The organism is Thalassotalea euphylliae (genome assembly GCF_003390375.1).
In the GTDB taxonomy this organism is placed as follows: Bacteria; Pseudomonadota; Gammaproteobacteria; order Enterobacterales; family Alteromonadaceae; genus Thalassotalea_F; species Thalassotalea_F euphylliae_A.
Window position 1 is genome coordinate 288,358 of sequence record NZ_QUOT01000001.1, and the last position, 57,671, is coordinate 346,028.

At 41.8% G+C, this 57,671-nt stretch carries 44 protein-coding genes (1 of these 44 running past the window's edge); 21 read left to right on the forward strand and 23 right to left on the reverse strand.

Annotated features, from left to right (window positions below; all coding sequences use genetic code 11):
• Window positions 1-1,992, forward strand: the 3' portion of a protein-coding gene (gene clpA, locus DXX94_RS01340; protein ID WP_116013375.1) for an ATP-dependent Clp protease ATP-binding subunit ClpA. 270 nt of this gene lie to the left of the window's left edge; 1,992 of the gene's 2,262 nt are visible here — the last part of the coding sequence; its start codon lies beyond the left edge, outside the window; its stop codon occupies window positions 1,990-1,992.
• Between the two features lie 116 nt (window positions 1,993-2,108).
• Here the strand turns inward: clpA and infA are convergent, their stop codons facing one another.
• From infA to ald, 5 genes are all read right to left on the reverse strand, one after another.
• On the reverse strand, window positions 2,109-2,327 hold the full coding sequence (gene infA, locus DXX94_RS01345; RefSeq protein ID WP_093328826.1) for a translation initiation factor IF-1: 219 nt from the start codon (window positions 2,325-2,327) through the stop codon (window positions 2,109-2,111).
• Window positions 2,328-2,436: 109 nt separating this feature from the next.
• Window positions 2,437-3,153 carry an arginyltransferase gene (locus tag DXX94_RS01350; protein WP_116013377.1) on the reverse strand — a complete coding sequence of 239 codons (717 nt, stop codon included), beginning with the start codon at window positions 3,151-3,153 and terminating at the stop codon, window positions 2,437-2,439.
• Window positions 3,154-3,192: 39 nt separating this feature from the next.
• The gene (gene aat, locus DXX94_RS01355; RefSeq protein ID WP_116013378.1) at window positions 3,193-3,900 is read right to left on the reverse strand and encodes a leucyl/phenylalanyl-tRNA--protein transferase; all 708 of its coding nucleotides are present in this window, start codon (window positions 3,898-3,900) and stop codon (window positions 3,193-3,195) included.
• Between the two features lie 60 nt (window positions 3,901-3,960).
• Entirely contained in the window at window positions 3,961-4,911 is a 951-nt protein-coding gene (gene trxB / locus DXX94_RS01360) for a thioredoxin-disulfide reductase (RefSeq protein ID WP_116013380.1), read from the reverse strand.
• A 173-nt stretch (window positions 4,912-5,084) separates the two neighbouring features.
• On the reverse strand, window positions 5,085-6,206 hold the full coding sequence (ald, locus tag DXX94_RS01365) for an alanine dehydrogenase (RefSeq protein WP_116013381.1): 1,122 nt from the start codon (window positions 6,204-6,206) through the stop codon (window positions 5,085-5,087).
• Between the two features lie 127 nt (window positions 6,207-6,333).
• On the opposite strand from ald, the gene lrp reads away from it, so the two are divergent.
• The 7 genes from lrp to DXX94_RS01400 all read left to right on the forward strand — a co-directional run bounded on the left by lrp (window position 6,334) and on the right by DXX94_RS01400 (window position 14,075).
• Window positions 6,334-6,837, forward strand: a complete 504-nt coding sequence (gene lrp / locus DXX94_RS01370) for a leucine-responsive transcriptional regulator Lrp (protein WP_116013383.1) — start codon at window positions 6,334-6,336, stop codon at window positions 6,835-6,837.
• 159 nt (window positions 6,838-6,996) lie between these two features.
• A complete protein-coding gene (locus DXX94_RS01375; protein WP_116018217.1) occupies window positions 6,997-9,582 on the forward strand; it encodes a DNA translocase FtsK in 2,586 nt (861 codons plus the stop codon).
• A 29-nt stretch (window positions 9,583-9,611) separates the two neighbouring features.
• Window positions 9,612-10,343, forward strand: a complete 732-nt coding sequence (gene lolA, locus DXX94_RS01380; RefSeq protein ID WP_116013384.1) for an outer membrane lipoprotein chaperone LolA — start codon at window positions 9,612-9,614, stop codon at window positions 10,341-10,343.
• Between the two features lie 88 nt (window positions 10,344-10,431).
• Window positions 10,432-11,736 (forward strand): replication-associated recombination protein A, encoded by a 1,305-nt coding sequence (locus DXX94_RS01385; RefSeq protein WP_258872222.1) that lies wholly within the window; start codon window positions 10,432-10,434, stop codon window positions 11,734-11,736.
• A complete protein-coding gene (gene crcB, locus DXX94_RS01390; RefSeq protein WP_116000183.1) occupies window positions 11,717-12,112 on the forward strand; it encodes a fluoride efflux transporter CrcB in 396 nt (131 codons plus the stop codon). The genes DXX94_RS01385 and crcB overlap by 20 nt, the downstream gene beginning before the upstream one ends.
• Window positions 12,113-12,123: 11 nt before the next feature.
• Window positions 12,124-13,407 (forward strand): serine--tRNA ligase, encoded by a 1,284-nt coding sequence (gene serS / locus DXX94_RS01395; RefSeq protein ID WP_116013387.1) that lies wholly within the window; start codon window positions 12,124-12,126, stop codon window positions 13,405-13,407.
• 185 nt (window positions 13,408-13,592) lie between these two features.
• Window positions 13,593-14,075, forward strand: coding sequence for a TlpA family protein disulfide reductase (locus DXX94_RS01400; RefSeq protein WP_258872065.1), 483 nt, complete (start codon window positions 13,593-13,595; stop codon window positions 14,073-14,075).
• 242 nt (window positions 14,076-14,317) lie between these two features.
• Here DXX94_RS01400 and DXX94_RS01405 read toward each other — a convergent pair whose 3' ends face one another.
• Window positions 14,318-16,186, reverse strand: coding sequence for a hypothetical protein (locus DXX94_RS01405; RefSeq protein WP_116013389.1), 1,869 nt, complete (start codon window positions 16,184-16,186; stop codon window positions 14,318-14,320).
• A 248-nt stretch (window positions 16,187-16,434) separates the two neighbouring features.
• Here DXX94_RS01405 and DXX94_RS01410 point away from each other — a divergent pair, with 248 nt between their 5' ends.
• Window positions 16,435-16,914 carry a low molecular weight protein-tyrosine-phosphatase gene (locus DXX94_RS01410; RefSeq protein ID WP_258872066.1) on the forward strand — a complete coding sequence of 160 codons (480 nt, stop codon included), beginning with the start codon at window positions 16,435-16,437 and terminating at the stop codon, window positions 16,912-16,914.
• An 86-nt stretch (window positions 16,915-17,000) separates the two neighbouring features.
• Here the strand turns inward: DXX94_RS01410 and DXX94_RS01415 are convergent, their stop codons facing one another.
• The gene (locus DXX94_RS01415; protein ID WP_116013390.1) at window positions 17,001-18,053 is read right to left on the reverse strand and encodes a 3-deoxy-7-phosphoheptulonate synthase; all 1,053 of its coding nucleotides are present in this window, start codon (window positions 18,051-18,053) and stop codon (window positions 17,001-17,003) included.
• 134 nt (window positions 18,054-18,187) lie between these two features.
• Complete coding sequence (ppsR, locus tag DXX94_RS01420; RefSeq protein WP_116000187.1) at window positions 18,188-18,997, reverse strand: posphoenolpyruvate synthetase regulatory kinase/phosphorylase PpsR; 810 nt, start codon at window positions 18,995-18,997, stop codon at window positions 18,188-18,190.
• A 218-nt stretch (window positions 18,998-19,215) separates the two neighbouring features.
• On the opposite strand from ppsR, the gene ppsA reads away from it, so the two are divergent.
• Together ppsA and ydiJ are read left to right on the forward strand one after the other, a co-directional pair.
• Complete coding sequence (gene ppsA / locus DXX94_RS01425) at window positions 19,216-21,591, forward strand: phosphoenolpyruvate synthase (protein ID WP_116013392.1); 2,376 nt, start codon at window positions 19,216-19,218, stop codon at window positions 21,589-21,591.
• Window positions 21,592-21,789: 198 nt separating this feature from the next.
• Entirely contained in the window at window positions 21,790-24,858 is a 3,069-nt protein-coding gene (gene ydiJ / locus DXX94_RS01430) for a D-2-hydroxyglutarate dehydrogenase YdiJ (protein ID WP_116013393.1), read from the forward strand.
• Between the two features lie 105 nt (window positions 24,859-24,963).
• Here the strand turns inward: ydiJ and DXX94_RS01435 are convergent, their stop codons facing one another.
• The 8 genes from DXX94_RS01435 to DXX94_RS01470 all read right to left on the reverse strand — a co-directional run bounded on the left by DXX94_RS01435 (window position 24,964) and on the right by DXX94_RS01470 (window position 33,134).
• Window positions 24,964-25,947 (reverse strand): LLM class flavin-dependent oxidoreductase, encoded by a 984-nt coding sequence (locus tag DXX94_RS01435; protein ID WP_116013395.1) that lies wholly within the window; start codon window positions 25,945-25,947, stop codon window positions 24,964-24,966.
• A gap of 134 nt (window positions 25,948-26,081) precedes the next feature.
• On the reverse strand, window positions 26,082-26,633 hold the full coding sequence (gene yjjX, locus DXX94_RS01440) for an inosine/xanthosine triphosphatase (RefSeq protein WP_116013396.1): 552 nt from the start codon (window positions 26,631-26,633) through the stop codon (window positions 26,082-26,084).
• A gap of 102 nt (window positions 26,634-26,735) precedes the next feature.
• Window positions 26,736-27,053, reverse strand: a complete 318-nt coding sequence (locus DXX94_RS01445; RefSeq protein WP_116013398.1) for an antibiotic biosynthesis monooxygenase family protein — start codon at window positions 27,051-27,053, stop codon at window positions 26,736-26,738.
• 2 nt (window positions 27,054-27,055) lie between these two features.
• Window positions 27,056-28,018 (reverse strand): sensor domain-containing diguanylate cyclase, encoded by a 963-nt coding sequence (locus DXX94_RS01450; protein ID WP_116013399.1) that lies wholly within the window; start codon window positions 28,016-28,018, stop codon window positions 27,056-27,058.
• 513 nt (window positions 28,019-28,531) lie between these two features.
• Window positions 28,532-29,284: a CsgG/HfaB family protein gene (locus DXX94_RS01455; protein WP_220348013.1), complete on the reverse strand. Its 753-nt coding sequence runs from the start codon at window positions 29,282-29,284 to the stop codon at window positions 28,532-28,534.
• A gap of 639 nt (window positions 29,285-29,923) precedes the next feature.
• Window positions 29,924-31,303, reverse strand: a complete 1,380-nt coding sequence (locus DXX94_RS01460) for an alkaline phosphatase (protein ID WP_116013403.1) — start codon at window positions 31,301-31,303, stop codon at window positions 29,924-29,926.
• Between the two features lie 12 nt (window positions 31,304-31,315).
• Entirely contained in the window at window positions 31,316-32,491 is a 1,176-nt protein-coding gene (locus DXX94_RS01465) for an endonuclease/exonuclease/phosphatase family protein (RefSeq protein ID WP_116013404.1), read from the reverse strand.
• Window positions 32,492-32,501: 10 nt separating this feature from the next.
• Entirely contained in the window at window positions 32,502-33,134 is a 633-nt protein-coding gene (locus tag DXX94_RS01470; protein WP_116013406.1) for a TetR family transcriptional regulator C-terminal domain-containing protein, read from the reverse strand.
• A gap of 510 nt (window positions 33,135-33,644) precedes the next feature.
• On the opposite strand from DXX94_RS01470, the gene DXX94_RS01475 reads away from it, so the two are divergent.
• From DXX94_RS01475 to deoA, 4 genes are all read left to right on the forward strand, one after another.
• Entirely contained in the window at window positions 33,645-36,776 is a 3,132-nt protein-coding gene (locus DXX94_RS01475) for a TonB-dependent receptor (RefSeq protein WP_116013408.1), read from the forward strand.
• 398 nt (window positions 36,777-37,174) lie between these two features.
• On the forward strand, window positions 37,175-40,333 hold the full coding sequence (locus DXX94_RS01480; RefSeq protein ID WP_116013409.1) for a TonB-dependent receptor: 3,159 nt from the start codon (window positions 37,175-37,177) through the stop codon (window positions 40,331-40,333).
• Window positions 40,334-40,546: 213 nt separating this feature from the next.
• The gene (locus DXX94_RS01485; protein WP_116013411.1) at window positions 40,547-40,951 is read left to right on the forward strand and encodes a cytidine deaminase; all 405 of its coding nucleotides are present in this window, start codon (window positions 40,547-40,549) and stop codon (window positions 40,949-40,951) included.
• A 61-nt stretch (window positions 40,952-41,012) separates the two neighbouring features.
• Window positions 41,013-42,326, forward strand: coding sequence for a thymidine phosphorylase (gene deoA / locus DXX94_RS01490; protein WP_116013412.1), 1,314 nt, complete (start codon window positions 41,013-41,015; stop codon window positions 42,324-42,326).
• A 134-nt stretch (window positions 42,327-42,460) separates the two neighbouring features.
• On the opposite strand, the gene DXX94_RS01495 is transcribed toward deoA, so the two are convergent.
• The 4 genes from DXX94_RS01495 to udk all read right to left on the reverse strand — a co-directional run bounded on the left by DXX94_RS01495 (window position 42,461) and on the right by udk (window position 45,777).
• Entirely contained in the window at window positions 42,461-43,036 is a 576-nt protein-coding gene (locus DXX94_RS01495) for a thymidine kinase (RefSeq protein ID WP_116013414.1), read from the reverse strand.
• A gap of 33 nt (window positions 43,037-43,069) precedes the next feature.
• The gene (deoC, locus tag DXX94_RS01500) at window positions 43,070-43,807 is read right to left on the reverse strand and encodes a deoxyribose-phosphate aldolase (RefSeq protein ID WP_116018221.1); all 738 of its coding nucleotides are present in this window, start codon (window positions 43,805-43,807) and stop codon (window positions 43,070-43,072) included.
• Between the two features lie 63 nt (window positions 43,808-43,870).
• Window positions 43,871-45,115: a NupC/NupG family nucleoside CNT transporter gene (locus tag DXX94_RS01505; protein WP_116013415.1), complete on the reverse strand. Its 1,245-nt coding sequence runs from the start codon at window positions 45,113-45,115 to the stop codon at window positions 43,871-43,873.
• 8 nt (window positions 45,116-45,123) lie between these two features.
• Entirely contained in the window at window positions 45,124-45,777 is a 654-nt protein-coding gene (udk, locus tag DXX94_RS01510) for a uridine kinase (protein WP_116013417.1), read from the reverse strand.
• 384 nt (window positions 45,778-46,161) lie between these two features.
• Here udk and DXX94_RS01515 point away from each other — a divergent pair, with 384 nt between their 5' ends.
• Window positions 46,162-47,376 (forward strand): phosphopentomutase, encoded by a 1,215-nt coding sequence (locus DXX94_RS01515; RefSeq protein ID WP_116013419.1) that lies wholly within the window; start codon window positions 46,162-46,164, stop codon window positions 47,374-47,376.
• Window positions 47,377-47,469: 93 nt separating this feature from the next.
• Window positions 47,470-49,731 (forward strand): TonB-dependent receptor, encoded by a 2,262-nt coding sequence (locus DXX94_RS01520; RefSeq protein ID WP_116000204.1) that lies wholly within the window; start codon window positions 47,470-47,472, stop codon window positions 49,729-49,731.
• 222 nt (window positions 49,732-49,953) lie between these two features.
• On the opposite strand, the gene deoD is transcribed toward DXX94_RS01520, so the two are convergent.
• From deoD to add, 3 genes are all read right to left on the reverse strand, one after another.
• Window positions 49,954-50,658 carry a purine-nucleoside phosphorylase gene (gene deoD, locus DXX94_RS01525; protein ID WP_116002368.1) on the reverse strand — a complete coding sequence of 235 codons (705 nt, stop codon included), beginning with the start codon at window positions 50,656-50,658 and terminating at the stop codon, window positions 49,954-49,956.
• Between the two features lie 111 nt (window positions 50,659-50,769).
• A complete protein-coding gene (locus tag DXX94_RS01530; RefSeq protein ID WP_116000205.1) occupies window positions 50,770-50,940 on the reverse strand; it encodes a XapX domain-containing protein in 171 nt (56 codons plus the stop codon).
• Window positions 50,941-50,961: 21 nt separating this feature from the next.
• Window positions 50,962-51,957 carry an adenosine deaminase gene (add, locus tag DXX94_RS01535; RefSeq protein ID WP_116013420.1) on the reverse strand — a complete coding sequence of 332 codons (996 nt, stop codon included), beginning with the start codon at window positions 51,955-51,957 and terminating at the stop codon, window positions 50,962-50,964.
• A 304-nt stretch (window positions 51,958-52,261) separates the two neighbouring features.
• Here add and aroG point away from each other — a divergent pair, with 304 nt between their 5' ends.
• The 4 genes from aroG (at window position 52,262) to DXX94_RS01555 (ending at window position 57,668) form a co-directional block, all read left to right on the forward strand.
• Window positions 52,262-53,311: a 3-deoxy-7-phosphoheptulonate synthase AroG gene (gene aroG / locus DXX94_RS01540; RefSeq protein ID WP_116000207.1), complete on the forward strand. Its 1,050-nt coding sequence runs from the start codon at window positions 52,262-52,264 to the stop codon at window positions 53,309-53,311.
• Between the two features lie 140 nt (window positions 53,312-53,451).
• Window positions 53,452-54,378, forward strand: a complete 927-nt coding sequence (locus DXX94_RS01545; protein WP_116013422.1) for an AAA family ATPase — start codon at window positions 53,452-53,454, stop codon at window positions 54,376-54,378.
• Between the two features lie 137 nt (window positions 54,379-54,515).
• The gene (locus tag DXX94_RS01550; protein WP_116013424.1) at window positions 54,516-55,502 is read left to right on the forward strand and encodes a DUF58 domain-containing protein; all 987 of its coding nucleotides are present in this window, start codon (window positions 54,516-54,518) and stop codon (window positions 55,500-55,502) included.
• Between the two features lie 6 nt (window positions 55,503-55,508).
• Entirely contained in the window at window positions 55,509-57,668 is a 2,160-nt protein-coding gene (locus DXX94_RS01555) for a transglutaminase family protein (protein WP_116013425.1), read from the forward strand.
• The last annotated feature ends 3 nt before the right edge of the window (window positions 57,669-57,671 follow it).

Here is a 57,671-nt window from a genome sequence, read left to right on the forward strand (position 1 = left end):
GCAGTTTTTCATGTGCAGTCTTCGGGTAAGAATGAAGTTAATGGTTCAAACGTGCTTGTTGCAATATTTAGTGAGCAAGAATCACAAGCCGCCTATATTTTGAAAAAATCAGATATTACGCGTTTAGATATTGTTAATTTTATCTCTCACGGCATTTCAAAAATCGAAAATGGCGACAGTGCTAGCCACGAAGAAGTTGAGCAGCAGCAAGATGAAGAACCAAGAGTAGTAGAAAGTTTTGCGGTAAACCTCAATGAAGAGGCGAAAAAGGGCAATATAGACCCGCTGATTGGCCGTGACGATGAATTAGAACGAACACTTCAGGTATTGAGCCGTCGCCGTAAAAACAACCCGCTATTTGTTGGTGAAGCTGGGGTTGGTAAAACTGCTATTGCAGAAGGTTTAGCGGCAATGATTGTCAGTGAAAAAGTACCAGACTTTTTAGTAGATGGCACAATTTACTCACTTGACATGGGCGCCTTACTCGCCGGTACTAAATATCGAGGTGATTTTGAAAAACGCTTTAAATCACTGCTTAAAGAGCTAGAAAAAGAAGCGAATGCGATTCTGTTTATCGATGAAATTCACACGATTATCGGTGCAGGTGCAGCTTCTGGTGGTATGATGGACGCTTCCAACCTTATTAAGCCTTTGCTTTCATCAGGTAAGCTTCGTTGCCTAGGTTCTACGACTTATCAAGAGTATCAAAGTATCTTTGAGAAAGATCGCGCATTAGCTCGTCGTTTCCAAAAAATAGACATAGCCGAGCCTAGTGTTGATGATACGACGAAAATACTGCAAGGATTGAAAGAAAAATACGAAAGTCATCACGGTATTCGTTATACCCATAAAGCATTGAAAGCGGCTGCTCAGTTGGCTGACAAATACATTAACGAACGTTTTTTACCTGATAAAGCGATTGATATCATCGATGAAGCTGGTGCTAAGCAACAACTAGTTGCACCGTCTAAGCGTAAGAAAGTGATTAATAACAATGATATTGAGTCAATTGTCGCGAAGATGGCACGTATTCCTGAAAAATCGGTATCTAGCTCAGAAAAAGATAACCTGCAAAATTTAGATCGTAACTTGAAGTTGGTTGTTTTTGGCCAAGATAAAGCCATTGATGAGTTAACGTCTGTTATTCGCTTATCACGAGCTGGTTTAAGTAATGAAAGTAAACCGATTGGCTCTTTCATGTTTGCAGGGCCAACCGGTGTTGGTAAAACGGAAGTTACGCAGCAGCTTGCTAAAATCTTAGGCGTTGAGCTTTTGCGTTACGATATGTCTGAGTACATGGAAAAACATGCGGTTAGCCGTTTAATTGGTGCGCCTCCTGGCTATGTTGGCTACGAACAAGGCGGTCTGTTAACAGATGCTGTGATTAAACATCCACATGCCGTTGTGCTGTTAGATGAAATTGAAAAAGCACATCAAGATGTATACAACATTTTGCTACAAGTAATGGATCACGGCACCTTAACCGATAACAATGGCCGAAAAGCTGATTTTAGAAATGTTATTTTAGTGTTGACCACTAACGCAGGTGTTACTGAAACAACTCGTAAATCAATTGGCTTTAAGCAGCAAGATCATAGCCTTGATGCGATGGATGAAATTAATCGCGTATTCACACCAGAATTTAGAAACCGCCTAGATAATATCGTTTGGTTTAACCACCTAGACACTGACATTATATATCAAGTCATTGATAAGTTTATTGTTGAGCTTCAAGCCTTATTGGATGAAAAGGGTGTGTCGCTAGAACTTAGTGCTGATGCAAAATCTTGGCTTGCTGAGCGCGGCTACGATAAAAACATGGGCGCACGACCTATGGCTCGGTTAATTCAAGAGCAACTCAAGAAACCATTGGCGAATGAACTGTTATTTGGTGAATTAGTTGGTGGTGGTGTTGTTAAAGTGACCGTTAACAAGAAAGATGAACTTGTGATCAAAGCTGAAAGCAACAAAAAAGAGCTAGTGGAACATTAATCCGCTAATTGTCTATTGGCTAGTAAACAAAGTCGTATAAACCAAAAAAGCCCTGAAATTCAGGGCTTTTTTGTAGATAAATCTTTTTAACTCTTTCTAAAAGAAAGGTTTAAACGTTATCTGGCACGGAAAATAATGCGACCTTTCGATAAGTCGTACGGCGTTAATTCAACCGTTACTTTGTCACCAGTTAAAATACGGATGTAGTTCTTGCGCATTTTACCTGAGATGTGAGCTGTAACAACGTGACCGTTTTCTAACTCAACGCGGAACATGGTGTTAGGTAATGTTTCTAACACAGTACCTTGCATTTCAATATTTTCTTCTTTCGCCATTGGGCGTTTAACCTCTAAAAGTTCATGGATATAAAGCTGCGCAGATCATGCCCAATTGTGATGACAAAGTAAAGCATCAAGGCTATTTATTTGTTGCTAACCCGCTTATTTAGCGAGAATAGCTTGGCCTAGGAACGATATGCCACTGGTTGTTATACAGCCTTTGGTGTGGGTAAAACTTAGTTTTATAGTTCATTTTTTGGCAATCATCGATTTGATAGCCTAAATAGAGAAACTCTTTACCCAGTGTTTGTGCGACATGGATTTGCTGCAATATAGAATATATACCTAAGCCGTTTTTGCGATAATCAGGATTGTAGAAGGTATAAACGGCAGACAGTGCACTTGGTAATTCATCTGTTACTGCGACACTCACTAACTTGTCACCATCATAGAGCTCAACAAAGTACTGCTTGCAAATATGAGTGAATAAGAAACTTTGATATTGCTCTGCGCTAGCAGGGTACATAGCACCATCAGCATGAAGTTCATTGATATAGCGTTCGAACAATGGGTAGTATTCTTCACTTGGCGTGCGACTTTTCACGAGTCTTAGGTGTTGATTCTTTTTGAGTGAACGCTTTTGGCTTTTGCTAGGTGTAAATTCTTGTACCATGACTTTTACCGATTGGCAGGCATGGCAAGCTTTGCAATGCGGGCGGTAGACTTGTTCACCACTGCGACGAAAGCCTTGGTGCATTAAATAATCATATTGATTCGCTTGCTCATGTAACTCATCAACAACAATCAATAGTCGCTCTTGGTTGCCAGGTAGGTAGTTACAGGAAAATTCTTTGCTGATACCCAAGCGAAAATCATAAATCATTAGCAAAACCTCAGCTAAATTACGGCCAATAATAAAATATTAGCTGCTAATAATACGCGGTGTCCAAAATTCGCTTGGAAGTGATAACTGAAGCATGGCTTGTTGCTGTTGTATAAAGTCGTCACGAGAAACTTCAATGCAGCCCATATCTTCAAGAAATGGATTTGTGATCTGACAGTCAATGAACTTTACGCTGCATACTTCTAGCGCTTTAGCGAGAGCAACTAGTGCAACTTTAGAAGCGTTTGGTGCTTTATAAAACATCGACTCACCGCTAAAAAAACCATTGATAGCAACACCATATAAACCACCTACTAATTTTTCTTGCTCCCATACTTCAACAGAATGGGCATGACCTAGCAGGTGTAACTGACGATAACCAGAAATCATCTCAGGTAGAATCCAAGTTTCGTCTTGGCGAAATGGTGCACCTGCACAAAGTTCTATCACTTGATCAAATGCTCGATTAAATGATACCTGATAGGGGGTTTTATTAAGGAATTTACGCAGTGTGCGATTAATACGAATGTCGCGAGTTGGAATAATAGCTCGTGGGTTAGGAGACCACCACATAATGGGCTCGCCGTCACTAAACCATGGAAATATGCCTTCGCTATACGCTTGAACCAAACGTTGCGGGGTGAGGTCGCCACCCACAGCGAGTAAGCCGTTAGGCTCGGTAAGCGCAGTATCTAAAGGCGGAAAAACCAAACTATTTGGGTGAATAAACGAAATAGTTTGGCTCATCTTATTCCTGCTAAATACTGCTTGTTATTTAACAATTACTTGCTAGTGCTTGGGCATTTTTTAGCCTTTTGCATCCAAGTAACGCTCTGCATCTAATGCAGCCATACAGCCAGCACCCGCAGACGTGATTGCTTGGCGATAGATATGATCTGCGACATCACCTGCAGCAAATACACCTTCAACGCTAGTTTGTGTTGCATTGCCGTTAGTACCACTATTAATGGTTAGGTAGCCATCTTTCATATCCAGCTGACCTTTGAAGATATCAGTATTTGGCTTGTGACCAATGGCGATAAACGCACCTTGCACTTCTAACTCTTCAGTAGCATCTGAATTTGTGTCTTTAATACGAACGCCGGTAACGCCCATATCATCGCCTAGTACTTCATCTAATGTACGGTCTAAGTGTAAAACAATATTGCCGTTTTCAACTTTGTCCATTAAACGTTGCGTTAAGATTTTCTCTGAGCGGAAAGTGTCACGACGGTGAATTAAGTGAACTTCAGAAGCAATATTTGATAAGTACAATGCTTCTTCAACGGCTGTGTTACCACCACCAACAACACATACTTTTTGGTTGCGGTAGAAGAAGCCGTCACAGGTTGCACAAGCAGAAACACCTCTCCCCATGAAAGCTTCTTCTGAAGGTAAACCTAGGTATTGTGCTGATGCGCCCGTGCAGATAATTAATGCATCACAAGTGTACTCGCTGCTGCCTTTTAAACGGAATGGGCGAGTTTCAAGGTCAACTTCTTCGATGTGATCAAAAATGATTTCGGTATCAAACTTTTCTGCATGCTTTTGCATACGTACCATTAAGTCTGGACCTGTTAAATCATCTGCATCACCTGGCCAGTTTTCAACTTCAGTCGTCGTGGTTAACTGACCACCTTGCTGCATACCGGTGATCATTACTGGGTTTAAGTTAGCGCGCGCTGCATATACTGCTGCTGTGTAACCTGCTGGGCCAGAGCCTAAAATAAGAAGAGGAACGTGTCTTGCTTCGCTCATGGGTTCTCCAAAAAATTCGTTTCGACAATATGATTTCTATTGATTGGGATTTTAATAAAGTTATTCAAGAGTGGGAAATAACTTTTCGTAAATAAAAAAAAGCGCCTCTTATATCAAGGGCGCTTTTTTAAACACTGACTAATTTAAGAATTGCAGGCTATTAAGTGCAACGATTAAGCGTTAGCTAAAGCGGTTGCTGGCTCAATAAAGTCAAAACCAAGGTTGTCTGCTACTTCTTTAACGGTTACTTGGCCATTAATGACATTCAAACCATTTAATAAGTGCTGGTTGTCATTAAGTGCTTGTTTGTAACCTTTGTTTGCTAACTGGATAATGTAAGGCAAAGTTGCATTGTTCAGTGCAAACGTTGATGTGCGTGGCACAGCACCTGGCATGTTGGCTACACAGTAGTGAACAACATCGTCAACAATATAAGTAGGCTCAGCGTGTGTGGTAGGTGTTGATGTTTCAATACAACCACCTTGGTCGATAGCAACATCAACAATAGCAGCACCAGGCTTCATGTTTTTGATGTGCTCTTTAGTGACTAGTTTTGGCGCTGCAGCACCCGGAATAAGTACACCACCAATCACAAGGTCTGCGTCTAATACGTGTTTTTCTAACGCATCGGCAGTTGAGTAAATCGCTTTCACTTGGTTACCGAATAGATCGTCAAGCTTGCGTAAAACGTTAACATTGCGGTCTAAAATGACCACGTCAGCCCCCATGCCAACTGCCATTTTTGCAGCGTTAGCACCAACCATACCACCACCAATAATCACAACTTTTGCTGGCTCAACGCCCGGTACACCACCTAATAACATGCCGCGACCAGCGTTAGATTTTTCTAACGCTTGTGCACCTGCTTGAATTGACATGCGACCAGCTACTTCTGACATAGGCGCAAGTAGTGGTAAGCCACCGTGATTATCTGTCACCGTTTCATAGGCGATACAAACGGCTTTGCTTTTAACTAAGTCTTGAGTTTGCGGTAAATCTGGTGCTAAGTGAAGGTAAGTGAAAAGAATTTGGCCTTCACGCAACATTGCACGCTCAACGGCTTGTGGCTCTTTTACTTTAACGATCATTTCTGCTTGCGCAAAAACTTCTTCTGCTGTCGCTAAAATGCCAGCACCAGCTTCAATATAATCTTGATCGGTAAAACCGATGCCAATACCGGCATTTGTTTCAACAAAAACGCTGTGGCCATGGTTAATTAGTTCACGTACGCTCGCTGGCACCATGCCAACACGGTATTCGTGATTTTTTATTTCCTTTGGTACACCGATGATCATAATTATTTCTCTATGGATTGAAATTGGTGACTAGTATAGTCGTAAATATGTAGAGCATCCTGTTGTAATTTGCTATTTTGTAGAGAATAAAACTACAAAAATAGCTAAAACTAGAGAAATATAAACCATGCCGTTAAGTCGCTCGAATAATCGTCACACTAGCAATAAGAAAATTGATCGTATCGACCGAAATATCTTAGAAGAACTTCAAAAAAATGGCCGTTTATCTAATGTCGAATTGTCTAAACGAGTAGGATTAAGCCCAACGCCATGTCTAGAGCGGGTTAAACGTTTAGAAAATGATGGCTATATCGTTGGCTATCGGGCAATACTAGACCCAACGCTGCTAGACGCTGCATTACTGGTAATTGTTGAAATAACCCTTGAGAAAACAAGCCCAGACGTATTTGATGACTTTTCTAAGGCGGTGCAAGACTTAGACGTGATTCAAGAATGTCACCTAGTTTCAGGCGATTTTGATTTCCTACTAAAAACTCGGGTAAAAGATATGGCAGCTTATCGTGAACTTTTGGGCGATACCTTGTTGCGCTTACCGGCGGTAAGTGAAAGCCGCACTTATGTGGTGATGGAAGAAGTAAAATCCGCCAATGTAATCCCTGTCGTGCGTTAAACGGCGATTTGTCGTTTTCTCTTGTCTTAATTTTTGTTATTTTACAAAAACTAAAACAATAATTTTCCAAGTGGTAATTCTTTGTCTTCTTCTCGAGAAAAATTAACCGGTGCGCAACGTTTACTTGAAGCAGGTCTACTGATCTGCTCAGTACTCGCTATGTATTTAATGTTGGCACTATTTACCTTTGACCCGGCAGATCCTGGCTGGTCGCAAACTGGCTATCAAACACCAGTGCGAAATTTAGGTGGCTCGGTAGGTGCGTATTTATCTGATCTATTACTGAACCTCTTTGGCGTGATTGCCTACACCTTGCCCTTCGTGATTGCCGTTGTTGGTTGGTTATTGTTCCAACGCTTTTATCGTCTTATGCAACTTGATTACCTGACTTTAGGGTTAAAACTGGTTGGCTTTTTCATGTTTTATATTGGCGTAACCTCGCTTGCCAGCATGAATTTTGATGACATTTTCTACTTCTCTGCGGGCGGTATATTAGGCGATGTACTTAGCGGTGCATTTCTACCATACTTTTCGTTTGTTGGCTCAACGCTACTGTTTTTACTACTAACTTGCACAGGTTTTGTCTTTTTGACAGGTATCTCGTGGTTAGAGGTGATTGATAACATAGGTCGTTATGCAATTGCCGTTGCTTTGTATATCGCAGGGCTACCGAAATTAATTGCTGAGAAATTTAATAGTGAGCCAAAAGAAAAACCGCTAGAAAACGAAAGGGCAATAAAAGAAGCGAAAGCGGATGTCGATGAAAATGATCCGCTGTTTAATGAGTCACACTTAGAAGACAAAACATTTGAAGAAACACCTGAGCCTGTTAAGCAAGCATTTGAACAATCAAGGTTTGATGGTGCCGAAGACGACTTGGCAATAGCTGAACAAACTAATCAAAACAATGATGATTACGACGAGCCGCCATTTGCTATCAGTGATGATTTAGATGATAACTTAGGCAATAACTTCAGCGATAAGTTAATAGAAAACACAGGTGAAAACATAGAGCCAAGTCTTGGCGATATGGGCAAGGAGCGTGTTGAACCATTTATTGAGATAGATGAACTGATGACTGGCCCGCTAACGGTTAACGTGCAAGAAAATGTTAGTGAGTCTGAAATTACTGCCGCGTTTGAGCCAGTAGAGAAAATTCAGGTAGAAGAAACGCCAACGTTGCATGATAAAATTAATCAGCAGTTGGATGAGCAGGCGAGGGCAGAAGCGGATGCCGCACCTGATTTTGCATCATTACCATCGTTGGATTTACTCGATCGCTCCGATAAACAAAAGCATCCAATTGATCAAGCCCAGCTTGAACAAGTATCACGTTTAGTTGAAGCCAAACTTAGTGAATTTGGCATCAAGGCAGATGTGGTGGATGTATTCCCTGGCCCAGTAATCACCCGTTTTGAATTGGATCTAGCTCCAGGCGTAAAAGTGAGCAAAATCACTAACCTATCGAAAGATATTGCCCGTTCGCTATCAGCGAAAAGTGTTCGCGTGGTCGAAGTGATTGAAGGCAAGTCAGTGATCGGTATCGAATTGCCAAATAAACATCGCGAAACTGTGTACTTCTCTGATGTACTCTCTTGTGACACTTTTGAGCAATCAAGTTCAAATTTGGCAATGGCCATTGGAAGTGATATATCCGGTAAACCTGTCGTGGCTGATCTTGCCAAAATGCCACACTTACTGGTTGCTGGTACCACAGGCTCTGGTAAGTCAGTTGCGGTAAATACCATGATTGTCAGTATCTTGTATAAGTCGTCGCCTGAAGACGTTCGCATGATCATGATTGACCCGAAACAAGTTGAATTATCAGTTTATGACGGTATTCCACATCTACTATCAGAAGTTGTGACCGACATGAAAGAAGCGGCCAATGCGCTACGCTGGTGTGTGGGTGAAATGGAGCGTCGCTATCAGTTAATGTCTAAGCTTGGTGTTCGTAACCTAAAAGGTTATAACGATAAAGTGGCTAAGGGTATCGCTGAAGGTGAGCCATTAATTGATCCTTTATGGCAACCAACAGACGCTTTTAGCAATACACCACCTACGCTAGAAAAACTGCCATCAATCGTAATTGTCGTGGATGAATTTGCCGACATGATGATGATAGTTGGTAAAAAAGTGGAAGAGCTTATTGCCCGTATTGCGCAAAAAGCACGTGCCGCGGGAATCCACTTAATTCTGGCCACGCAACGCCCATCTGCGGATGTTATTACCGGTTTAATTAAAGCAAATATCCCAACCCGTATGGCATTACGTGTTCAGTCGCGTATTGAATCACGCATTATTCTTGATCAGCAAGGCGCAGAGCAGTTATTGGGTATGGGTGATATGTTCTATTTACCGCCAGGTGAAGCAGTGCCTGTGCGTGTGCATGGTGCCTTTGTCAACGACGATGAAGTACATGCTGTGGTCAGCGACTGGAAATCTCGTGGTGAACCAAATTACCTAGATGAAATCAAATCTGGGGATACTGAGCAAGAAATTTTGCTGCCGGGTGAGCAAGCGGAAGCGATGGAAGGAGCAGAGCTTGACCCACTTTATGATGAAGCGCTTGCGTTTGTTAGTGAAACGCGACGTGTTTCAATTTCTAGCGTACAGCGTAAGTTCCGAATTGGCTATAACCGTGCGGCTCGTATCGTTGAAGATATGGAAATGCAAGGCGCGGTTTCTCCACCGGGTCATAATGGCGCACGTGAAGTATTAGCACCGCCACCGGTCAAAGACTAGTTAAAGACTCGAGAGAATGTAATTTGAAAATGAAAAAAAATTTTGTTGGTATGGCATTGTTTACTAGCATGGCCAATACCGTGCTCACTGCCATGTTTACAGCCACTTTGAGTGTTAACTCCTTCGCTGTCGAAGTTAATGAGCAAGTATTAAATAGCGCAAGTGCTAATGAATTAGCTACGCCTGCAACAAATAACCTGTTGGTAAACAATGAGGCTAAAACAGAGCTGCTGGCAAAACTAGCGCAGCTTGAAAACTTAGCAGCGAGCTTTACGCAAAATATTTATGATGTAGACAATAATCTGCTACAAACTGGGCAAGGGCAGTTCACCTTAGCAGCTCCCAACTATTTAAACTGGCAAACGACATCACCAGAAGAATCGACCTTAGTTTCTGATGGTGAAACCTTGTGGTTATTCGACCCATTTATCGAACAAGTGACCGCTTATTCCCTAGCGAACAGTATTAGCAATACGCCTATTTTATTGCTAACCAGCACAGATGAGTCACTTTGGCAGCAATACGACATTAGCCAAATGGCCAATGAAGCATTTAAAGTGGTTGCTAAAAGTGAAGATGCACAGGTTAAGGAGTTATTACTAGCCTTTAGCGGCGATGTACTTTCAGGCTTTACCATTGTAGATGCAACGGGTCAGCACAGTGAGTTTCTTTTGGAAAATATCGCGGCAAATCAAACATTAGCCAGCGAAGTATTTTCTTTTCAAGTCCCAGAGGGCATGCTGTTAGATGACCAGCGCTAAAAGTTCTTCTAGAGCCAACCAGGGCTTAAATTTAGGCTTAAACACAGGCTTGGAGCTTGATTTAGGCTTTGAGCAGCCAACTGAGTTTATGCCGCTTGCCGCTCGGCTTCGCCCAAAAACACTAGATGATTATGTTGGGCAGCAACATATTTTGGGGCAAGGTATGCCTCTGCGCCAAGCGATTGAACAGCAGCAAAGTCATTCCGTTATTTTCTGGGGGCCACCGGGTACTGGAAAAACCACATTAGCTGAGATCATGGCCAATCACGCCAATGCGGAAATTGAACGCATTTCAGCGGTCACTGACGGCATAAAAGAAATTCGTAAGGCAATTGAAGCGGCAAAAGACCGTTTGATCCATCGCCAGCAGCGCACGGTCTTGTTTGTTGATGAAGTGCATCGTTTCAACAAAAGTCAGCAAGACGCTTTTTTACCTCACATCGAAGATGGCACCATAGTATTTATCGGTGCGACGACAGAAAACCCAGCATTTGAACTAAATAGAGCTTTGTTATCTCGTGCTCGGGTATATGTACTGAATAAACTCACGGCTGAGGATTTAAGTCAGGTTTATCATAATGCGCTGACTCACCTTAACCAAGAGCGCGCACAAAGTAATTTACCAGCCATTGTATTTGAGCCTGAGGCCATTAATAGCTTGTTGTCTGTCGCTAGTGGTGATGCTCGTCGGTTGCTGAATTTAATTGAGAATTCTCTGACTCATGCCGTTGATGGCTCAGCCATTACTGAGCAGCAAGTGTTGGAAGTGGCGGGTAGTAAAATTGCGCTATACGATAAAGGCGGTGATGCCTTTTATGATTTAATCAGCGCTTTTCACAAATCAGTGCGTGGCTCAGATCCTGATGCGGCGTTGTATTGGTTTGCCAGAATACTTACGGCAGGTGGCGACCCGCTATACGTTGCCCGTCGCCTGTTAGCCATTGCCAGCGAAGATGTGGGCAATGCTGATCCAAGAGCACTCACCATTGCCATAAATGCATGGGATACCTTCCAGCGTGTTGGCCCGGCAGAAGGTGAGCGAGCAATTGCCCAAGCGGCGGTCTATCTTGCACTTGCGCCAAAGAGCAATGCTGTTTACACGGCATTTAAACAAGCAATGGCGATGGCTGCACAAACCAGCGAGCTAGATGTGCCTATTCATCTAAAGAACGCCACGAGCAATATCACCAAGGGGTTAGGGCATGGTCAGGAATATCGTTATGCACATGACGAACCTAATGCTTTTGCCGCTGGTGAATGTTATTTTCCGCCTGAGATTGGCCAAACGCGATTTTATCAGCCAACTGAGCGTGGCTTAGAAAAACAACTAAAGGCAAAACGAGAGTACTTAGACCAACTTAACAGGGATAGTGATGAGCAACGCTTTAAATAGTGTCAGTATGTATTTGCTAGTGGCACTTGGTGGTGCCTGTGGTGCCAGTTTACGGTTTTTTATTTCGCAATTAGTCCTAAATTGGCTAGGAAAGGGATTCCCTTTTGCGACATTGATCGTTAATATTTCGGGCTCATTTATAATGGGTCTGTTATACGGGCTTATAGAGCAGGGCGTTATAGAAGTCGCCATTACCCGAACACTGATTGGGATAGGCTTTCTAGGTGCATTAACGACCTTTTCAACGTTTTCATTAGATACTGTGCTGCTTATTCAGCATGGTGAGTATTTTAAAGCGGTTACCAATATACTGCTCAATGTTGTACTTTGTGTGGGTGCAGCAGCACTCGGTATATTTCTAGTAACCCATCGGTAAAGTGACTAACAATGCTTGACGCAAAACTTTTAAGAACTGATTTAGAACAAACAGCAGCAGCGCTCGCGAAACGCGGTTTTACACTTGATGTAGAAAAATTCACAGCGCTTGAAGAACAACGTAAAGCCATTCAGGTAAAGACCCAAGAATTACAAAGTGAACGTAACACACGGTCAAAATCAATTGGTCAAGCCAAAGCTCGTGGTGAAGATATTCAACCATTGCTTGCACAAGTAAGCCAGTTAGGTGATGACCTAGAAGCTGCGAAAAACGAAGAAAAAGAAGTGTTAAAAGCAATTAATGATATTGCTGCAGCTGTACCAAATATCACTCATGAGTCTGTGCCTGCAGGCGATAGGGAAGACGATAACGTTGAAGTTCGCAAATGGGGCGAACCAAAAGCTTACGATTTTGAAGTTAAAGATCATGTAGACATCGCGACCGCGTTAGACAAAGGACTGGACTTTGAAAGTGGTGCCAAGCTTGCGGGAACGCGTTTCGTGGTAATGCGTGGTCAAATTGCCAAGCTGCACCGTGCACTTGCTCAGTTTATGCTTGATGTGCATAGCGAAGAGCACGGCTACGAAGAAATGTATGTGCCTTATTTAGTTAACCACGATTCACTATACGGTACTGGTCAATTACCAAAGTTTGGTGAAGATTTATTCCACACTGACTTATCTTCAAAGACTTTCTCACTTATTCCTACCGCGGAAGTGCCACTAACAAACTTAGTGCGTGATGAAATTGTTGATGAGAAAGAATTACCAATTAAGATGACTGCGCATACGCCATGTTTTCGCAGTGAAGCCGGTTCATCGGGACGTGATATCCGTGGTCTAATTCGTCAGCATCAATTCGATAAAGTCGAAATGGTGCAACTTGTTAAACCAGAGACTTCATTTGATGCGTTAGAAGAATTAACAGCTCATGCAGAAAATATTCTGAAAAAGTTAGAACTTCCGTTTAGAACGGTTGTGCTTTGTACTGGCGATATCGGGTTTAGCGCGACTAAGACTTACGATATTGAAGTCTGGTTACCAGCGCAAAACACTTATCGAGAGATCTCGTCTTGTTCGAATATGGGTGATTTCCAAGCGCGTCGCATGCAAGCACGTTTCCGCAATAGTGAAACTAATAAGCCAGAATTGCTACATACCCTTAATGGTTCTGGTTTGGCGGTTGGTCGCACGTTAGTCGCGATTTTGGAAAACTACCAGCAAGCTGATGGCTCAATTGAAATTCCAAAAGTATTGCAGCCATACATGAAAGGCTTAACTCACATCGGTAAATAGCTTTTGTTGCTATAAATAGAGTTCTGCTAGCATCGTTAACTTAAGTTAATGATAAAGTTAGCAATATGTAAAAAGTCCGGCTTATGCCGGATTTTTTGTTTCTAACAAATATTAATTACATTTTTAATGCAATGGTTTTAATTAATCTCGGGTCTTGATGACAAAGTTATTCAGGATTTTGTATTTTGCTTAAAAACCTTTTCGTTCAAGCCATCGTTTTCGTATTAATTTTTCAGTTTGTCTCATGGGTTCGTGAAACGAATATGCTGTCTAGTGACACCCAAGTTTCACAAGATATCGTACTTACTTCGTTAGATGGTGACGAAGTGTCAATTAAAGCAGATAGTAAACCGCTGGTTCTTTATTTCTTTGCGCCTTGGTGTCAGATCTGCCACATGAGTATTGGTAACCTACAATCAATTTATGAGAAAAATGGTGATATTGATGTTATTGCCGTAGCGCTCGACTATACAGAGCAAGACGAAGTAGTAAGATTTACTCAGCAGCACCAACTCACATTCCCAGTGGTTTATGGTAATGAACGCCTTAAACAAGAACTGATGGTGAGTGGTTATCCTAGCTATTATGTACTTAATGAAGATAACACGGTGGAAAGTAAATCTATGGGTTACTCAACGGAATTAGGTATTTATTTACGCGCATTGTAATTTGCGTTTTGTGACTTGCGCTTTCTAACCGATATTATTGTAAATCGTATTTCCAATATGAGTTGGGCTAACTAGTGTTACTTTTCGCTAGTTTGCTTGACGTCTTTTGAGGGTGTGGTCTATCACAGTGAGCGACTGGATTACCTACACATAGCTTTTACGGCTGTTATCGCTTTATCAATCGACTAATTTGATAAATGCATAGAAGCACCGTGACACAGCTACAAGGCTAACTAGGCGAATTAGCTTTTCAAGCCCGCAAGCTCTGCCTCAAGTTCTTTAACACGATTATTGGCTTTGGTTGCGCTATTGGTAAGTCGCTCAAAGGTATTAGTTTGGTTGTACTTCATAAACTCGATTTGCTCTTTAAGCTTAACGCGCTCTTCCTTCGCTTCCTTGCCATTCATTTGTTCTTGATGAAGCAGGTTCTCTAGTTCTCTAACTTTTAACAAGGCTTGCTCTGATTTGGTGGTTAGTCTTTCAACCGTGGCAATATTATTGCTTTTTACGAACTCTACTTGGCTTGCAAGCTTGGCGTTTTCTTGACGCAGTTCATTGGCTTGGAGCTCAGCGTTACTAATTTTTGCTTCTGCTTGTGAGTATGTTTGTTGTTGCTTGGTGAAGTTTTCTTTATCTACTTGGTGTGCTTGCGTCGATTCTTCCAATTTCTGTGTTAGTTGGTTAATTTTCGTCGCGGCATCAGACACTGATGCCTTCAGTTGGTCAATGATTTCATCTTTATTTAGTGACGCTTCGTTTAGCGCTTGTGTTTTCGATTCTCGCTGCGCTATTTCACTAGATAGCAAGTCATTTTGTTGTTGCGCCTTTTTAAGCTTGTCCTCGCTATCAGTTGCCTGTTGTTTATATTGATTAAGTTCACTGGTTAATGACTGAATCACATCATCGGAACCTTTAGTCGCTTCAGACAATAAATCAGTTTGGCGGTTGTTCAACTCTGTCACTGTTTGATGATGAGCTGCTTTTATCGCAGCAATGTCACTGGCATGCTGCTGATTGATATCATCAATCACTGTTTGATGATCGCTCGTCAGCGCTTCTAATTCAGTGAGCCGTGACTGGAACTGCTTTGTCACTGCTTCTCGCTCGTAGGATAATGCTTGTTCGTGGGCAAGGTTAAGGGATTCTATCGCACTAGAATGCTCATTTTTTGCGGTTTGTATGTGGTGCTCTAAATTTGAAATTTGCAGGTTGCTTGCTTCTGAGGCTTGAGTTATTGATTCCTGGTGGTTTTGCTCCAGTTCAGCTAATTTCTGAGCGGATAATCCCCTGAACTCAGTAAATGCAGTCGTTGTTTCAGAGAGTTTATCTCTTAATTGCTGTGCTTCACTACTGTGCTGTTTAACGAGTTGCTCTTCTAGCTTATTTAGTGCGTTTTGCTTATCGTCTTGTGCTTGCAACTTATATGAGGAAAATTCTTTAGTAACATTATCTAATGACTCGTTAAGGTGTTGCTCAATTTCTTGATGTTTTGCTATTAACCTCTGCTCAAGTGCAGTTAAAGCCTCCTCTTGGGCGTGCTTTGCGTGCTCTTTATTTTCTCGTAATTCATTCTTCAGGTGGGCTATCGAGTCATCGCGATCTTTGGTAAAGCTCGCCATGCTTTGCTTATGGCGCTGTGTTATTTCTTCAATTTCATTTGTGTGCTCTGATATGCGAGCAGTCATACTTTGCTGATGTTCTTCTTTAATCTGCTGAATGCGTTCAGTTTGTTCTGTTTTTAAAGAAGCAATAATTTCAGTGAGTGACGCATTTTCGCTTTGTACATCAGTTAGCAGGTTCTCTACCTTGCTAAGCTTATTGGTTAGGTAGCTTTCGAGCTGACTCGCATGATTGATTCTTTGTTGATATTCACCAACCGCATTAGCTACTGATTTTTCAATATCAGCATTAATTTGCTTTAAAATATTATCGCTTAAAGATGGCAGTTCAGATTGTAGATAGCTAATTTCGGCTCGCCACTGATTGAAAAATTTAACGAGTAGTTGTTGAGGGGCGTCAAAGTGATCAAACAAGGCTTCAATAACATTCCCTTGCTCGGTTTTCGATATTTCATCACAAAAGCGCTTGATGTCTTCGTATGCTACAGACACTCTTATATTCCTTTATTGCGTTTTATTTAGCCACAGTAATTTTTAACATATTATTTACTAAGGTTAAATGTATAGAGTTGAATAATATGACAATTAAACGAAGGGCAATTGGCATATGATCACCAATGTTTATTTTCACGTAGACGAATAAATAGTGTTTAGTTAATCTATTAACATCTAATAATAATGGGTAGCTAGGGGCTCGGCGCTAGTTAGCCAGTAACATACTAACTATTCGGGCATTAAACATGACTTCTTCTTTGTCTTCAGTAAATTCAATTATTTTTGTCTGCATGGGAAATATCTGCCGTTCGCCAACTGCCGAAGCTGTGTTTAGAGCTAAGGCGAATCAGGCTGGGTTGGATATAACAATTGATTCCGCAGGAACAATCGGCGCTCATGTTCGTGAAAAACCTGACCACAGATCACAAAAAGCAGGAATGGAGCGCGGCTATTCGTTTGAAGGCATTCGCTCGCGAAAAGTTGCTAGTTCAGATTTTGAAAAGTTTGATTTAGTGTTAGCAATGGATAACCAAAATTTACAAGATTTGCTGACTAATTCACCGACCGAACACCATCATAAAATAAAACTTTTCTTGGAGTTTGCTGATAACTTTGAAGAAACGGAAGTGCCAGATCCATACTATGGCGGTGCAGGCGGGTTTAAATACGTGGTAGATTTAATTGAAGATGCGAGCGATGGACTGATTAATCGCATTCGTGAGTAGTTAATTATTAAAAGTAAGTAATGCAATAAAAAACGAGGCATAAGCCTCGTTTTTTATCAGTAAATTACGTAGTTACAACACCAGATTTAACCTCTACGTTTTTTCACTGCGTCGGCTAGTACCGCTAACACGTCTTCACTCGTACTAAAGTTGATACAAGCATCTGTGATACTTTGACCATAAGTTTTCGCTTTGCCATCAATAACTTCTTGGCGACCTTCAACAATAAAGCTTTCAACCATCACACCAAAAATAGCCGTAGATCCGCCAGCAATTTGCGCTGCAATGTCTTGCGCTACCATAGGTTGTTTGCTGTGGTCTTTACTGCTGTTGCCATGGCTGCAATCAACCATTAATGGCTTATTAATGCCTGAATCAAACAAAGCTTCTTGCGCCGCTTCGACATGGTTTGCTTGATAGTTTGGTTCCTTGCCACCGCGTAAAATCACATGCGCGTGAGGATTGCCATGTGTTTGGTAAATACACATTTGGCCTTTTTTATCCGGTGAGTAGAGTACGTGGGGAACGCTAGATGCCTTAATGGCATCAACGGCAATTTTAACATTACCATCAGTACCATTTTTAAAACCAACAGGGCAGGATAGTGCTGAGGCAAGCTCTCTGTGTACTTGGCTTTCTGTAGTACGGGCGCCAATTGCGCCCCATGTAATCAAGTCAGAAATATATTGGCCCGTGACCATATCTAAGAACTCAGTGCCTGCTGGTAAACCTAACTCGTTAATATCGACTAATAGATTACGAGCTAAATTTAGCCCTTTTGCTACATGAAAAGATTTATCTAGATCAGGGTCACTAATTAGCCCCTTCCAGCCAACGGTTGTGCGCGGCTTTTCAAAATAAACACGCATAACAATCATTAACTCGTCTTGATATTTGTCATGCAATACTTTGAGCTGCTTGGCGTAGTCTAGCGCTGCTTCAGGATCGTGTATTGAACAAGGACCAATAACAACCACTAGGCGGTCATCTTCTTTGTTAATGATGCGTTCTACTTGCGCTCTACTTTCAATAATAAATTCAGCGGTTTGCTCAGAAAGTGGTATTTGCTCAGCTAATTCTGCAGGTGAGGCGAGATGCTCAATTAGCGTGGTTCTAATTTCGTCGGTTTTGATAGTCATTTAACTTAGCTTTAATGTGCTGCCGACAAGTAGGCTTTTAGGCTTAAGCGGCAGCATGAATAATTGCGGTTAACATAGCGAAAAAGCAAACTAAAGTGAATTAGTTTTATCGCTAGTTACCGCAATTTATCGCATTAGTACTTATGACGACGCAGGCCCGTTTCTGCCAGAATTTTTGCAGTGATTTCTTCTACTGAAAACTTTGTTGAATTAATGAACGGAATTTTCTCTTTTTTATAGAGTTTCTCCACTTCTCTAAGCTCCATTCGACACTGTCTGGCCGAGGAGTATTTACTGTTTGCTCTGCGGTTATCACGGATGTCCATCAATCGCTCTGGATCTATCGTTAAACCAAAGATTTTTTTCTTATGCTGCTTAAGGAAGTTAGGCAGCTTAAGCTCGTCCATATCGTCATCAGTGAATGGATAATTCGCCGCTTTGATACCGTATTGTAGTGCTAAATAAAGAGAAGTTGGCGTTTTACCTGAGCGCGAAACGCCCACTAAAATAATGTCGGCATCGGCGTAGTTGGTAACATTTGAACCATCATCGTTCGCTAGCGCATAGTTAACCGCATCAATACGATAGTCATAGCTATTTTCGTGAATACTATGGGTGCGATGCGCTTTGGGTTTAGCTTGTACGTTTAATTCTTTTTCCAGTGGCGAAACGAAATGCTCTAAGAAGTTATAAATAATAGCATCACAGCTGTCGATAATTGCTCGTATCTCAGGGTTAACAAAGGTATGAAAAACCAGCGGTTTTTCACCCGAGCGTTTAGAAATAGCATTAATTTTAGCTTTTGCTTCTTCGGCTTTTGCCACAGTTTCGACAAAAGATATCGTATGGTGTTCAAACTCCATGGGGAATAGGGAAAGTAAGGCATGGCCAAAAACTTCAGAAGTAATCGCGGTTCCGTCTGAAATATAGAAAGCTGGGCGCATTTTGATCTCTCTTTTGAAAACTTACAAATTTTGTTTTGGTATTCGTGGGCTCCAGTGTAGAATGGCCGCGCTTTAAATATCAAACATATTTCCAGCAAGTGGTATTGTTTTTGATCGAAGTCTATATTCAAGTGGCTTTTGCTCGTTAGCATTAATAACGTGACTAGAGTTACTTGACTATATACTTTACAAAAATGACTAATCTTGGAGATATTGTCGTGCAAGAAAACGTACTTTGGTATGAACAGCTGGGAATGAATGATGTCGACCGTGTTGGCGGTAAAAATGCATCATTAGGCGAAATGATTTCAAACCTGGCTAATGTTGGGGTGCAAGTCCCTGGCGGTTTTGCCACTACAGCCTTCGCATTTAATGAATTTCTTGAACAAAGTGGCCTAAACGACAAAATTTATCAATTACTAGACAGCCTAGATGTTAGCGATGTTAACGCGTTAGCTGAGTGCGGCGCTACTATTCGTCAATGGATTATTGACACTCCTTTCCTTCCTCAAATGCAACAAGATATTGAGCAAGCTTACGCTAAGCTCGCTGGCGAATTTACTGAAGACGCTTCATTTGCCGTACGTTCATCGGCAACTGCTGAAGATATGCCTGACGCGTCATTTGCTGGCCAACAGGAAACTTTCCTAAACGTTAAAGGCCTAGATGCTGTAATGGTAGCGATTAAGCACGTATTTGCTTCGCTATTTAATGACCGTGCTATCTCATACCGTGTTCACCAAGGTTATGACCATCGTGGTGTTGCGCTATCAGCCGGTATTCAGCGTATGGTGCGCAGTGACATCGCAGCAAGTGGTGTAATGTTCTCAATTGACACGGAATCTGGCTTTGAAGATGTCGTCTTTATCACTTCAAGCTACGGCTTAGGTGAAATGGTGGTGCAAGGGGCGGTAAACCCTGATGAGTTTTATGTACATAAGCCAACGCTAGCCAATGGCAAACCAGCAGTAGTGCGCCGCACTATTGGTAGTAAAGCTATTAAGATGGTTTACGCCCAAAGCCAAGAGCACGGTAAGCAAGTAGAAATTGTTGACATGGAAGAGTCACTTTCGAATCAGTTCTCTATTACTGATGAAGAAGTGATGGAGCTTGCTAAGCAAGCTGTGATTATTGAAAAGCATTACGGTCGTCCAATGGATATTGAGTGGGCGAAAGACGGCTTAGACGGTAAACTTTATATCGTTCAGGCGCGCCCTGAAACGGTTCGTAGCCGCGAAAGCGCTAATGTAATGGAACAGTTCCAGTTACAAGAAACTGCTGCTGTGATTTGTGAAGGTCGTGCGATTGGCCACAAAATTGGTTCAGGTACCGCAAAAGTACTTTCGTCACTAGAAGAGATGGACAAAATCCAGCCAGGTGATGTGTTAGTAACAGATATGACTGACCCTGATTGGGAGCCAATCATGAAGCGCGCATCAGCGATTGTTACTAACCGTGGTGGTCGTACTTGTCACGCGGCGATCATCGCACGTGAAATGGGTATTCCGGCGGTTGTTGGTTGTGGTGATGCAACAACGCGAATTAAAGCGGGCGATGAAATTACTGTTTCTTGTGCTGAAGGTGATACCGGCTTTATTTACGACGGCAAGTTGGAATTCTCAGTAACCACTTCACAAGTAGATGAAATGCCTGAGCTACCGCTCAAAATAATGATGAATGTGGGTAATCCAGATCGCGCATTCACCTTTGCCCGCTTACCACATGCTGGTATTGGTTTAGCCCGTTTAGAATTTATCATCAACAAAATGATTGGTGTGCATCCAAAAGCGTTACTTAACTACGATGCGCAATCTGCTGACTTGAAAGCGGAAATTGACGACATTATTGCCGGTTATGCAAACCCTGTTGAATTCTACATTGCCAAGTTAACTGAAGGTATTTCAACTTTAGCTGCTGCTTACGCACCAGAACGCGTGATTGTTCGTATGTCTGATTTCAAATCAAACGAATACGCGAACTTAGTGGGCGGTGAAGAGTTTGAGCCGGAAGAAGAAAACCCAATGATTGGTTACCGTGGTGCTTCTCGTTATATTTCTGAAGATTTCCGCGACTGTTTTGCGCTTGAATGTGAAGCGGTAAAACGTGTGCGTAATGAAATGGGCTTAACCAATGTCGAGATCATGATCCCGTTTGTACGTACCTTGGAAGAGGCGTCAGCAGTTATTGATATTCTTGCTGAGCACGGTTTAGAGCGTGGCAAAGACGGCTTAAAAGTGATCATGATGTGTGAATTACCATCGAATGCACTTTTAGCTGATCAATTCTTAGATTACTTCGACGGTTTCTCTATTGGTTCAAATGATTTAACGCAATTAACCTTGGGTCTAGACCGTGACTCTGGCTTAATCGCGCATTTATTTGACGAGCGTAATCCAGCAGTAAAAGAGCTTCTAGCAATGGCGATTAAAGCCTGTAAAGCACGCGGTAAATACGTGGGTATTTGTGGTCAAGGGCCAAGCGATCACGCTGACTTTGCCGCTTGGTTGGTAGAGCAGGGCATTGACAGTGTTTCACTTAACCCTGATACGGTATTACCCACTTGGTTGTACCTTGCCGAGCAATACCAAGCTTAAGCAATACCAAAGCCGAGCAATATCAAAGTTAATTAAAGATTAACATTGAAAGCTCTATAAAGATGCTATGTAGCATTTATAAAAAAAGCCTAAGCAAGTATAAAAACTGCTTAGGCTTTTTTCGTTTATCACTCCCATTCAGTAAGCGTCATGCTATACTGATTTTCTGTAAATTTTCTTGTTGTTATTGCTGTTCGTATGCTTCCTAGGTTAGACCCTGTTGAATTAATTAAACCGATTTATCAAGACTTTATAAATGCGCTTAAGCAAACCGCCTATAAAGGTGAAATAAATAGCCAATATAGTGCTCGTTTAGCGGTGGCGACCGACAATAGTGTCTACCAGCAGTTGCCGCAATTGGTGCTTTGCCCACGCACTAAACAAGATGTGCAACTCATTACTGAGCTGGCGAGCCAAGCTCGATTTAATGATATTAAGTTCAGCGCTCGCGGCGGTGGTACAGGTACCAACGGCCAAAGCTTAACGCCGGGTGTAGTCATCGATTTATCAAAATTTATGAACCGCATTTTGGAAATCAATGTCGAAGAAAATTGGGTACGAGTTGAAGCAGGTGTTGTTAAAGATCAGTTAAATGACTATTTGCGCCCGTATGGTTTCTTTTTCTCGCCGGACTTATCCACATCAAACCGCGCCACTATTGGCGGCATGATTAATACAGATGCCTCAGGTCAAGGTTCATTGGTTTATGGTAAAACCTCAGATCACGTATTAGGGCTATCATCAGTACTAGCTGATGGTTCACTAATTAATACTCAGCCGATGCCGATTGAGCAAGCTGAGACGTTGGCGTTAGAAAATAGCAGTTTAGGTAAAATTACCAAGCAGCTGCTGGCCAGTTGTCGTGATAACCGTGAGCTAATTCTTAACAAATTCCCGCGCTTAAACCGCTTTTTAACTGGTTATGACTTAGAGCATGTCTTTAATGATGACTTAACCGTATTCGATCCAACCCGTGTCATCACTGGCTCAGAAGGTTCACTGGCGGTGGTTTGCGAAGCAAAACTCAACCTAACGCCAATCTCGAAAGCAAAAGCCTTGGTGAATATTAAGTACGACAGTTTTGATTCGGCGCTAAGGCACTCGCCTGATTTAGTCAGAGCAGAGGCAACCTCAGTTGAAACCATTGACAGCAAAGTACTTAACCTTGCCAAAGAAGATATTATTTGGCACACCGTCAGCGACTTGATCACTGACGTGCCAGATAAGGTCATGGATGGCCTTAACATGGTGGAGTACAACGATGAATCGACAGAAGCTCTAGAACAGCGTATCGAAGTGCTTGAAGGCATTTTACAGCAAGACATGGCCGCCAACAAAGGCATCATTGGTTATCAAATTACCTACGATCTAGGCAGTATTGGCCGTTTGTATGCAATGCGTAAAAAGGCGGTGGGTTTATTGGGTAATACACAAGGTAGTCAAAAGCCGCTTGCCTTTGCTGAAGATACTGCTGTGCCACCAGAAAACCTAGCAGATTTTATTGGCGAATTTCGTGAGTTGTTAGACAGCCACCAGCTTAATTACGGTATGTTTGGCCATGTTGATGCCGGTGTTTTACACGTTCGACCTGCGCTGGATATGTGCGACCCTGAACAAGAAAAATTACTTCGCACCATTTCCGATCAAGTTGTGCAGCTGACCGCTAAATATGGCGGTTTGATGTGGGGTGAGCACGGCAAAGGTTACCGCAGTGAATACGGGCCAGAATTTTTCGGTGAAACTTTATTTAACGAGTTGCGCAAAGTGAAAACGGCATTCGACCCGCTCAATAAAATGAATCCGGGAAAAATTTGTACACCGATAGATTCTCAAGAGTCATTGGTTTCAGTCGATGATATTAAGCGTGGTTATTTTGACCGCCAAATCTCAACGCCGATTAAAACCTCTTTCGAATCTGTGCTTGGCTGTAACGGTAACGGTTTATGCTTCAACCATGATACTGCAAGCCCAATGTGTCCTTCATCAAAGGTTACGCGTGACCGAAGACATTCGCCCAAAGGCCGTGCTGGACTAATGCGTGAGTGGTTGCGCTTAATGGAAAACAAAGGTGTCGATTTACTTAAAGTTGAAGAAGACTTAGATGGTTGGTCGGTAAAACGCTTGCTAGATAAAGTGAAAAACACTATTTCTACTAGCTTATCGGACAAAAACAATAACGACTTTTCTCACGAAGTGATGGACGCAATGCAAGGCTGTTTGGCGTGTAAAGCTTGTGCTAGTCAGTGTCCGATCAAAGTTGATGTACCTGATTTTAGAGCTCGCTTTATTAATCTGTATCACAGCCGTTACTTTAGACCGCTAAAAGATCACTTAGTCGCTAACGTCGAAACGTTAACACCTATGATGGCGAAAGTGCCTAAGCTTACTAATGCCGTGCTTGGTTCAAGTATTTACCAATCGTTTTCGAAAACAGCTATCGGCTATGTTGATACGCCACTATTGAGTTACCCAACCTTAAAGCAGCGGTTAGCTAATCGCGATTTTACCCAGTTTGATTTAGCGAAGTTAATGCTACGCAATGAGCAAGAAAAAGCTAAAACCTTGCTCGTTGTGCAAGATCCATTTACTACCTTTTACGATGCAAAATCAGTAGAGGCGCTAATGGTATTAGCGAAAAAACTCGGTTTTGACCCAATATTATTGCCGTTTAAACCTAACGGTAAAGCTCAGCATGTGAAGGGCTTCTTATCTCGATTTGCCAATACAGCAAAGTCTGCAGCAGATTTTCTTAACGAGTTGCATGGGCTGGGGATTGCCATGGTCGGGATGGATGCGTCATTAGCGCTATGTTATCGCGATGAATACCGCCAAATATTAGGTGATAAACGTGGTGACTTTAAAGTGTTGCTTGCCCATGAATGGTTGTCAAAGGTTGTAGAAATGGCAGTTCAAGAAGAGCAGCCAAGCGTTGCAGCTAGTGTCGATTTTAAACTGTTCGCCCATTGTACGGAAAAAACTGCCTTGCCAAAGTCTGAGCAACAATGGCAACAAATATTTAGTCACTTTGGTTTGACGTTGGATAAAGTTGCCGTTGGCTGCTGTGGTATGGCGGGTACTTATGGCCATGAAGCCGTCAACCTTGATAACTCAAAAACCCTGTTTGAAATGAGTTGGCAAGGCAAGTTAAACGAGCTTAAAGATGAACAAGTATTAGTGACGGGTTTCTCATGCCGCAGTCAGGCAAAACGCTTTGCTAAAGTACAAGCAAGGCACCCTGTAGAAGCGTTAGCCCAGCTATTGCCTTAGAAGTTTCAGCCTAGTTCATAAAAGCCGCTAAATGAGTCATAGCTCGTTTTTTAGCGGCTTTTTTGTCAGCTTATTTTAGTGGTTGTAAGTTTTGTTAGAAACGGCCTAGCTAAACGCTTTTTTGACTAATTCAAAACTTTTTTTACGATCTTCAAAATGGTAAACGTTTGAGATCATCATCACTTCGTCGGCATCAAACTGCGCTTGTATCTCTTCTATGTTGGCTTTGACTTGCGCTGGTGTGCCAATTGCTCGCCTTGGCAGGCGCTGTTGGATAAAAGCACTTAACTGAGGTGGTACAGGATATTCTGCCACCTGCTCAGGCGTTAAGAAGTCACCTTGCCACTCACCGGTGATGTAGCGATAGTAATTGACCTCGTAACTCTTAGCGAGCAGGTGCGCATAGTCTTCATCCTCGGCGCAGAAAGTGGCAATTGTCACCGAAGTATATGGCGTTTCGTGTTTCGCGCTTGGTTTAAAGTGCTGCTGATAATAATTAGTAACTTGTGCTGATGCATGTGGGTTAATAAACAGCGCTAAATTGTAAGGTAAACCATGCTGAGCGGCTAAAACCGCGCTGTCTTGGCTTGAACCTAACATCCACATTGGCAAATCTTTCGGCGGTTTCGGGCTGACGGTTGGCTCTGCGTTTTCATTGTTTAGGTAATGCCACAGCTCTTCAACTTGCTGTGGAAACTTATGAAAGTCCGGGCGACCATTAGGCGCGAGTGCTGAAGCGGTTAGCATATCTGTGCCGGGCGCACGACCGATACCTAAATCAATACGCTCTGGGTATAAGTTGGCTAACATTGAAAATACTTCAGCTACTTTGTAACTGCTGTAGTGAGGCAACATAATACCACCGGAGCCCAAGCGAATTTTATTGGTCGCCGCGCCCAATGCCGAAAGTAACACTTCAGGAGCACTGCCCGCTAGGGCAACAAATCCATGATGCTCTGAAATCCAGAAGCGATGATAGCCGAGTTGCTCACAAAACTGTGCCATCTCAATGGTTTCTTTGAGTGCTGTTGTGGCTGAGTCAAAAGTACGAGCGAACGATTGATCTAATACCGAAAGTTTAAAATTCATAACTGGGCTTTGTTTTATATCAGTGGTTAATTGGAGTTTGAATCTAGTTTTAACTAGGATTTTAATTTGTCACAAGCGCTCAATATAACAAAACTTTTAGCACGACAAAGTCGTTTACCTATCGGTTTTCGTTATTATTGATATAATTTAGCATTGGCAATCTTCGCTAGTGCCAAAATCAGGGCTTGCTGATAGGTAGATTGTCTGGTCACTAAACCATTAGTAAATAACCCCATTGCGCCTGATTTCTGCTTGGCATTTTGGGTATTAAAGAGTTTATCAATTACATCGCCTAATTCTTCACCTTGTTGCAATGCTTGATAAACGCCTTCTGGTAACGGAAGTTGGGCACTAAGGGCAATGGCTTCTTGGTCTGTATTAGCACTTGAAATAACGACATAAGCAAACGCGGCAGGGCCGTAATGGTAATGATCAACGCCGCCTTCGATGGCAATATAATAATCAGCGGAATCAGCGAATTCTTGCTGGCAATGGGAGACACGATTTTTCGCACCCAGAAGGGTTTCTGCTTCAGTCATGGGTTGTTCAGCAACACCTGATGGGGCATTGACTGAGGTGACAATGATGTCTTGTTGAGGAAAATACGATTGGAACGCAGCTTTTGCGGCGTTTACTTTAACCGGATTTTTAGAGCCAACGATAAGATTAAGTTTATTAGTGGTCATTCGTTCTTATTTTCTTGATATTAAGTACTAATTTACAGGTGCTTAGCCGTTTTTAATGAAACTAGCATAAAAACTAAAACCGAGCGTTTATAAAACCAATGTTTATAAGCCATAGTCGCGTTCAACTTTGGCAATTCGCACTTTATAGCTGGCATACCATTTTTCTCGGCCGAGTTTTTGCGCTTGTTGGTGATCAAGGTTGGCTTTCCACTGTTTAATCGACGCAAGATCAGTCCAGTAAGAAACTGTGATACCCAGCGCTTCGCGAGCCGATTCAACACCCAGAAAGCCTGATTGTTGGGCTGCTAAGGTGAGCATGTTGGCGGCCATATCAATGTAACCCAAGTCATCACTTGTTCGTGTCGACGTAAATATAACCGCGTAGTAGGGTGGTTGGGGCGTTGCACTAATCTTTGACACAATTAACGCTTCTTCTCAGCTTTCACTTGATACATAGCTTGATCGGCAATGCAAATAAGTTCATCAAGACTTTTGTTTTTCTCAGCAACGACAGAGCCAATACTAATGGTGTTGGCGGGCAGCGCAAGCTGTTGATTAGCTTGTTGGTAATGGTCACTAATTTTTTCTGCAATAAGAGGTAGGTCTTCGGCGTGATTAATTTGTAACACGCATGCAAACTCATCGCCGCCAATCCTTGCCAGAATATCGCTCTCACGAATATTCGCTTTGATACTAGTGGCGATGGAAACCAACACTTTATCACCAATATCATGGCCATATTTATCGTTTAATTGCTTAAAGTCATCAGCGTCAATAAATAGTACGCCCAGCAATAGCTCCACCCGTTTCGCTAATTTAAAGCGCTGTTCGGCCAGTAGCATAAATGCGCGTCGATTATGTATATTGGTGAGTGGATCAACCATGGCGATTTGCTGCATTTTATCATAGTTATCAATAATTTCTAAATCATCTTCGATAACTGAACGAAACTCTGCCAATAACTCTATATGGTTATTGTCATAATCTGTTTTTTGCAAATCCATGATACAAATAGTGCCAAAGGGCTTGCCATCAGGCCAATTGATGGGCATGCCGAGGTAGGAATTAAAACCGTCGTCACTTACCTCAGGATTGGTCTGCCATTCTTCAAGTTCAGTGGCGTTTTGCACATAAAGTAACTGGTGTGATTCAACCACTTTTTTGCAAAAAATATTGGTCGAGGTAGGGATAGTGCTGCCTGCCGGGTAGGGGTTTTCTTTTTGCTGACTGGCAATCACCACCTGATAGCCTTGATCTGTGTATTGCACAATAAAACTCGTCGGCACCTGATAAAGCTTCGACATCAAGTTAATGGTTTTTTGCCATTTATTGAGCGGCACATTTTCTTTTGTTTGTTCAAGAATAAATTTGTTGGCGGACAGCATCTAAAACTCAAAACTCTTTATTGTTTGGCAGTTGACTAATACCAATTGAAATAATTACTTAATCATTCAGTGAGAATTAAAAGGCTTAAAGGCACAGCTTACGAGCTCAATGCATAACCTAGCTAAACCCATGCAGGTAAGGCATTGATTGCAGAGAATGAATATTTCTTTTTTCTACATGAGAACTAAAGCTAACATCTCTTTATATATGCCTGTTAATCTCACCCTTAGGAGCGTTCAGCTGAGCTGATGATTTCGCCAAATTTATTCGATGAGCAACTATGTTTGTAAAAATTTGCCTAATTCTTCTACCGCTGACTGCGCTATGAATTTATCAATTCAATAATTTTTTAATTCAATTAGTATTAGGCGCTAATTGATGGAAAATGTCTATGGTAGTTTGCAAAGCATTTCTTTATAGAAAACTCTGGAATTAGTTTTATGTGCTTAATAGTTGGTATTAAACCTAGCACTAGAGCATTGCGGAGATATGCCCCAGTGCTAGCGGCCTATTTATTGTTGAACTTCTAGCTTACCACCTGTACCCAAGCCACCTTCAACTTGTTGCGCTTTATAGTTTCGCAACGCTTTTACCATTTGGTTGTATGAATCAGCAAACGCCGCCGTAACGATTTTACCTTCCGGTGTATTTGAATACGCTCCTGCGCCCAATAAGGCACCAGCGAAGAGTGCACCACCAACCTTGAAGTCTTGGTTTTCCGCATTGCCTACCGCAGCCGATACTTGTACTCCTGATCGATTATCTATTAGCAGCATGGTGGTCGCAGCTTCATTTTTCTTAAATCCACCAGCAACTGCCGCGCCAACTGAACCAAATAAGGCGCCGGCAATAGCACCTATACCACCTGTGCCTTTTTCAGAAAATTGGATTGAAGGGGATAAAGTGTAATCAGCGGCAACCATCTGGCCTTTACCAAAATTACTGCCGCCGCGAGACTCGCCAGATGACATTAGTTCTCGCTCAGCCTTCATTGCCGCCATCGCCGCACCACGCTCAACTACAACAAAACAGTTAGACTGTTGGATCATCAGCCGAATAACAGGAACAGTACTGCCTAAATCTGGTGCTCTGCGCTGATACATTGACCACCAAGGTAGACTGCGATCTTCAAAAACTGACATAGTGCCAAGGGTTTTATCACAGCTTTCAAGTTGGCTGTTTCTATTATCAGTGTTTGCGCCACCAGCACCGCCAGTAATAGTCCCACCACCTTGACCACCACCCATTTTAGGGTCTGTACTCATACAAGCGCTTAACATAGTGACAGCGCAAGCGACTGTACTAAGGTATAAAAAGCCTTTTTTCATTATTTTTCTCCCGTTTTTTAGCTATTGAATTGCTCAATAAAAGTGTTTGCTAAAAACAACTAAGCAAATTTAAACAATGCCTGTTTTCCAAAAAGCACAGTCAAAAAGCGTTGTTGAAACGGTAAATAACAGCCAAAAGTCCGTTTTCAAAAGGCCACAGCTATTTTTCTGTTAGGAAAAACTCACTATTAGTAAACATTAGTCGGGGATGTAAAAGATGGCAATAAAATGAGGAAATTAGGGTGTTAGTCGCAGGTTGAAGACATCTAAACGCTACCAATAGCAAAAAACGCTATGCTCAACATAGGGAACTTGTAACCTTATTATAACTTAATTTGTTAGTTTGGCTAGCAGGATTAAGAAGGGGCTGGATCGGCGCTGAAGAAAAAGCGGCGATAAAATAAAAGCTTTTAGAAAAACTAGGCAATGAGAATTGATGCAAATTCTTCAAAGCTAAATATGTTGCCAAATAAATTGTTTCGCAGGCTTGCTTGTTGTTGAGTAGATTATCTTTTGCCTAAAAACTAAACCATAACAAATTAAACCAGAGCAAGTTATGCTCTGGCTTATAACTTACTATTTACTCGATTTGTTGTATTTGTCTAATAATTTAAATACTTTCTTAGCGATTTGAGTATTGTCTTGATGACCAGCAAATTTTTCAGCGTACTTACCAAGTGCAATAACAGGTACATCTATTGCGGTATGACCGCCTGAAGTCCAACCGGTATTTGAACGTGTATCGAGTAATTTTTTAATTATTTTAGCAACAAGTCTAGATGTATTAGGCATACGTGCTTTACCTTGCTCTTCCTTAGATAATTGCTCGTAGGCAATTAATTTTTGCTCAGCGTCTACTTTCGCTTTTAAAAGCGCATCGTATTCTGCTTGGGTAAGTGCTAGGTTGAAGAGTTCATCTGCTTGTTGTTTAGAGAATGACTTTTCTAGCAATAACTTGGCAATGTGGCCAGGTGAATGTAATTGCTTTTTAAGCACATCTGGCTGCCATTTGTACTCACCTTGAGCCGCAAGCGTCAAACCACCAGTACTGTGATCTGCAGTTAGAATAACAGTGGTGTTAGGGTGTTTTGAAACATAACCTTCCAAGTATTCAATTGTTTTAGCCAGATCATCCATTTCTGCCATGGCTGCACTAATATCATTACTATGACCCGCCCAATCTATTTGACTAGCTTCAACGAGTAAAAAGTAGCCTTTATCTTGATTTGCAAGCAAGTTAGTCGCCGCTTTTGTCATCGTCGATAAACGGTGACGGTCTGTATCGTCGAGCGCGTGCGGTAGACCAACATCTGCAAACAAACCTAATGCCGGTTGTTTATTGTGTAAGTCTGATAATTGTTGGTAGGTATCAATATATTGAACACCTTTTGACGTCAGCTCTTCAACTAATTGGCGATCGTCACGAATAAAGTACTGCCAACCGCCACCAAACAGGACATCAAATTTAATTTTTCCTTTGATGCGATCGTCAACGTAACTATCAGCAATTTCATTGTAATTTCGGCGATATTCATTATGTGCAAGATATGATGCGGGCGTTGCATGGTTAACTTGTGAAGTCACCACGGCACCAGTTTTCATGCCATAGTGCTTAGCACGCTCTAAAACACTTTCTACTGGCTGTTTGTTAACATCCATGCCAATGGCACCATTGTAGGTTTTAACACCTGCTGAAAGCGCAGTTGCGCCAGCGGCGGAGTCGGTAACGTAGCCTGAGACAGGAGCAGGGTAGGTTGACGACATACCCACTAAGTACTTATCGAAAATTGTCGATTCAACCGCTTTCGTGCTTGGATCGTCATTATAGTAGCGGTAACCTGTGGTGTAAGCTGGCCCCATGCCATCAGCTATCACCATGATAATATTGTGCGGTTGTTCTTTTGCTGCGGCACTACAAGCCGCTAAAACACATAGAGAGGAGAGTAATTTACGCATTTTGATTCTCAATTATTTTAACGAAAGTTCGACCCAAACGAGGCGATGATCTGAAGAAGCCGCGCGACTATCAACTAAGCGATATAGTGGCGAGTCATTAGTTGGCCAGAAGATGCCGCTATCTGTTAGTTGCCAACCAAACGTTGATGGCAATACATAGTCGGCGCGCATGCCCCAATGAGCAGTATGGTATTGTGCATTTGGGTTATCTGGCTTGCTTTGCTCACCACCTTGACTGCTTGGCGCCGGATCGTTAACGCTAGGATGGGCGAGTAAATTACCTATGCCATCTTTATTGGCATCGCCATCAGTTGTCGAGGCATTTAGATCACCCAAAATAACAAATGGTGCGTCAAGGCTTAATGGGCCTTTTACTCCTTTGTCATCATAAATGTAGTTACCTTTAGGACCTGAGATGTAATCTTGCCAAAAGCGTATTTCATCGTGATTACGTTTGCCGTTTCTATCTTCAGGGCCATCAAATACTGGTGGTGTCGGGTGACTAGCTAGTACGTGCACAACTTTGCTGTCGACAATCACAGGCACGTCCCAATGTGATTTGGATGACAGTCTTAGTTGTTGCCATACCTCATCAGCGTAGTAACCTTTGTCTGATTCTGGTTGCATTGGCTTTAATGCATCTGGCATATCTTGCCATTTAAAATTTTGAAACGTTCGAATATTGGTGTGATCAATAGGGTACTTGGATAACAATGCCATACCAAAATGACCAGGGAAGTAACCAAAGCCATAAGTATCTTGTGGCGTTGTGATCTTACCATCACCATTGATATCAATAGGCGCTTTTACACCGGTATTAACACTACCTTGGTAATAGTAGGGGTAGCTAATAGCAGCTTGACCTTGCTGACTCTTAGCTAGGTAATCAGTCAAAAACTTTTGCAATGCAATGGCATTATTGTCGGTACGGTCAAATTCGTTCAACAATAAAATGTCAGGATTAACTCGCTGAATAATTTCGGCGATGTTTTTGATTTGCTGATGTTGGCTAGCCAAAGCTGCCATTAGTTCGCTTCCTTTTGGGGTTACTTGGCCGCGTTCACCTCTAGGGAGGTAATTAAGTGCTTCCATGCTAACGTTAAAGGTGGCAATTTTGATTGTATCAGCAGCCATAGCCGTCGCCATTGTTGATAGTATTAAGCCAGTACCGGCAAAGAGTTTTTTCATAGATAAGTTCTTATTTTAAGCCACAACCACGAAGTACAAAGTCGGTTAAAAACGCAATAACTTGCTGTTCATCTTCTTCTTCGTAGTCAGCCTGATTCATCACGGTTAAGATTTGTGTTTCAAAATCTGCGTAGTGTTGAGTCGTTGACCAGATGGCAAAAATTAAATGATACGGATTGATATCAGCCATTTGGCCACTATCAATCCAATGTTGAAATAACGCAGCTTTTTCTCGTACCCACTTTCTCAAATAGGTTCTTGCAAAGTCTTTTAGATGCTGCGCACCTTGGATAATCTCCATGGCGTAAATTTTTGATGCGCCAGGGTGTTGAAATGACATTCTAACTTTAGACGCAATAAATTTTTCAATCGCAGCAGCAGGTCCATCTTGTGGATCAATATCACCAATGCCTTCGTCCCACATATCTAATGTACGTTCCAATACGGCATGATAAATATTGTCTTTATTTTTGAAGTAATAAAGGATGTTAGCTTTTGGCAGTCCAGCTCGATCGGCGATTGATTGCACCGTCGCACCTTTGAAACCTTGTAAAATAAATTCCTCTTGCGCAGCTTCGAGGATTTTAGCTTCACTTAAAGCGCGAATAGTTCCTTGTTTTGATTCTTTTTTTGCTACATTCATCCTTTACTAACCAATATTTGACCAATTATTAAAATACGATTTGATTTAACTTCTTAAGTTTACAACAAAAATTCAGCCCAAAATAGAGTTTAACCAGATAGTCAAATTATACGAAGAATAATTTAAGTTGGTCTATGAGGCTATTTTAAACTTTTGTGAACTCTGTATGACCACCTACAAAATGTTCTATTTTGTAAAAATCTCGCAAATCATACCGCAACATTTCGCTCGCATAGCTGAAATATTTTTGTTTATTTAAACAGCATAAAATTTCATTCAAAGTCACTAAAAATCAGGACTAACTGAGTAATTTAAAGGGGTTAGCTGGCTTTATAGGGTGTTAACAAGTGGTTGCTGGTGCATCAATTAGTACAAAAAACAACCTGACCAAATAGACAAATTGTAATTAAATTGTAAAATAAAGATGCTTTAATGATGCCAGTCATAAAAGTGTAACAAGTGTTTAGTCGTGAACTTCACATGAGCATTAAAAATAAAACCAAGGAAAATATGATGAAAAGTCATCGTCTCTCACAAATAGCTGGTGCGGTAGTTGTCGCGCTTGGCTTATCAACATCAGCAATGGCGGCTGATACAACATCTGCGGGTTTACGCGGTAATGTTGTGTCGCCAGCGGGTGAATTAGTTTCTGGCGCAGAAATTACTGTGTTTGATACTCGTACCGGTAGCGTTAAAACATTAGTTTCTAACGAAACAGGTAGCTTCAACTTACGTGGCTTACCAGTAGGTGGTCCATACATCGTATCAGTGAAAAGTGGTGCGGGTGATAAAGTTATCGAAGATGTATATCTTTCACTAGGTGATACATTAAACCTTAGTTTAAACCTACAGCAGTCTTTTGAAACGATTCAAGTGACTGGTGCCCGCATGCATCAAAGTGCCGGTGAAAAAGGTCCTTCGACAAACTTTGGCTTAGCTGACTTAGAAGCAGCGCCAGCTATCAACCGTGATATTAAAGACTTAGTTCGCATCGATCCTCGTATTTACATTAACGAAAGTCGTGACGATGGTATTCAATGTGCGGGTGCAAGTTCACGTTTCAACAGCTTCACGGTTGACGGTATCCGTACTAACGATAACTTTGGTCTAGGTTCGGGCGGCTACCCAACAATTCGTATCCCGTTCTCTTACGATTCAATTTCACAAGTTAACGTAGAACTAGCGCCATTTGATGTTCAGTATGGTGGTTTCACAGCTTGTAACATAAATGCTGTTACTAAATCTGGTACCAATGAACTTGAAGGTGGTTTCTTCTACGATTACACCAGTGATTCATTGCGTGGCGACAGCCTTGAAGGCGAAGATATCGCAACCGGTGACTTTGATGAAAAACGTTATGGCTTTAATGTAGGCGGCGCGTTAATCAAAGACACATTGTTCTTCTTTACTTCATATGAAAAATTAGAAGGCTCTGATTTGTTTGACCGCGGTACAGCGGATTCAAATGCTGCTGTTCCAGTAGCAGGTTTATCTCAAGCACAGTACGAAGAAATTTTAGATATTTCTCGCAATGTATACGGTTATGAGCCAGGTGATTTGATCACTAGCTTGCCAGTTGAAGATGAAAAAATCATGGCTAAGCTTGATTGGGTCATCAATGAGCAGCACCGCGCTTCAATTGTTTACAACTACAATGACGGTAATACCATTCGCGAATCAGATGGTGATTCAAACGAATTTGAATTCTCAAATCATTACTATGATCAATACGCAGAGTTTGAATCTTATGTGGCCTCGTTAAATTCAGATTGGACCGACAACTTCTCAACTGAGATTCGCATTGGTACGGCTGATTTTGAACAAAGTGTAACACCACTTGCAGGTACTGATTTTGGTGAAGTACAAATTCGCACTGAAAACAATGGTTCACGTGCCACTGTATACTTAGGTGCAGATGACTCTCGTCATGCAAACCGTTTAACCTACGATACAGATACTTTTAAAATTGCTGGTACTTATTTAGTAGGTGACCATGTTATTACTGGTGGTTACGAGCAAGAGCGTTTAGATGTATTTAACTTATTCGTACAGCACACTGAAGGTGAGTTCCGTTTCGATTCAATCGACGATTTCCGTAACGGTTTAGCTGCACGTGTTTATTACTATAATGCCACAGGCACAAACAACCCTGCTGATGCCGCTGCTGAATTTGGTTACGAGATTCATACCGCTTACATTCAAGATGAATACTTCTCATATGAGCATGACTTAACCGTTACCTTCGGTTTACGTTACGACTGGTACACAAGTGATGATTTCCCGGAAGAAAACCCACTAATTGAAGAGTTATATGGTTTCTCTAACCGTCAAAACTTCGATGGTGAAGGTTTACTTCAGCCGCGTTTAGGTATCAACTGGCAACCACGTGAAGACCTAGAAGTACGTGGTGGTATTGGTCTTTACTCAGGTGGTAACCCGAACGTTTGGTTAGGTAACAACTACCAAAACAACGGTGTTGTACAAACACAAACGCAATTCCGTGGCGTTGAGCTATTTAACACGCCTCATACTGGCGATGGTCGACCAATTTGGAACGTGCCGCAAAATCAATTCGACGCGGTAGCTAATGGCGATGGTGATGCCGGTGGTATTAACATTTTAGACCCGGATTTCGAGATCCCGTCAGAGTGGAAATACGCGATTGGTGCAACCTTATACTTGCCAAACGACTACGTATTAATGGCTGACTACTTATACACAGACGTTAAAGATGCTGCAATCATCAGCGATATCACGCGTGTAGACACAGGTGTTGACGCACCAGATGGTCGTCCAATTTACACTAGTTCAAACGATCGTAGCCAAGACTTTATGTTAACGAATGTGAAAGGTGACTCTGGTTACCGTAAGTCGTTCTCATTAGCACTTTCTAAAACTCACGATTGGGGATTAGATTGGACGCTTGCTTACGCGTATACAGCGACCAAAGAAGTTAGCCCAATGACCAGTTCAGTAGCTTTTTCAAACTACTTGAACAATACATCGGATCCAGAAAATCCGGGCTTAGGTACGTCTAACTACGAAATTCCTCATCGTTTCACATTAAAAGTGAACTATACGCATGAGTTCTTCGAAGGTTACGAGACTAAGTTCAGCGTATTTGCATCAGCTAACGAAGGTCGTCCATACAGCTACACCTTCGACGGTGGCTTCCAGTTCGGTGACTCTGTTGGTTTCATCGACCGTCACTTACTATACATTCCAGACGGCGCAAACGATCCTAACGTAGTATTTGGTGATGACTTTGACCAAGACGCCTTCTTCGCATACTTAGATAGCGAAGGCTTGAGCAAGTTTGGTGGTCGAATCATGCCACGTAACTCGATCAACAGTGATTGGTGGACTAAGTTTGATATCAAGATCTCTCAAGAGCTACCAGGCTTAATGGATGGTCATAAAGCAAGTGCTTTCATCGTAGTTGAAAACTTCGGTAACCTATTAAATGACGATTGGGGTGTGTTGTACGAAACTAGCTTCCCACGCGCTCAAGAAATGGTTGCTGCATCAATCAACGACAATGGTCAGTACGTATTTGAAGAGTTTATTCAGCCACAAGGTCAAACACGTGTTGCTGATGCATCTCTTTGGGAAGTCCGTGTAGGTGTTAAGTACGATTTCTAATCGACTTCTAATATAAATTAACAAACCGCACGTCATGTGCGGTTTTTTTTTGACCACATAAATCTACTGAAAAGTCTCCTAGTTTATTAATGTGTTCAATTAATAAACTACCATATGGTCAGTATGGTTGAAATTAATTTGTCTAAATATACACCCAAAAGCGTTCAAAATAACAGCATACTGTATTTATGTTATTGAAATAAAACGTTATGTGTGTTTTTTGTTTAGTTGGGCTGTTCTTGATTAATTGTAATTATCTGTCTAAAAAATACTTGTCCAAATAGACAAAATGTAATTAATTTGTAAAATACACATGCTTTCATGATGCCAGTCATAAAAAGCATAACAAGTGTTTAGTTTGTATTTCACGAACACCATATAAAACCAAGGAAAAATTGATGAAAAGTCATCGTCTCTCAAAAATAGCTGGTGCGGTAGTTGTCGCACTTGGTATGACAACTTCAGCTATGGCTGCGGATACTGCGTCGAGTATTCGCGGTACTATTTACGGTCCTAGCGGTAACGTAGCACCAAATACAACTATTGTTGTAATCCACGAGCCGACAGGCACACGTAAAACGGTAACAACGAATGACAGCGGTAGTTTCTTAGCGAAAGGTCTGCGCGTTGGCGGTCCATATAAAGTTATTATCGACTCTGATGAATACCGCGATGCGGAAGTTAAGAATGTTTATCTATCGTTAGGCGAAACGCAACGTGTAGATCGCCAACTAGAAAGTGACAATGTTGAAACTATCGTTGTTACTGGTAGCCGTGCATTATTTAACTCGAATGCAAGCGACAGTTACTTCAACTCTGAAGATATCACTTCAACACCAAGCTTGAATCGCGATCTTAAAGACGTGGTTCGTAACAATCCACTAGTTGTTATTAAGCCGGGTAGCGAAAGCCAAATGACTATTGCTGGTGCTAACCCGCGAACTAACTCAATCAGTATCGATGGTATTCCGTTAAACGATGACTTTGGTCTAAACAACAACGGTTACCCAACACAACGTAACCCATTCCCATTAGATGCACTTGATCAAGTAACAGTAAGTGTTGCGCCAACACATGCAAAATCAAGTGGTTTCACTGGTGGTGCGGTTGATGCGGTATTTAAGTCAGGTACGAACGAATTTCACGGCAACATGTTCTTCGAAAGAACAAGTGATGCTTTAGCGGGTACACCAAAAAATGATGGTGTTGACGTTCCAATTGAGTTTGAAGAAGAGAACTATGGCTTCACGTTAGGTGGCCCAATTTTAGAAGACAAATTATTCTTCTTTGCTGCCTACGAAAAATATGACTCACCACAAGTATTAGAGTACGGCCCAGCTGGTTCTAGTAAAGGTGCTAACAAAACAACTGCAACCGTTGGTGATGTAGCAGCAGTGCAAGAAATTGCTAGCCGAGTATACGGTGTTTCTGAGATTGGCTCTGCTGAAAGTCAACCACAACTAGAAGATGAAAAATACATCATCAAGCTAGACTGGAACATTAACGATGATCACCGTGCTAACTTCGTTTACATGTTCAACGAAGGTAACGACACGCGTAACACAACGACCAGCGAGCGTGAGCTACGTTTAGACTCTCACTGGTACAACAATACACAAGAGCTAAAGAACTACAGTGCTAAGCTTTATTCTGATTGGACGGCAGATTTCTCATCTGAGATCAGTATCACTCAAAAATCAGTAGAAACAGGCCAAGTTTCACTTCGCAGCGAGCTAGGCTTAGGTGATATCACTATCAACAATATCGATACTGATAATGATGGTGAAACCGGTTCAATCGCTTTCGGTTCTGACCAATTCCGTCACTCAAACTCGTTAAGCAACGACCTAACGATTTTAAAGTTTGATGGTACGTATTTATACGAAGATCACGCAATCGATTTTGGTATCGACTACAAGATCTTAGAAGTTGAAAACCAATTCTTACCAAACTCTCGTGGTACAACGACATTTGATTCACTATCTGATTTCGAAAATCGTTTAGTGTCAGAGTACACGTACGAAAACGGTTTAGGTAATGACCCTCTAGCTGTTGCAGCTAACTTCGAGCGTAAAGATTTAGCGCTATACGTGAACGACACTTGGGACATTACTGACGAGTTGACGTTATCTTTCGGTCTTCGTTATGAGCGCTTTAGCTCAGATGACAAACCTACCTTTAACCAAGGTTTACTTGACCGTACAGGATTCGACAATACTTTCAACCTAGACGGTGTTGACATTGTATTACCTCGTTTCGGTTTCACTTACCTATACAACGATGATGTTACTTTCCGTGGTAGCGTTGGTCGTTTCGCAGGTGGTAACCCGAATGTTTGGATTTCAAATTCATATTCTAATGATGGTGTAAGTGCACAGCGCTTTGGTCAACGTGACTTTGAAGCGCCAGCAAACATCTTAACGACACCAACACCTGATGCGATCGCAGCTATTGATAGCGGTACTCGTGGTAGTGTGACTAACTTTATCGATCCTAACTTCGATATCCCGTCTCAGTGGACTTACATGCTTAACTCAGACGTGACGTTAAACATTCCTTACTTAGGTGATGGTTTCGCTTGGACAACAACAGCAATCTACACTGAGAAAGAAAACTCTGCAGAGTGGATCAACGCTGCATTGCTTCAAGAAGGTGACGTAGTTGGTTCAACGTTAAGTGGTGCACTTCCATTCTATGACACGCGTGAACTAGAAATTATGCTAACCAATGCGGATCGCGATGGCCGCTCAGTTATCTTAAGCACAGGTATTGCGAAAGAGTGGGATAACGGTTTTAGCTTCGATATGTCTTACACAAACCAAGACATTACAGAAGGTAACCCAGGTGGTTCTTCTACTGCACGCAGTAACTACCGTTTCGGTCACTTCTTAGATCACCAAGAAACGCAAATTGGTACTTCACCATACGAAACAGAGCATCGTTTTGTGCTTAACTTAGGCTTCAAAACTGAGTTCTTCGAAGGTTATGCAACACGCTTTAACTTATTCTTCGAGCGTCACTCAGGCTCTGCGTACAGCCATTTAGTTGACCTAACTAACCTACAAGGCGGTCGCTTCTTCAACCAAGACTTGATCCAACCTTCTGGTTTCTTCACAACGTTTGGCGGTAACTACTTAGCATACGTACCAACGGCTAACGATCCTAACGTAAGATACGAAGGTGTTACTGAGCAAGAAGTGCTAGCTCACTTCGATAGCTTAGGTCTTTCTGGTTTTGCTGGTAGCCACGTAGATCGCGGTCAAGCGCAATCTCCATGGGTAACTAACTTAGACCTATATGTATCTCAAGAATTACCTGGCTTAATGGTTGGTCATAAAGGTGAAGTTTACTTTGTAGTAAATAACTTATTAAACCTAATCGATTCTTCAAAAGGTAAAGTGTACCGTCAGAATTTCGATACTCGTGAAGTTATCGAAATGGACATCGACGCTTCTACAGGTCAGTACATCTATGGTGATATCTTAAGCGATGACTTCACTTTTGAAGCGCGCGATTCAGCATACCGCATTAAGATTGGTGTTAAGTACACTTTCTAAGGTAATCTGTACGTAAAGCGTTAATGCTTTAAAATGATAAAAACCGCGCTAATTAGCGCGGTTTTTTGTTTTTTAGCTAGTAAATTTTAACTAGTAATTGTGCAAACAGTCATTTATTATATAACCTGACCATATGGTCAGTTAATGAGTTAGTCAAACTAACACAATGAGCCCCAAAATCTAATACAAAAACACAGCAAGTGGTATACAACAATGACAAAAGAAACTTGGCACCATTTAAAGCAATCAGCCAAGCTAGGTTTTGACCGCGCTTACGCCCCGTATAGTAAGTTCCACGTTGGCGCAGCGGCACTAGACAATCAAGGTAACGTATTCTTTGGCTGTAATGTAGAAAATGCATCCTACGGTTTAACCGTCTGTGCAGAGCGCAACTGCATTGCGCAGGCAGTAATTAATGGCAGTCAAACACTCAATCAATTAGTGGTGTATACCGAGCAAGAAAAACTTACACCACCATGTGGTGCATGTCGCCAAGTTATTGCTGAATTTATGGCACCAGAGTGTGAAGTTAAGGCAATGAACCATCTAGGTAATGAGAAAACATGGACGGTAGCGCAGTTACTACCTGATGCCTTCACGCCTAAAGACCTTTTGTAATTAACTCAAACTTAAACAAGTAAGATTAAGCAAGCAAAATTAAGAATTTAAAGGGATAAATATGCTACTTCCTCAAGAAGTTATTCGCGTTAAGCGCAATGGCGGCGAATTATCAAAAGAACAAATTCAGTGCTTCGTTGATGGCATCACCAATGGTCAATTCAACGACGCGCAAGTTGGCTCTATGGCAATGGCTATTTTTCAACAAGGCATGGCAACGCAAGAAATTGTTGAATTTACTCAGGCGATGATGCACTCAGGTACGGTATTAAGCTGGCCAGAATTAGATCGCCCTGTGGTAGATAAGCACTCTACCGGTGGTGTAGGAGATAAAGTTAGCTTTATGCTGGCTGCAATTGTGGGTAGTTGTGGTGCATACATGCCGATGATCGCAGGCCGTGGCCTAGGGCATACAGGCGGTACGGTCGATAAATTAGAAGCCATTGCTGGCTTTAACACACAGCCAACGATTCCTGAATTTAAAGCATTGGTAAAAGAACTTGGTATCGCTATTATCGGTCAAACTAACGACTTAGCACCAGCCGATAAACGCCTTTACGGTATTCGTGATATTACCGCAACCGTGGAATCTATACCGCTTATTACTGGCTCGATTCTATCGAAGAAGCTTGCCTCAGGTTTAGATGCGTTAGTAATGGACGTTAAAGTTGGCAATGGCGCCATGATGCAGAACATGGATGATGCTATCGCACTTGCGCAAAGTATTGCCAATGTTGCTAATGGCGCGGGTGTAAAAACCCAAGCAATTATTACCGATATGAATCAAGTATTAGGTAACAGTGCTGGTAATGCGGTAGAAATTATCGAAACAGTCGATTATCTAACGGGCGCATATCGTGAAGAACGTTTGCACAATGTGACTGTTCGCCTTGCGCAAAGCATGTTGATCAACACAGGCATTGCTGATAACGAAGCACAGGCACTAGAAAAAATTAACCATGCATTAGATTCTGGCGCAGCGGCTGAATTATTTAGCCGTATGATTCATCGCATGGGCGGCCCAGCTGATTTGCTTGAATCACCTTGGCAGTCGATGACAAAAGCGAATGTTATTCAAGACGTAACTGCACCAGTAGATGGTTATATTGCTGGTATGGATACTCGCGATATCGGCTTAACTATTGTCGGCATGGGCGGTGGCCGTACAGCGAACGATCAACAAATTGATCACAGTGTTGGTTTTGATCAGATCAAACCTATCGGCACTAAAGTAGCAAAAGGTGACGTGATTGCTCGCGTTCATGGTAAAGATAAAGCACAAGCCGACTCAGCGAGTCAGCAGTACCTTGCGGCGTTTAGCTTTAGTGAGCAAGCTGTTGAAACTTCACCAGAGATTTATCAAGTTATTGATTAAAAAATAAAAGTTGATAAGGCTTTTAGTTTAATTAGCAATTTGAGCAAAATAAAAAACGGTCACTTAAAAAGTGACCGTTTTTGTTTTAACTAGTTAAAAAGCTTACTGACATTCAGCAAATTTTGAAATTCGATTTACCAAACCAGTGCTTTAAAATGCTTGCGACATAACGACTCGTATCTGTCGTTACCTCCCACTTCAACTTGTTCACCAGCGGTAACGGCTTTGCCAGACTCGTCGATTCGAGCGACAAAGTTTGCTTTTTTACCGCAGTGACAAATGGTTTTCAATTCAATGAGCTTGTCAGCCCAAGCGAGTAGGGCAGCGCTTCCTGTAAAGGTATTGCCTAAAAAGTCGGTGCGAATACCATAGGCTAAGACAGGAATTTTTAAAAAATCAACCACATCGGTCAACTGCTTAACTTGTGCCTCGGTTAAAAACTGTGATTCGTCAACAAGCAAACAGTCTACTTTGGCCGTTTCATTTGCGTGACAAAGTGCTTGATATAAATCGGTTGTTTCATCGAACAACTGTGCATCGGCATCAATACCTAGACGCGATGTGATTTTCCCTTGCTGATAACGGTCGTCGAGTTTAGCGGTAAACAATACACATTGCATACCGCGCTCATTGTAGTTATAGGCTGACTGCAATAAGTGAGTAGATTTACCTGCATTCATCGCAGAATAGTAGAAATAAAGTTGTGCCATAGCGTTAGCTTACAATTACCAACATACTAGCGCTTAGTAAGCGCTAGGTGATTTAGTGTTGTCGTCGCTATGCCCAAGCGTGGCTAGCAGGTTGTTAAGCAAGCCGCTTGCGCCAAAACGAAAACGTTCTGCATTAACCCAATCTTCACCTAATAGTGATGATGCCATATCGATGTACACTTTCGCATCTTCTGCGCTACGCACACCGCCAGCGGCTTTAAAGCCAACCTTTGGATTGGTCGCTTGAATTGCTTCTAGCATCACTTTTGCAGCTTCTGGTGTTGCGTTAACAGCTACTTTGCCGGTTGATGTTTTAATAAAGTCAGCACCTGCATTGATGCAAATTTCGCTAGCTTGGCGAATCAGCGCATCAGTTTTAAGCTCACCGCTTTCAATGATCACTTTTAATACAACATTTTCTTGCTGGCATGCTGTTTTACAAGCCTTTACCATGTCAAAGCCAATCTGCTCATTACCAGAGATTAATGCTTGGTATGGAAATACTAAATCAACTTCATCTGCGCCGTAAGCAATCGCTGCATTTGTTTCAGCTACAGCAATGTCAATGTCATCTCCGCCTTTAGGAAAGTTAGTGACTGTGGCAATTTTAATGTTGGCTGCGTTTAGGGCCGCTAGCTTCTTTTTAGCCTGTGGAATAAAGCGCGGGTAGATACAAATGGCTGCGGTGTCACCAGCAGCACTATGTGCTTGCTCACATAGATGTTCAATATCAGCAATGGCTTCGCTATCGGTTAAGCTGGTTAAATCCATTAACGCTAGCGCTTTTTCTGCGTATGTAATTAGTGTTTGTTCGCTCACTGTAAAACTCTTTAATTATAAACTGATAAATACACCGGCAATAGCGGCGCTCATTAGGTTTGCTAAGGTTGCGGCAATCATTGCGCGAACACCTAAGCGGGCAATATCAGGGCGTCGACTTGGCGCCATAGAACCAATACCACCTAATAAAATGGCAATCGATGACAAGTTAGCAAAACCACACAAAGCAAAAGTAATGATGGCTTGTGTGGTAACACTTAAGCTTTCTTTGACTTCAATAAATTGTGCGTAAGCAAAAAATTCGTTAACGACAATTTTTTGCCCAATAAAGCTGCCTGCTTGCAGCATTTCGTCAACAGGTACACCAACGATAAACGCGATAGGAGCAAATAAATAACCTAAGATCCATTCAATTGTTAAGCCTTCAAAACCAAATAATCCGCCAATGCCTTGTACTATGCTGTTAAGTAGGGCAATTAAGGCAATAAAGGCAAGTAACATTGCACCCACATTTACCGCAAGTTTTAACCCAGATGCAGCACCCGACGCAGCGGCATCAATAACGTTCGCTGGCTTTTCTTCACCATCATTAAAGGCAACATTTTGCTCTAGTTTTTCGCGTGATTCAGTTTCTGGCATGATGATCTTGGCCATCAATAAGCCGCCAGGTGCTGCCATAAATGATGCTGCGATCAGGTATTTGAGGTCGACACCTAAACCGGCATAACCTGCTAACACAGAGCCAGCGACCGAGGCTAAACCGCCAACCATAATGGCGAATAGCTCAGAGTTACTCATATTTTTAATGTATGGACGAACGACTAGAGGTGCTTCGGTTTGCCCAACAAAAATATTTGCTGTTGCAGATAAAGACTCAGGCTTACTGGTGTTGAGTAACTTTTGTAGGCCACCACCAATGACCTTAATCACTTGCTGCATAATGTTTAAGTAATAAAGTACGGCAATCAGCGAGGAGAAGAAGATAATGACAGGTAAAACACGAACAGCAAAAACAAAACCGACACCATTTTCAAACATGGCGTCAGTACCTAGCCCGCCGAATAAGAAGTCGATACCGGTTTTCGCTGAATCAATCACATGTTGAACGCCATTTGACATCGATGCTAAAACATCTTTACCAAATGGAATGTAAAGTACAAAAGCACCAAGCAACACTTGTAAACCGAAAGCCAAGCTGACCGTTCGCCAATTAATGTCTCGACGTTTGTATGACAGTGCATAGGCAATTGCGAGCAGCGCAATAATACCCAGCACGCCACGCAGTGCTGTTAAATCCATATATTCCTCTAATTATTGTTATAGGTAAGTTGGCGAATCTTGGCTTTTAATACTTCTATTGCCATTCTGTTTTTTCCGCCACGGGTTATGACAATATCAGCATGAGCTTTAGCCGGCTCAATAAACTGATAATACATAGGTCTTACTGTTTCCAGATATTGGTTAGTAATTGAATCAATGCTGCGACCGCGCTCTTGAGTGTCTCGCTTAATACGACGAATCAAGCAAATATCCAATGGCGTGTCCATGTACACTTTAATGTCAAAACTTGAACGAAGTTGTTCATTAGTCAGTAACATAATCCCTTCAATCAAGATAATTTTGGTTGGATTGATCGTTACTGTTTCTGCTGTACGGGTATGGGTTTTATAGCAATAGGTAGGGCACTCAATTGCTTTACCTGCAGTTAAATCGCTTAAATGTTGATGTAATAACTCATGTTCAAACGCATTTGGATGATCGTAGTTGGTACGAATACGCTCTTCCATAGGCAAATCATCTTGCGCTCGGTAATAAGAGTCTTCCTTGATAATAGAGATACCTTGCTCTCCTAGCTCAGGTAATAGTTCATCATATATGGTTTGAGCAAAAAGTGTTTTGCCTGAGGCCGATGCACCAACAACAGCGATAATAGTTGGTTTTGCTAATTGATCAGCATTCACTTGGTTAGAAATCCCACTAAAAAGAAAGTTTATGGCAGCTATAAAAACTACTCTGTTAATTGTCGCGTATTTTGACGCTTTTTTCTCAATTTTGATAGAGCTTGAAGCGTCTGTTATCAAATTCGAACAACTATTTTGTCATTTTGATTGAAAACTAAGCGATTAGCGCAATATTAAACTTGTCTTTGCTTAAAAAGCTGATAAATTACCACATCCTGACCAAACGGTCATGTTTATTTGGTTTTATTAAGTGAAATTTAAAGCAAGACTGGCTGCTTTAAACTAAACACATTTTATTAATGTTTATCTTCGAAACGGATATAATTTAAACATTAAATTTCTTTAATGCCCATGTTTGGGATTTAACACAAAGTTGAGGTTGTAATGGCGCGCGTCATTTTAATGGTCATTGATGGTTTTGGTGTAGGTCATGCACCTGATGCTGAAAAATTTGGTGATGTAAGTGCTAATACATTTGCTAATTTAGCGCGTGAATTTGAGGCACAAGAAGGGCGTCCATTACATTTACCTCAATTGGCGAGTATGGGCTTGCTAGAACTGGCAGAGCAAGCAAGTGGTACTCAAGTAAACCACGCACCGGTTGAACAAATTAACGGTGCCTATGGTTACGCTGCGGAATTAAGTACTGGTAAAGACACGCCATCAGGTCACTGGGAAATGGCAGGTGTACCCGTACTTTTTGATTGGGGCTATTTTAGTGATAAGCAAAATAGCTTCTCTGCTGAGTTAATGGCAAAAATTAATGAAGCGACAGGTTTTGAAGGCATGTTAGGTAACTGTCATGCCTCGGGTACTGTGATTATTGAACAGCTTGGTGAAGAGCACGTTAAAACTGGCTTACCTATTTGTTACACCAGTGCTGACAGCGTCTTCCAAGTGGCTGCACATGAAGAGCATTTTGGCTTAGACAACTTATATAAGTACTGTGAAACAGTACAAAAAATTGTTGAACCAATGAATATTGGTCGTGTTATTGCTCGTCCGTTTGTTGGCGATGATGCAAAATCATTTACACGCACAGGTAATCGTCGCGATTATTCTATTTTACCACCGGCACCAACTATGCTTGATAACATTACTAATGCAGGCGGTACGGTAATTAGTGTTGGTAAGATTGCTGACATCTACGCCCACCAAGGTATTTCAATTAAAACAAAAGCAACGGGAATTGATGCATTAACAGACGCTACGATTGAGCATATCAATACTGCAGAAGACAATTCATTAATCTTCACTAACTTAGTGAATTTTGACCAAGACTTCGGTCATCGTCGTGATCCTGTTGGATACGGTAAAGCGCTTGAAGCGTTTGATAAACGCATTGTGGAGATAAAAGCGGCAATGCAACCGGATGATTTGCTCGTTTTTTCAGCAGATCATGGTTGTGACCCCACTTGGCAGGGTACAGATCATACTCGCGAATATGTGCCAGTACTTGCTTATCATTCTTCGATAAAGTCAGTAAATTTGGGCGAAAGAACAACATTTGCTGATATTGGCCAAACAATAGTTGAAATATTTGAGGTCAAAAAACTTTCCTACGGGACAAGTTTTTTAGACGAATTAAAATTTAGCTAGTAGAATGTTTACTCGAAGTCGGGGCTCGCGCACAAAAAAATAACAGCTAGTCCCGTTTTTGCTTATTACTTACGCAACCTTCGGGAGAATATAATGAAACTGTTGAAGCAGTCTTCACTCGCACTTTGTGTGCATGCCGCTCTTTTTTCCACCACTGCGATTAGTTTTAATGCTCAAGCTGAAGAAGCAGAAGCAGAAAAAGTCGTTGGTGTTGAAGTTATTGAAGTAACCGCTCGTAAAAGAACTGAAAACGTAAAAGACGTTCCAATTGCGGTATCAGCATTAACGCCTAAAAAACTAGAAGTGTTAGGTTCATCTGGTATGGATGTACGTGCACTTTCAGGTAAAGTACCAAGTCTACTTATCGAATCTTCTTTCGGTCGTACTTTCCCGCGTTTTTATATTCGTGGTTTAGGTAACACGGATTTTGATTTACTAGCCTCTCAACCTGTTTCTTTAGTTTACGATGATGTAGTACTAGAAAACGCATTAACTAAAGGTATGCCAATGTTTGACATTGAGCGTGTTGAAGTTTTGCGTGGTCCACAAGGTACACTTTTCGGTCGTAACACGACTGCTGGTATTGTTAAAGTTCAATCTAAAAAGCCAACGCAAGATTTTGACGCTAACGTGTCTGCATCATACGGTACCTATGGTTCAACAGACCTACGCTTAGCAGTAGGTGGCGGTTTAACTGATACATTATCTGGTCGTATTGCACTTCTTCAACAAGATCGTGACGATTACATCGACAACGAAGCGCCTGGTTTTGAAGCTAAAGATCAGCTAGGTGGCTACAGCGAAACTGCTGGTCGTGTTCAGTTACTTTGGGAGCCAAACGACGAATTTAGTGCGTTGTTTAACTACCACTTCCGCGATGCTGAAGCAGATGCTCGTATTTTCCGCGCTAACATCATCAAGCCAGGTACTAATGACCTGATTGACGGTTTTGATCGTGACACTGTTTTCCAAGATGCGGCAAGCCGTAACGAGCAAACAGTTGACATGAAAGGCGCAAGCTTAAAGCTTGAGTACGACATGGGCGATCACACACTAACTTCAGTTAGTGGTTATGAGTCTGCAGAAATTTTCTCTGTTGGCGATATCGATGGTGGTTACGGCGCTGCGTTCTTACCTAGCGGTTCTGGCCCAGGTGTTATTCCATTCCCATCAGAAACTGGCGCAAGAATGCCAGATCACAAGCAATTAACGCAAGAACTTCGTATTTCAAGCAATGAGCTTGGCAAGTTAGATTACCAATTTGGTTTATTCTACTTTGACGAAGACTTAACCATTAATAACTTAAGTTTCGACACCTTAGGTGGCGGCGCGCAAAATGGTATTGCTGTTCAAAACATGGAAACTACAGCATGGGCAGTATTCGCTTCTGTTGATTACGAAATTTCTGACCGTGTAAATGTTAACGGTGGTATTCGTTACTCTGACGACGAGCGTGAGTGGGATGGTACTTTAGTACAATCTCCATTTGGCGCACCAGGTTTTAGCGAAGCAACAAGTGTTGATGACTCACAAGTTTCAGGTGACTTAAGCGTTAACTACCGTTACAGCGATGAGACTAACTTATACGCACGTATCGCTCGTGGTTACCGTGCACCTAGTATCCAAGGTCGTAACTTATTGTTCTCTGGTAATGCAACAACAGCTGATTCAGAAACAGTTGCGTCAATCGAAACTGGTTTCAAATCAACAACTGCTGACAGAATGGGTCGTTTAGACGGTTCTGTATTCTACTACGAAGTTAGCGATCAACAGTTAACTGCAGTTGGTGGTACTGGCAACTTAGCATCACTATTAAATGCAGACAAAGCGGTAGGTTACGGTTTTGAATTAGACGGTGAATACTTTATCACTGCTGATTTAGTTGTTGCTGGTAGCTTGAGCTACAACAACACTGAAATTCAACAAAGCGATTTAGGTGTAGCACCTTGTGGCGCAAACTGTACTGTTAAAGATCCAATTAACGATCAAGGTTTCGCGCTAATTGATGGTAACTCATTACCGCAATCTCCTGAGTGGATCAGCAACTTATCTGTTCGTTGGTCTAAAGAGCTCGGCGAAGGTGAGCTATACGTTTACTCAGATTGGTCATACCGTAGTGAAGTAAACTTCTTCTTATACGAGTCTGTTGAATTTGAAGGCGATGCATTACTTGAAGGTGGTGTTCGTGTAGGTTACGAATGGTACGGTGACGACGCAGACTACGAAGTAGCTGTTTTCGGTCGTAACATTACTGACGAAGAGCAACTAACTGGTGCAATCGACTTTAACAACTTAACTGGTTACATCAACGAAGGTCGCTTCTGGGGTGTTGAGTTTAAAGCGAACTTCTTCTAAGTTTTACATTACTTAGTTGAGTCACTTTAACGTTTGATAGTTTGTGTTCATAGTTCTTTGGACACAAACTTAAATTAAAAGTAAAAGTGCTCTAGATATACAAAAAAAAGCCGAACATTTAGTTCGGCTTTTTTATTTGCTAACTTTTTATGTGTCAACTTTACACGTGCTAACTTATGTTAGTTAAAAAGGTTTAGTCAAAGACTAAACCGATTTTATCAATTAAAGTACGCTTTCCAGTGTTAATTCCATCATATCTTTGAAGGTGTTTTCACGTTCATCAGCCGTGGTTTCTTCACCTGTTTTGATGTGATCGCTAACGGTTAATACGGTTAATGCTTTTTTACCGTACTCTGCTGCAACACCGTAAAGGCCTGCTGCTTCCATTTCTACGGCTAAAATGCCTAAGTTTTCCATTTTAGCGAACATTTCTGGTTTTGGTGTGTAAAACAAATCAGCAGTAAAAATGTTACCAACGTGAACATCTTTACCTAGCTTCTCAGCTGTATCTACAACATTTTTCAATAAACCAAAATCAGCAGTTGCTGCAAAGTCACAATTGTCTAGGCGATTGCGGTTTACATTTGAATCCGTGCTTGCTGCCATACCAACAACAATATCACGAACCTTAATATCGTCACGAACTGCGCCACATGAGCCAATACGAATAATTTTTTCTACGCCGTATTCTTTGTATAGTTCGGTCGCGTAAATTGAAATTGATGGAATGCCCATACCAGAGCCCATCACAGAAACTCGCTTGCCTTTGTATGTGCCGGTAAAACCGAACATGTTACGTACTCGAGTGACGCATTTTACGTCTTCTAAGAAATTGTCTGCAATAAACTTGGCGCGTAGTGGGTCGCCAGGCATTAGTACTGTTTCGGCGAAGTCGCCGACAGCAGCTTCAATATGTGGTGTTGCCATAATAAAACCTTGTGTTGATGAGGTTTCAGTAAGTTTCAAGCCAGAATCGGTTCTGCTATCAAGGATTTTTTACTGAAGCGTTTAAAAAATAATAATGTGCTTTGTTATTTGTTAGCTAAAGAATCGTTCGACAATCCAGTGATAGCCAACGCTGCCTAAGTAAATACCAAAAATACCTACGATGCCTGAAATTACTGGTGGTGCAGGTAATGGTAGCTTAAACAGGGAAAAAATTACCCCAACTAAAGCACCTGTGCCTAAAGATAAAAGCACTTCACTCATAAATGCTCCTTAGCGCATAGTTTACTTTGTACGCAGTGCTCGCTTTTCACTGTCAGAAAGAAAACTCATGGTAATGGCGTTTTCTTGCAGTTTGGTGAACTGCTCAGTGGAAAAATCAAACAACTGCTTCGCTAACTCGAACTCATGCTTAATCTCTATTCCTTCAACAGCTGGATCGTCAGTGTTCAAACACACTAAGTTACCATTTGCTAAGAAAGTAGTAACAGGGTGTTGACGTAAATCAGTGACCGTACCTGTTTGAAAATTAGACGTCAGGCAAGATTCGAGGCCGATATTATACTTGGCCATATGGTCAAGTAAATCTTTATCTTGATAACTATTCACGCCATGGCCAATTCTTTCAGCACCTAATAGGTTGATTGCTTGCCAAACGCTCTCTGGGCCTTGGGCTTCACCCGCATGCACGGTAATGCGCATGTCCGCGTTACGCGCTTGTTTAAATAAATCAACAAACATTTCGCAAGGAAAATTGGTTTCATCACCAGCCAGATCAATGCCGGTAATGTGTTGCTTATGAGTAAGTAAGGCGTTTAACTCAGTTGTACAGTGTTCAATGCCAAAGGTGCGACTAAGGATACCGAGTAAATTAATTTGAATGTCGTAATCTTGTTGGCCTGATTTAATACCATCGACGACAGCAGCAACAACGTCTGCCACCGGTAGGTTATTGGTCATTGCCATATAAAAAGGAGAAAACCTAAGTTCGGCGTAACTCAATCCTGCATTGTAAGCATCTTCAACATTTTCATAAGCAACGCGTTTTACGTCATCTAATGACGTTAGCACTTTTACACCCCAATCCAATTTAGCTAGGAACGAGAGTAAATCAGGTTCACTTTCTTGGATTTGTACATGAGGTAAAAAGTCTTGGAGGTTTGCGGCAGGCAACTGAATATTGTTTTGCTGAGCAAGTTCCCAAGTGGTTTGCGGACGAATGTTACCATCGAGATGGCGATGCAGATCAATAAGTGGCAGGTTTGGGTTGTAGCTGGTCATATTTTCCTTATTTTTATCAGTACTTAATAGGTACGTAAGTGTACTTGGCTATGGCTTAGCAAAAGATGATTATAGGCTGCTAATTAGCCAGTCTGTTATGCAAGTTGCAATTGCTCAACATTATACCGCTTTTTTCGTAGTGAATGGGGGATTTTCGTTTGGTTATTGCAGTTATTCCTGCTAGATTAACTGCGGGATTAATTATTTAGGCGTCTAGACGTAGAAATAGTAATTAAAATAGACAAAGACGTTAAACAAAAGTTTGTTTCAAACAAAGCAAACGTTAAGTAGTAAGAGAATACACATGTACCAAACCGACGATATCCGCATTAATAAAATCAAAGAGTTATTACCACCAGTAGCGTTAATCGAACGATTTCCAGCTACCGAGCAAGCGTCGGCAACGGTATTTGAGGGCCGACAAGCGATAAGCAATATTTTTAATGGTAAAGATGACCGTTTACTTGTCGTTATTGGTCCATGTTCTATTCATGATACAAAAGCGGCAATTGAATACGGCCAAAGATTAGTTAAGCTTCGCGAAAAGTATAAAGCTAATCTTGAAATTGTGATGCGAGTTTATTTTGAAAAACCGCGCACAACGGTTGGTTGGAAAGGTCTTATTAACGATCCTTACCTCGATAACAGTTTTAAGTTAAACGACGGCCTACGCATGGGGCGAAAGTTGTTGCTTGATCTTAATGATATGGGTTTACCTACTGCCGGTGAATTCTTAGATATGATCACCCCGCAATACATGGCCGACTTTATGTGTTGGGGAGCCATTGGTGCTCGTACTACAGAAAGTCAAGTTCACCGCGAATTAGCTTCTGGCCTGTCGTGTCCAGTTGGCTTTAAAAACGGTACCGATGGCACTATTAAAGTTGCTGTTGACGCCGTTGGCGCAGCAAGTGCTTCACACCACTTCTTGTCAGTGACTAAATACGGCCACTCAGCCATTGTTGAAACTGCAGGTAACCCTGACTGTCATATCATCTTGCGTGGCGGTAAAGAGACTAATTACGACAAAGACAGCGTCAAAGAGGTAACAGACCAACTAGCGAGTGCTAAACTAAACACTAAAATCATGATTGATTTTAGTCATGCTAATAGCAAGAAAAAGTTTGAAAATCAGATGCTAGTGAGCGATGACGTCGCTGCACAAATTGCTCAAGGTAACCAAGACATTTTTGGTGTTATGGTAGAAAGTCATTTAGTCGAAGGTCGTCAAGACTTAGTTGATGGTAAAGCTGCTAACTATGGTCAAAGTATTACTGATGCTTGCATCGGTTGGGAAGACACTGAAAAGCTGCTTGCTCAACTAAATGATGCGGTTGCAACCCGTAACAAATAGATTGCCAGTTTTTATTTGTAAACAATAACATTTACTATCTCCAAAAAGCCGCTAACTTGAACAGATAGCGGCTTTTTTTGTGCTTGTCTAATAATTCTGCGATAGTGTGCACAGGCTTTAATCGTTAAATACATAGGTATATGGATCAGTTAATTAATCAAGTTATTAGCCAAGTAAATAGTGTGGTGCTAGGCAAAGACAAAGAGGTTCGCCTTGCAGTAGCGTGTTTGTTAGCTAAAGGGCATCTGTTAATTGAAGATTTGCCGGGCATGGGGAAAACCACGCTTGCTCAAGTATTAGCTAAAGTATTTGGCTTAAGTTACCAACGTTGCCAATTTACCAGTGACATGCTGCCATCCGATGTGACGGGTATTTCTATTTTTGACGCTGAGCAAAAGCAATTTGTACTTCATCATGGTCCTATATTTAACCAACTGGTGCTCGCCGATGAAATTAATCGGGCAAGCCCTAAAACACAATCAGCACTTTTGGAAGCGATGGAAGAGCATCAAGTGAGCATTGATGGTGTTACTCATGAATTACCTTCGCCATTTTTTGTGATCGCAACTCAAAACCCACTATTTCATGCAGGTACAAACCCATTGCCCGAGTCTCAGCTTGATCGATTTATGATGCGCTTATCACTTGGTTTTCCAGATGTTGAAGCAGAAAAACAAATATTGCTAGGGGAAGGGTTAAAACAAAAAGTCGAACAAGCGGATTGTGTACTCAACCATCAGCAACTAGCTGATATCCAAAAAGCGGTCAATGAAGTGAGTGTGTCGGAAGCTGTTCTGGAATATATTATCGCGCTCAGTCATGTATCACGCTCAAGTGATTTTAATGCCAATCCTTTATCACCTCGCGCAGGCAAAGCATTGCTCAATGCAGCTAAAGCTTGGGCTTTTATTCATCAACGTAGTTACCTATTACCTGAAGATGTTCAAGCGGTTTTTACTAGCGTATGTGAACATAGATTAGATGCAGGTGTCACTGAGTTGGCGCGCGATGGCGGTTTAGCGTTAGAAGTAATGAAAAAAGTAGATGTACTATCACCATTATCGTGACCGTATCAGTAAGCATTATTCGTTAGTGTCAAAGATCAGGTTATTAAATTGGTGTTGCGACTAATGAAAAGTTTAAACCAAGTTGATTAATCCCCCTTGTTAATTAATAGCTTGAGTTGATCAATAAGCGTAGCTAGATGATAAATACCTTTAAACAATACTGGGCAAATAAGTTCATTCAATGGCTGACAGTACGAGTGCCTGTTGCAAGCGAATTTGAATTATCTAATCGTAATATCTTTATTTTTCCTACTCGTTTTGGCTTAGTTTATATCCTTGTTTTATTGATACTTTTCTTGCTTGGGACGAATTATCAAAACAATGTCATTATTTTGCTAAGCTACTTAATGGGCAGCTTTTTTATTACGGTAAAACTGACTGCTTTTTTTAATTTAAAAGGCTTAGTGATACGAGCAGAGCGCTATGCACAGGGCTTTCAAGGGCAAGATATACCGGTAAAAATAACGCTTGATGCCAACTCAGCAAAACATGGCTTGACGCTCGGGTTTAAAGATCAATCAACCACACAGGTTAAATACGCAGGTAAAACATCAAATTCAAACCCTAAAGACCGTCAAACAGAGGTCACTATTTACTTTCATGCAAACAAGCGCGGCATCATCTCACCTGGTCGTGTAAAGATCTTAAGCGAACATGCGTTTGGTCTGTTTCGGGTTTGGTCTTGGCTAGACTTTGGTCATGAGCTAGTGGTTTATCCTCACCCTAAAGCGATAGCCAGTAAACATTTATTGGAGATGCCAAGCGTGGCGGAAGATGGTGAGCTGGCAGTGAGTCACCGTGACGGTGATGAGTTTAAAGAATTAGCATCATTCAAACCTGGCGAGTCAATGTCGCGTGTCGCATGGAAACAGTTAGCACGTGGGCAAGGTAAACTCACTAAACACTACCACCAATTAACTGGGCAACGGCGACATTTGTCTTTAGACATGCTACCACCGGTATCAATAGAGCAAAAACTGTCCTATTTATGTTACTTGGTGTTGCAATATAGCCAAGCCAGTTACTCTTTTGGCTTGTCACTTACACAAAAGCATATTAACGCCGATCACGGTGAACAACATAAGCAGCAGTGCTTACGCGCATTAGCTGAGTTTATTGGGTAGTGGCTAATGTTGGATTCAAACATCAAAACTAACGCCAACAAACGACCAAAAAATTTAGCGCAACTTGTGAATGAAAAGCGCGTGAATTTTTCGGTATTTGATTTTAAAAATCGCTCAGGTGCAGAGCATTATCAGTTAAGTTTACTTAATTGCTGGCTACTGTTGTTAGTTCAAACCTTAACATTAGCCTTGTTCGTTACCGAGTTAACAACTTGGATGCTAGCACTTATCGCACTAAGTCTATTATGGCAAGTTGCACGAATTAGCACAGCTAAACATCAAGCTAGTCGTTTAGCTAGAGGTCAGGTTAAGCAAGGAAAAATACAAGCAACGCCTCGACTGATTGTTGCATTATTTGCTTTAACTGGTGCGGGGATCATTATTCTTAACGGTCAGTCGTTAGGGCTGCTGTCAAGCATGGTGCACTTAATTTGCTTTGCTTATGCCATCAAAGCTTTTGAAATTCGTAAGCGGGCTGACTTCTTTCAACTGATTCTCATTGGTCTTTTTTTACATGCATGCGCATTAATTTTTACGCAAAACATTTGGTTCGCAGCCCTTGTTGTCATGTTAGTAACCTTAAATTTCGCGTTGTTATACCGAGTCTTTGCCAGCGCTATTGGCATCCCTATCGCTTATCGCGAAACGGGTAAGCTGCTATTGCTAAGTATTCCACTTGCCGTTGCGCTATTTGTTTTTTTCCCGCGTTTGTCACCATTTTGGCAAGTACCGCTAGCAAATACGGCTAAAACTGGTTTAGGTAGTGATGTAAGGCCTGGTGATATTGCGAAACTCGCGTTGTCAGATGAGTTGGCATTTCGTGTCCAGTTTGAAGGCGCTGTACCCGCCAAAACACAAATGTATTGGCGCGCGATGACTATGCCATTTTATAACGGTCAACGATGGAGCCGAAGCCAAAATAACAAACCACCGCTTTATTTGGCCAGTGAGCCTGAATATGAGATATCTTCGGATGATCGGCGCGCTTACACTTATCAAGTGATGGCAGAGCAAAGCAATCAGCATTGGCTATTTGCCCTAGATACAGCTTTGGCGCCGGGAAACGATGCTAGGCAGCTTAACGATTTTTCGCTAATTAATAATCAGCCATTAACCAAAACAAAATCTTATCAGGTAACTAGTTTTCCGAATGCGATACGTGAGCCCGAAATGTCTGAGGCATTTCAACGTTTCTATAAGCGCATACCTGATGATGCTAACCCGCAATTACAAGCGCTAGGACGCGAGCTGGCAGCGCAATACCAAAATCCGCAAGCGCTTATCAATCATGTCTTAGCGCAATTTCGAGAGCAAGCGTATTTCTATACGCTAAGCCCGCCGTTACTTTCGAATAACAGCCTTGACCAGTTTTATTTTGATACCCGATCAGGTTTTTGTGAGCATTATGCGAGCAGTTTCGCTTTTTTAATGCGCTCAGCGGGTATCCCCGCGAGATTAGTAACCGGATATTTAGGTGGGGAACGCAATGAACAGGGTAATTATTACGCAATTTATCAATATGATGCACACGCGTGGACAGAAGTTTGGCTTGAAGGGCGTGGTTGGGTAGCGGTTGATCCAACGTCTGCGGTAAGTCCAGATAGGGTCAGTGATAATATGGCTGATGCCCTTAGGGAGCAACGAATTAATTTAGCAGGCGCATTTAGTTGGCAAGCATTTTCAAGTGCCGCGTGGTTAGCCAATATTCGCATGCAAATAGAAGCAATAGATTACCAATGGAATCGCTTGGTACTGAGTTACAGTGTGGATAAGCAATCACGTTTTCTTCGCGAATTACTCGGTAGCGGCAGTTTTTGGAAATCAACCGCCATTGTGATGAGTGTGTTTCTATTAATGTTTTTACTGCTCTGGTTGCGGGGTATATATCAGCAACCATCAGTTAAATTGCCTCGCTGGCAACGGCAGTTTAACAAGTTGTTAGTGAAATTAGCCGAGCAGCAAGGTGTTGAACGAGCGCCGCATCAGGTACCTAACAGTCTAGTACCGCTAATTGCGGCTCATCATAATGAAGCGAGTGTCTTGTTCGCTAAGCTTTGTCAGTTACATGATCTTCTTAGTTATCAAACGCTGTCTCGAGATGAATTTAAAACGCAGGAAAAATTGTTTATTCAGACTTGTCGCGAGTGTAACAAAGCGCTTGGCTAGATG

Coding starts and splice junctions, on each gene's coding strand:
- infA (WP_093328826.1), bottom strand. CDS start 2,327: ATGGCGAAAGAAGAAAATATTGAAATGCAAGGTACTGTGTTAGAAACA.
- DXX94_RS01350 (WP_116013377.1), bottom strand. CDS start 3,153: ATGATTTATGATTTTCGCTTGGGTATCAGCAAAGAATTTTCCTGTAAC.
- aat (WP_116013378.1), bottom strand. CDS start 3,900: ATGAGCCAAACTATTTCGTTTATTCACCCAAATAGTTTGGTTTTTCCG.
- trxB (WP_116013380.1), bottom strand. CDS start 4,911: ATGAGCGAAGCAAGACACGTTCCTCTTCTTATTTTAGGCTCTGGCCCA.
- ald (WP_116013381.1), bottom strand. CDS start 6,206: ATGATCATCGGTGTACCAAAGGAAATAAAAAATCACGAATACCGTGTT.
- lrp (WP_116013383.1), top strand. CDS start 6,334: ATGCCGTTAAGTCGCTCGAATAATCGTCACACTAGCAATAAGAAAATT.
- DXX94_RS01375 (WP_116018217.1), top strand. CDS start 6,997: ATGTATTTAATGTTGGCACTATTTACCTTTGACCCGGCAGATCCTGGC.
- lolA (WP_116013384.1), top strand. CDS start 9,612: ATGAAAAAAAATTTTGTTGGTATGGCATTGTTTACTAGCATGGCCAAT.
- DXX94_RS01385 (WP_258872222.1), top strand. CDS start 10,432: ATGCCGCTTGCCGCTCGGCTTCGCCCAAAAACACTAGATGATTATGTT.
- crcB (WP_116000183.1), top strand. CDS start 11,717: ATGAGCAACGCTTTAAATAGTGTCAGTATGTATTTGCTAGTGGCACTT.
- serS (WP_116013387.1), top strand. CDS start 12,124: ATGCTTGACGCAAAACTTTTAAGAACTGATTTAGAACAAACAGCAGCA.
- DXX94_RS01410 (WP_258872066.1), top strand. CDS start 16,435: ATGACTTCTTCTTTGTCTTCAGTAAATTCAATTATTTTTGTCTGCATG.
- DXX94_RS01415 (WP_116013390.1), bottom strand. CDS start 18,053: ATGACTATCAAAACCGACGAAATTAGAACCACGCTAATTGAGCATCTC.
- ppsR (WP_116000187.1), bottom strand. CDS start 18,997: ATGCGCCCAGCTTTCTATATTTCAGACGGAACCGCGATTACTTCTGAA.
- ydiJ (WP_116013393.1), top strand. CDS start 21,790: ATGCTTCCTAGGTTAGACCCTGTTGAATTAATTAAACCGATTTATCAA.
- DXX94_RS01435 (WP_116013395.1), bottom strand. CDS start 25,947: ATGAATTTTAAACTTTCGGTATTAGATCAATCGTTCGCTCGTACTTTT.
- yjjX (WP_116013396.1), bottom strand. CDS start 26,633: ATGACCACTAATAAACTTAATCTTATCGTTGGCTCTAAAAATCCGGTT.
- DXX94_RS01450 (WP_116013399.1), bottom strand. CDS start 28,018: ATGCTGTCCGCCAACAAATTTATTCTTGAACAAACAAAAGAAAATGTG.
- DXX94_RS01455 (WP_220348013.1), bottom strand. CDS start 29,284: ATGAGTACAGACCCTAAAATGGGTGGTGGTCAAGGTGGTGGGACTATT.
- DXX94_RS01460 (WP_116013403.1), bottom strand. CDS start 31,303: ATGCGTAAATTACTCTCCTCTCTATGTGTTTTAGCGGCTTGTAGTGCC.
- DXX94_RS01465 (WP_116013404.1), bottom strand. CDS start 32,491: ATGAAAAAACTCTTTGCCGGTACTGGCTTAATACTATCAACAATGGCG.
- DXX94_RS01470 (WP_116013406.1), bottom strand. CDS start 33,134: ATGAATGTAGCAAAAAAAGAATCAAAACAAGGAACTATTCGCGCTTTA.
- DXX94_RS01475 (WP_116013408.1), top strand. CDS start 33,645: ATGATGAAAAGTCATCGTCTCTCACAAATAGCTGGTGCGGTAGTTGTC.
- DXX94_RS01480 (WP_116013409.1), top strand. CDS start 37,175: ATGAAAAGTCATCGTCTCTCAAAAATAGCTGGTGCGGTAGTTGTCGCA.
- DXX94_RS01485 (WP_116013411.1), top strand. CDS start 40,547: ATGACAAAAGAAACTTGGCACCATTTAAAGCAATCAGCCAAGCTAGGT.
- deoA (WP_116013412.1), top strand. CDS start 41,013: ATGCTACTTCCTCAAGAAGTTATTCGCGTTAAGCGCAATGGCGGCGAA.
- DXX94_RS01495 (WP_116013414.1), bottom strand. CDS start 43,036: ATGGCACAACTTTATTTCTACTATTCTGCGATGAATGCAGGTAAATCT.
- deoC (WP_116018221.1), bottom strand. CDS start 43,807: ATGGATTTAACCAGCTTAACCGATAGCGAAGCCATTGCTGATATTGAA.
- DXX94_RS01505 (WP_116013415.1), bottom strand. CDS start 45,115: ATGGATTTAACAGCACTGCGTGGCGTGCTGGGTATTATTGCGCTGCTC.
- DXX94_RS01515 (WP_116013419.1), top strand. CDS start 46,162: ATGGCGCGCGTCATTTTAATGGTCATTGATGGTTTTGGTGTAGGTCAT.
- DXX94_RS01520 (WP_116000204.1), top strand. CDS start 47,470: ATGAAACTGTTGAAGCAGTCTTCACTCGCACTTTGTGTGCATGCCGCT.
- deoD (WP_116002368.1), bottom strand. CDS start 50,658: ATGGCAACACCACATATTGAAGCTGCTGTCGGCGACTTCGCCGAAACA.
- DXX94_RS01530 (WP_116000205.1), bottom strand. CDS start 50,940: ATGAGTGAAGTGCTTTTATCTTTAGGCACAGGTGCTTTAGTTGGGGTA.
- add (WP_116013420.1), bottom strand. CDS start 51,957: ATGACCAGCTACAACCCAAACCTGCCACTTATTGATCTGCATCGCCAT.
- aroG (WP_116000207.1), top strand. CDS start 52,262: ATGTACCAAACCGACGATATCCGCATTAATAAAATCAAAGAGTTATTA.
- DXX94_RS01545 (WP_116013422.1), top strand. CDS start 53,452: ATGGATCAGTTAATTAATCAAGTTATTAGCCAAGTAAATAGTGTGGTG.
- DXX94_RS01550 (WP_116013424.1), top strand. CDS start 54,516: ATGATAAATACCTTTAAACAATACTGGGCAAATAAGTTCATTCAATGG.
- DXX94_RS01555 (WP_116013425.1), top strand. CDS start 55,509: ATGTTGGATTCAAACATCAAAACTAACGCCAACAAACGACCAAAAAAT.